Genomic DNA, 55,186 nt, shown 5'->3' with positions numbered 1-55,186 from the left:
CGGCCGATCATCGCATTCGCCGTGATCGGACCGACGTTATCCGCGCCGGCCTGCTGCGGCTCGATCTCGATATGCACCAGCCCCTGGTGCAGGTGCGTGCTGATGTCGCACAGCGCGCCGCGCCCGCCGAGGTTCGTCGTCGCTACGCGCTGCGCGGCGAGGCCCGGCTCGATGAAGCGCAGCGCATCGGCGATGGCTTCCAGGATGCTGCCGTCGACGTGTTCGCGCAGCGAAGTGCCGAGCAGCTGCGCCGGCGTCTCGTCGAACAGCTCGGCGACGTTGGCCGACACGTGGCGCACGGTCCAGTCGGGCCAGCTGCAACTGACCAGATAGCCGTGCGGCTGGATCGCGCCCGAGAGATGGATCGGCTCGCGCGCGCAGATCTCCGCTTCGGTGGCGTTGACGACGTTCATGAAAGTTCCTTTTCGATGTGCAGGGCGTCGCGCAATGCGGTTTCCACGGCGGCGAAGGCACGGTGGCTGGCGGCGACAAGGCGATCGAGCTCGCCTGCGTCCGGCGTGGAGTCTTCGAGTTGGGCGAGCACGTCAGGCCATCCGGTCGAGGTCGCGTGCTCGTTCAGGTAGCGCGCGCCGGCACGATCGTCGTACCCGAGCGTGCGCGCCTGTTTCAGCAGCATGCGCGCACCCAGCGACGAGCCTTCGAACACGTACGCCCAGCCCAGCCGTTCATAAAGATCGCCGTGTGTCGCAGCCGCCGGCGCGGCTTCGCCGGCGATGCCGAGCGTGCGCAGATCGTCGAATAACAGCGGCAGGTAGCGCTCCCGCGCGCCGTCCGGCAATGCGCTGGACGCGACGAAACGGTGCATCGCGCGAAGGTACGCCGCGTAGTCGCGATGCCGCGAAATGCCGTGCGGAAGCAGGGCGTCCACGCGCTCGTGCGCGTTGGCGGTCGCGTGCCGGAGATGGGATCGGACGGGGCACAGTGACATCGGCGCGCTTCCTGGGCGTCTCGAGGTGGACCAGCCTACCCGAATCGGGTTGACCGCGTCGGTTCTCTTGCGCTGGAACGCGCGCGCTCAGCCGCGCATCGCCACGCTCTCACGCTGGTTGCGCGAAGCGGTGAACGCCGACGGATGCTCGCCGATGCGGAATCCCATGCCGGGAATCGTCTGCAGCAGCGGTGTGTCGTGCCCGCGATCGATCGCCTTGCGCAGGATGTAGAGATGGCTGCGCAGCGAATCCGAATCCGGCGGCTCGTCGCGCCACACCTCGCGCTGGATCTCCTCGCGGCTCACCACGCGCGGCGCCTCGCGCATCAGCAGGTGCAGGATCTGGAAGCCGATCGGCGTCAGGTGGATGGTCACGCCGCCGCGTTCGGCGGTCATCGAGTGCGGATCGAGCACCAGGTCGCCGACGCGGATCGGTTCGCTCGCGGTCTTGCGCGAACGACGCATCAGCCCGCGCAGGCGCGCTTCGAGTTCCTCGATCGAGAACGGCTTGGTGAGGTAATCGTCGGCGCCCGCTTCCAGGCCTTCCACGCGGTCCTGCACGCTGTCGCGCGCGGTCAGCATCAGGATGGGCGTCGCGCGGCGCTGCTCCTGACGGATGCGTCGGCACACTTCCACGCCGTCGATGCGTGGCAGGTTGCGATCCAGGAGGATCGCGTCATAAGGATTGTTCGCGGACAGTCGCAGCGCCTCGGCGCCATCGCGCGCGAAGTCGACTTCGTAACCACCCGCCTCGAAGTAACCGCCGAGCATTTCCGCGATGGGAAGATGATCCTCGACGATCAGGATGAGTCGGCCGTTGTGGTTCATGTGCATACCGATGTTGAAAACCGCTAGGTTTCAAGACTCGGTGAAGAACCGTGACGCGAACGTGAGAAAGCGCGATGACAAAAAATGCGCATCGCTGAACGAAACGGATGCGTGTACGTATGAACGGAGATTTTGCGCTCCCATTCACGATGCCGTCGCCGTCGCACACGGAAGATCGGTTCATCGCAACCACCAACGGAGCATCGCCATGGCCATTGCCGATCACGAACTTCGCGTCATCAACAGCCTCATCGAAACCACCATCGACAGCGTGCACGGTTACCGCGAGGCGGCCGGCGACGCGCAGAACCCGACGCTGCGCACGCTGTTCGAGCGCCGCGCGAGCGAGCGCCAGGCGTCCGTTGCGGCGCTGCAGTCGTACGTGGTCGCGCATGGCGGAAAGGCCGAGGACGACGGCACCATCCTCGCGGCGGCGCACCGCGTGTTCGTCGACCTGCGCAACGCGCTGAGCAAGGGCGACGAGGCCGTGGTGAAGGAAGTCGAGCGCGGCGAAGACCACATCAAGCACAAGTACGAGGACGCGCTGAAGGACGTCGAGCTGTCCCCGGCCGCGCGCGACGCCATCGACAAGGCCTACGCCTCGGTGAAGCAGGGGCATGACGAGATGAGCCGCCTCAAGCACGGTTTCGAGGCGCTGGGCTGATCGGCCCGTCCCGCTGCGACCTGGTTCGCGGGCACGCCGCATGAACCCGGATGTGATCGGCTGGCTCGCGTCGATCGTGCTGCTGGCTACCCTGATCCGGCAGATCGTCACCATGGCGCGCGACGAGAACGCACAGGGCGTCTCGCGCTGGCTCTTCTTGGGCCAGTGCCTAGCGTCGGTGGGGTTCGTCGCCTACAGCCTGATGGTGGGCAACACGGTGTTCGTCGCCACCAACATCGCGATCCTGGTGACCGCCATCGTCGGCCAGTGCATCGTGACGCGGCGCAAGTCGCGCCACGCGCCTACGTAGCGGCGCTCGACCGACCTGAAAAGCGGATGCCCGTTCTGAGCCAACTAAGCCCGGGTTGATCCAGTCGTATGCGCCGTTGCGAGCGGATTTGTACTGCGAGGTAGTCGAGCATGCGAAGACGCCATCGGTCTGTGGTCTCGGCAAATGTCGTGCTCAGCGATGTCGTGGCGTCTAGCTGGACCGAGATCGAGGCGCAGCATTAACGCGCCCTTGCCAAGGACGAGGTGCTCACGACTCACCTTGGCCAGAACAAGTTCAATTGCCTTTGGATCCAGGCTCGTCTCGGGCGCTGCTTTTTCATGGATGCCCAGCAACCGCGTGTACTGAAGATCGTCCGGCAAGCGATCTGATTCCATGGGCGGTTTCCGTATACATCTCTCGATTTCGGCTTCTGGACGATAGCGGACGTTCGGCCGGGACGCCCGGCAGCCGGGCTGCTAATGTCCGCTTTCGACCCGAAGCGGACGCCGCGGATGCTGCCAATGGATACAAGGATGACGGTCGCCCAGAAGTTCAGGAGTGGGTATCTGCCTTACACCGCGACCATGTTGGCGGTACTTGCTGTGCTCGCGATGCTCGCGACGGGGCCAGCAGCCATTGCGGCACTCCTGGCCGTCCTGTTGTGGGGCGCTGGATTCTGCCTATGTCAGCTCGTGATATTGGCCTTGCCCGCCCGGCAGGACGATCGGGCCCGTTTCCACACAGACTGCACCGTCCTCACGCTCGGCAGCTTTCTCGTAGCGCCGCTCTTCATGGAAGGGTTTGCGAAGCTAGCCATCTTGGGCCGGTAGGCGTGATGCCCGCTTCTGGCCGTTAGCGGCCATCAACGGGCGCCGGCATGCGGCATCCGGAGCCCCCGGGCTCCGGATGCCATCGACAGGCGACTACTTCGACTTCTTCATCGGCGAAACCGGGCCCACGGCAGTCGAACCGATGCCATCGAGCAGTGCATCCTGCTCCTTCCAGTAAGCGTCGAAGTTGACGCCGCCGGTTCGGTCGTAGAGCTGTTCGGGCGTGACCACATCGGCAACGTGGTAGGCAGCGACGTTGGCGCCTACTTTCGTTGCGAAGGCGCCATTGACTGGTTGCGAAACGATATCCAACGGCTGGCTTCGATACCCGAGGCGGCTGCCGGTCATGTCGCGGGCGAACGCACGCATCAGGCCTTCCGCACGGGGCTTCGCAACCTCGTCGCCGTAACGGGCGTAGAAGTCGCCTCCAAGCGCGAGTGCGTGCGCCTGTTCGCTGGGGGTCAACTGCGACCACATCTTCTCGCGGATGAGCAGCAACTTCCTATTGCCTCGCTCGGCCGCCAGGTCGGCCCAGACGTACGCCTGTGCGCGATCTTCGGCAACGCCGGCCCCGTGCCAGTACATCAGGCTCAGGTAGTGCTGCGAATACTTGTCCGCATACCGTGCGGCGGTCATGAAATGATCGACCGCGTCTTCGCCGTCTCCCCTCAGATAGGACTTCAGGCCGAACACGCGCTGCAGCTCGTTCGGTTTGTCCTTGGACGTGATGACGACCGCGTCGAGCTGCATGAAATTCTTGTCGCTGAGCCGAAGGTCCTGCCCTTGGCCGCTGTGTGCACCCGCCGCACCCGCCGCGAGCAGCATCGCCAGAACAAATACGTTTCCATGGACCATCACTGCCATCTCCCTGTGCACGATGAATGGTGTCGTTCGTCCCCGGGGCGTCGCGACGAAGCGCGGGCGCTCGAAGCGCGGCCCCGCCACAACCCTACCGGCCCCCCGGCCGTGTCGCAAATCCCACGCCGACCTGAAGGTGGCCCACATGCGCTCGGAGGGACGATGGTACTGTCCGCTTTCGACCCAAAGCGGACATTCGACTTCCGCCCCGAGCGATGCCAATGACCTCTGAAATCGTCCTCTGGCGAATCCGCAATCGGATCATTGAGTACCTCGACTTGGCCGCGTCGGCAGAGGACCAGATTGCATACCAAGCGGCCGTTCCAGATCTCCATGTTCCGAGTGAAGTAGCTAACCAATGGGAAGACTGGGTCCGGCCCGACTGGCGGCAGTACCTGAAGCCGCCGGTGTTCTCGCACGAGGAAGTGGAGGCAGTCGACAGTTTCAACGCGTCTTTCGCGGCTGCCATGACTGCAACCAAGGATCCGTTGCCGCCATTGGGCGTCTTGCTTGAATCCGCCGAGTGGGGTGAGCTGCGCGACGCCGCGTCCGCTGCACTCGAGGTGTTCCGGACGCGCGGGCATCGGCCAGAGGCTGACTTGGACGAAAGCATTTGAGTTCGCGAGAGTCCGCTTCTTGCCGTAAGCGGACGTTGAGGCGGGCGAGGCGGCCGGACCGGTGCTAATTTCCGGTTTCGACCCATAGCGGACATTCAGGGGGGGGCAGGGATGCTGCGTGGTGCCAGCTTGATTAGCTTGGTTGCCGGCGTAATCGTGGTCATCGCGATCGCATACGCCGTGCGCCTCAGTCTCGATCCGCGCCATTACTTCTTTTACGAGGCCGCAGATCGGACCACCTGGGTGTATCGCCCGGGGCATGTCGCGTTCGTGTGCGCGATCATGCTCGCCGAGGCGGCGCTGGTCTGGGGAGTGTTCTTGCAGCCTCGGCCGGCGCTTTGGCTCCGCTGCGCGATCGGTCTAGGCATTCTCGGTCCATGGACGCTGCTTGCAACCAGCGTCTTCATGCATGCGCCGGGTTACGTGCTGTTCCACCACCTTTGGGCCTGGTCGCTGGTTGGTCTCCTGACGCTTGCCGCTTCCGGGTCGGGGGGATGGCTCGTCTACCGGAGGCTTCGGCGAGCAATGACGGGAGCGTTCGATCAGCCACGATGAAATGTCCGCTTCTGGCCGATAGCGGACATCTCACCGCCTGTACCGCGTTCTCAACGGCTCCCTTCGGGTAGGTGATCCGCTCACTACCTAACAAATACGAGCACGGCTCTCCGGTTTGATCCACAGCGCATTGTCCGGTGCCACATCGAACGCTGGGGCTGGTCGTAAAGCTCACACCTCAGGATCTGCTCGTGCTCGACCTGCTGAACGAGTGCTACAGCGTCAAGGAACTGGAGTACGCGTTCGCCGGCGCGCGCCGGTTGCCACGGTACCTGCTAGCGGTTGGCGTGGCTTCCAAGCTCCTCAAAGGGCTGCAGCCGTACTGTCGTAAGCTGGCAGCTAACAATTCGTCCAAGCCGACGCCGCTTCGCGGCGCGGCTTAACTCAGGTGTTAGGGCGCACAGCCGGTACTAGGCAACTGGAGGAAGCATGAAACGATCGTTCGTGGTCGTTGCTGCACTAGTCGTGGTCTCTGCTTGCGCGGGCACGCGTGAGCGCGAAGATTCTCAGTCCTGGTCCTCCTGCGCTCGGACCCAAGCAGTGAACATGCTGCAGAACGGCGTACCGCAGTCCTGGCAGGTGTCACCAAGCCTCCCCGACGGATTGCCATTGCAAGTGGTTTCGCTAGGCGCCCATCCGCCGGAAGCGATCGCCGACGCGCTGTACCGCACACTACACCTGTCGCCTTCCACCAATTCGTTCTACCTGGAGCAAACCGGCGGCCTTGCGGGAATGCGCCAGATCTATGGCCCCATTTCGCTTGCCGGCCGTTGCACGGGTGCGCCCTAACAATTCGTCCAAGCCGACGCCACTTCGTGGCGCGGCTTAACTCAGGTGTTAGCTGCTGTCAGTGGTTCTGTTGTTTCACGGTGGCGCACGTTATCCCGCGTTGGGCTTCTGCCACTGTTCGCCCTCCGATTCTTCTCGGCCCGCGCCGTTGTGGCTTTCGCCGTAAGCGGTATTCCATACCGCCCATTTGTCAGTGCCGGCGCTCGGACTCGCCCTGGTGAGGCTGCCTGCCTTCGGCCAGTTTGGGCTTTCGTCGGGTCGCTCTGATCGTTCCCGGCTCCGTCCGGCGCAGCGGGCTCAAGAGCAATTCGTCGCTTGCCGCGGTTCGCGCCCGCTGCCGTTGCAGCTAACAAGTCGCTCAAGCCGACGCCGCTTCGTCCCTTCGTTGAACCGGCCGGCTGCTCTGGCATCATCGGCTCCGGAAAGCCCGCGCAGCGGCGCGGCTTAGCTCTGGTGTTAGGCAGCTGCATGCAGTCCGTCGATCACGTGCTAGCTCTTTGGGAACTCGGCGTGCTTTCGTCGGACGCAGCTGTCGCGTGGGCGGACGCACAGATAAGCGCCTCCAGTCAGCCTTCCTACGAACTAATAGAGCTGTCGCTTCACGGCCCGGCACAATGCGTCGCTCGCCCAGATCCATATTTTCACGCCCGGCCTCTAGCGGTGTCCTTCTCGCAGAAGTTCTCCGTTAAAGCCGTGGGCCTTGATCTATCCTCCGAGCAAGAGGCGCTGGCCTTCGCTAAGTGGGCAGCTTGGAACGCCATCGGCGAGGACCTGGACGACCCATTGGTGAGGTTCGGTTATCACCTCGATCACCTGCTAGATGACTGCAGCGATCCGGAAGCGGCCGTTCAATTGCTTCGCGAGGCTCTGCCTTCCATGATCCCAGGCTGTAGGGCAGCGGCTGTCGAACTATTCGGCCAGCTGCCTAACAATTCGTCCAAGCCGACGCCGCTTCGCGGCGCGGCTTAACTCAGGTGTTAGGCGGCACACGAACCTTCATTGCGTCTGGAGATGGTATGACGGCTACTGGTGCGAAGGCCAAGAAGCATGTCCAACTGCACAAGGACGGAAGTGTCTGGGCAAAGGGACAAACCCTGGAAGGTGTCCCGACCGGGTATTGGGAGTGGTTCCGTGTCGATGGGACGCTCATGCGCTCCGGTCACTTCGAGCAAGGGCGACAAGTCGGCGAGTGGACCACCTACGACAAGCTCGGCCGCGTGTACAAGGTAACGGTAAAGAAGTAGTGCGGACGAAAATGTGGGTGCCGCCTAACCATTCATTCAAGCCGACGCCACTTCGTGGCGCGGCTTAACTAAAGTGTTAGCGCCCATAGCCAACATCCGTGCACCTTGGATGCCGGCTCCACCGCCTCTGCTGCCCAGTGAAATGTCGATACTTCCCAGTCAAGCACTAGCCGCGGCGGTCATATGTTTCACCGTCGCGTTGGTTGGCTGCACATCAGGTGACACTTCACCAGGCATGCGAGCAGCACCAGAAAGAGCCAGGGCATACCCCGGCAAGACCGCAGCGCACGCATTAGAGCTGCAGGGGTTCGTCGAAGTGAAGAACATCGCCGGAGGGAGAACGTGCCCTAGTGAAACCGACATCCACGAAATGGATTTTTGGGCTTGGCGCGGTGGCGAGACATGGGAAGGAACGGTGTGCAGGATGAGTACCGGGCAATTCACCATCGAGTACCGGCGATCTACTTTGCCTCCGCCAAATGCTGGCCCAGAATAGGCATTGCGTCCGGAATGGGCGCTAACAATTCGTCCAAGCCGACGCCGCTTCGCGGCGCGGCTTAACTCAGGTGTTAGGCGGCTTCCATGCATATCAGCAGACGAACATTTGTCGGTACAGCCGTCGCTGGCTGCATAGCGCTCACTGCTCCATCAATGGCTTCAACCACTGGAGAAAAAAGCATGTATGGGCTAATCGGCAAGATGCGGGCCACACCGGGGCAACGTGACGCATTGATCGCCATTCTCGTTGAAGGTGTTTCAAGCATGCCGGGCTGCCTGAGCTATGTTGTCGCACAAGACCCCAAAGATCCTGACGCAATCTGGATCACAGAGGTTTGGGACAGCAAAGAGAGCCATAAGGCGTCACTATCGCTGTCGTCTGTCCAAGATGCCATTGCCCGTGGCAGGCCCTTGATTGCAGCATTCGACGAGCACCATGAGACTGTTCCAGTCGGCGGTCATGGTATCGGAGCCGCCGCCTAACAATTCGTTCAAGCCGACGCCGCTTCGCGGCGCGGCTTAGCTCAGGTGTTAGCGCGCTTAGGGGAGAAATTCGCTCGTGCAGAAGAGAAGCAGACTTACCGGATCAATTGCGGCACTCTCGGCGCTACTTTCTTGGTCGGCAGCATTCACGCAAGAGAAGGTGCCGCCACGACTCGAGGATGGCTCCGCTCCTCCCAGCGACGAACGTTTTATCCCAGCTGAGCCTATCGACTCTCTCAACATTCCCTACCCTGCGGAGTTCTTGCGGCTCGGCTACGCGGGTACATACGAAGCCGACCTCCTCATATCGCCATCGGGTGAAGTAACGGAAGTCAAAGTTCTGAAAACAGTTCATCCCGCTTTCAATCGGGTAATCACTAAACAAGTACGGCAGCTCCGGTTCAAGCCTGCGCTGCTCGATGGGGCGCCCACCGCAGAGTGGTTTCGATACTCGGCGCGCTATTGGCAGGAACGCGCGCGCTAACAATTCGTCCAAGCCGACGCCGCTTCGCGGCGCGGCTTAACTCAGGTGTTAGAGGGCAGATGGAAATCTTCGGCACGCGGGTCCTAGTTCCTGACCCCACGCGAGACCCTGTCTACGACTCGACCAGCGCGCGCCCGGAGGAGTACTTTCGGTCCGGCTGTGTGACTTGCAACTCCACACTTGCCATCAATCTTCCCTCCTATATCGGCAACTACCAAGACCGCGAGAGCGTGTTAGGTCCCGAACAGTCCGAGGCAATTCGCGTGCACTTTGGCTTGCGCGCAGACCGGTCGCTTATCGACGGCTGGCCAAAATTTCGTGTCGAGTCATGCGGGCGTTGTCGCTGTAACTACTTGGTTTACGTCGCTGTGCATGAGCCGGCAAATGGCTGGTTCAGAATCGTCCCCCAAGGCGTCACACAGCTGCCCTCTAACAACTCGTCCAAGCCGACGCCGCTTCGCGGCGCGGCTTAACTCAGGTGTTAGCTGCTGTTATCGGTCCTGAGGTTACGGATGGCGCTCGTGGTTCCGCGCTGGGCTTCGGCCGCTCTTCGCTCGCCAAAGTCTCTCGGCCCGCGCCGTGGCGGCAGAGTCGTCAGCGGTATTCCATACCGCCCGGCTATCAGTGCCGGCGCTCGGTGGCGGAGCGGCGAGGCTGCGCCGGCTTCGGAAATAATGCTCGCGCGGGCTTGCTCTGCTGGTCTGTCGCTTCGTCCGGCGCAGCGGGCTCAAAACCGCTTGGTCGTTGCCTTGGTTCGCGCCCGCTGCCGTTGCAGCTAACAAGTCGCTCAAGCCGACGCCGCATCGTCGCTGCGTTCAAAGGTTCGACGGCCGGTGTATCGTCGGTTCCCAACCGTCGCGCTGCGGCGCGGCTTAGCTCGGGTGTTAGGTGTGCTGCGGGAAATCAATTAGCTCCCGACGAGAAGTTGCTCTGGCGCCGCATCAGTGAGGTGCTTCACTACGTCTGGGATCCCTGTCAGGCGGCCCAAGTCCCGCAGGCTCGCGACGAGTACGAGAGCTACGTGCCTCAGGTGTACGCTGCACTTGCGGCAGGCGCTTCAGCAGGCGCGCTTGCTAAGCTGCTGGCCGAAATCGAACGCTCACCGATTGGCTCGGGTGGGTCAGCCGAGTCGAACCAAGAAGTCGGTGATCTGCTCGTGGAATGGCGTGAGCACCTACGCGGCCAGCACACCTAACAATTCGTCCAAGCCGACGCCGCTTCGCGGCGCGGCTTAACTCAGGTGTTAGCCATCACTGCAGGAGACTCGCGCGTGGACAACATGGAGTTCTTCGATCGTTTCACTCTCGCGCTGTTTGAACGCCTGTACTCGAGCTTCCCCACGCCAGTCGAAGTCGATGCAGTGTCTATCGGGGCAAGCCTGCTTCCGGAGGATGTCGATCAGGCCGTTGGGTTCGACTTGTTGCAGGCTGCTGAGCATGCCGTGACGTTTCTCGCCGAGGAGGGGTTTGTCACCCATCAGGGCAGATACCTTGAAAGGGCCGTGTTCCTTGAGGTGCGGCTTACGTCTAAGGGTCTAGCAGTTCTTGGCAGCACGCCGGGCTCGCTGGAGAATCGCGAGCCACTCATTGCGCGGATTCGCCGAGCGCTCGCCGGCGGTGTGCGAGAAGCGGGCACTGAAACGGTCAAACTGCTTGCTCAGCAGGCGTTCTCAGCTGCTACCGCGCTAGCGCCCGCCGTAGTCGCACAGCTCACTCGGTGATGGCTAACAATTCGTCCAAGCCGACGCCGCTTCGCGGCGCGGCTTAACTCAGGTGTTAGGCGGCATGGACAGTGAGCAGAAGCCGAAGAGGTGGCAGGCGTGGGCTAAAGCATTGCGGTCACTGCGGTGATAGCGGCAGGCGCATCCTACTTCGCGCATGTGCCATTTGTCGTCACACTCATCGCTGTTTCAGGCCTGCCCCTTATCGGTTTTCTCGTCACCATCGACGATGATCTGCCAGGAGGGTTTGCCAATCCGGACGGAACCGAGCCTTTCCCGTGGCGTGAACTCGCTCTGTCCGCCACGATACCGGCAGGTCTGATCGTCTTGGCAGCCCTTTGTCCATGGGTAAGGCACGCGGGCGGCGCGTAGGGGTAGCCGCCTAACAATTCGTCCAAGCCGACGCCGCTTCGCGGCGCGGCTTAACTCAGGTGTTAGGCCTTTGCCATGGCAACTTCAGCGTGGGTGTGTTTCAACTGCAGGAGCGCCGTCCGGCGCAGCTCCGCCTTCCGCGGGGAGGTTCCGTGCCCTATCTGCAGCAAGGAGTGCACTTTTCTGGGCTACAGGATTCTAGTCCCTCCTAAGCAGAAGGTCCGAGAGTGGGCTGCGCTCCGTGAGCAGCTGTTTCGGGAGCGTACCGCCCGTGATGTTCGGGAGCACGAGATGGCTGTCCGGCAGCGCCATGATCTTGAGCAGGAAATCGTGCGCCTTGAGTCAATGCCGGCCAATCGGGGCCGCGCTCGCGCTGTGCAGTTGCTGCGCCGGCAGTTGGCGGGGTCGAATGCCTAACAATTCGTCCAAGCCGACGCCGCTTCGCGGCGCGGCTTAACTCAGGTGTTAGCGCTCACACGAGGGCAGTATTTCCGGCGGCTCCATGGGCGTTCTTGTGCATCCGGGTTCACGGCAGCATTCGGCGGCAGCAATCGTGGCCGCGGCGCAAGTATCGCGCTCGCGCCGTCTTCTCCTGGCCGCGGAAAGCGTGGCGTTGCGCCTTTCGTTTCCCGTTGCGTGCCAGCTCTCGCGCTCGCGTGGCAGACTCGCCGCAAGCCAAGAGATCCGGCCGGCCGCTCTTTCAGCGTGTGATCTCTAACAATTCGTCCAAGCCGACGCCGCTTCGCGGCGCGGCTTAACTCAGGTGTTAGGCGGCTGGAACATGATTGATCGCAACTCGAACCCGATGGGCTGGTCGCTACTTCTGAGCGATCTTGAAGATGCGCACGAACATCTTGGCCAGCTCATCCGGGAGATTCAGGCAGGCCCCGAGTATGGCGAGCCGGAGCTTCGCGTCGATCTGGGCCACGTGTACGCTCATCTCAATCGGGCGTGGCGCCGTCGGAACGTACCGGAAGACTTCACTGAAGCTGAGTGGGGTCCCGCAGGTCAGTTCCCGGAAGATCTTGAGCCAGCCGCCTAACAATTCGTCCAAGCCGACGCCGCTTCGCGGCGCGGCTTAACTCAGGTGTTAGGCCGCTAGGGAAGGACGCGGGAATGGCTGAGAAAATCCGCAAACCAGCTACTACGGTGCAGTCCTTTATTGACGCGCTCGATCATCCGCTCAAGCATGAGATCGTTGCACTCAGGCAGCTCCTGCTCGGGGTGGATCCGAAGATCTCCGAAGAGATCAAATGGAACGCACCTAGCTTTCGTACATCTGAGCACTTCGCCACGATGCATTTGCGGGCGAAGGATTCTTTGCAGCTCATTCTTCATCTCGGAGCAAAGTCCAAGCGGGCGGTTCCGCCTGGTGCCATTGCTGACCCGGACGGGCTGCTTAAGTGGCTCGGGACAGACCGCGCATCTATCAGCTTCAAGGGGCCGGAAGACCTGGCGCAGAAGAACCACGCGCTGGTTGCAATCGTCCGGCAGTGGATCAAGCATGTTTAGGGGTATCGTGGGTCGCGACCTAACAATGCGTTCAAGCCGAAGCCGCTTCGTTCCGCAAAGCACATGGCAGATACAGCTTGCCATGTGCTTCGCTCCACTACGCGTCTCGGCTTAACTTAGGCGTTAGACCCCTGATGACGATTGTTGTCGATTTTCCATTAGCTCATTCGTCGGACAGGTAGATGCAGGCCAGGTAGCTATCCCGGTTATCCCCTGCTTCTCCGGAACAGAAGGGCGAATTCATGACTACTGCTACAAAAGTTAAGGGACCGGCTTCGTACTTCCCATCTATCGAGAAGGCATACGTCAAGCCCGTCGATCATTGGTTCAAAGTTCTCGATTCTGTTCGAGACAAGAAGCATATGGAGCAGGTCGCTTTCCTCAAGACTGAGTACAAGATCGGGCACGGCCACGCTAATGCTCTTGTCGCTTACCACAAGGCCCGGCATGGGGCCTAACAGTTCATTCAAGCCGACGCCGCTTCGCGGCGCGGCTTAATTCAGGCGTTAGGCCTCAAGGGAGAGTCTGCGGGTGCTTAAAGAGATCGACGGCGTGCCTGTCCTAGCCAAGCACCGTGCCACGTGTCACTGCGGCTCTGTGGAGCTTGAGCTTGACCTGCCACAGGGCATCGTTAATCCCAGGCGCTGCGACTGTTCCATCTGCCGTCGCAAGGGTGCAGTGGTGGCGTCGGTTCCCTTGGGTGGGATTCGCATCGTGAAAGGCTCGGAGCATCTCAAGCTCTACGAGTTCAACACCCATACCGCCAAGCACTACTTCTGTGGCAACTGCGGCATTTACACGCACCACCAGCGTCGGTCCAACCCTCACCAGTACGGCTTCAACGTCGGCTGCCTAGAGGGCATAAATCCTTTTGCCATTCCGGATGTGCCAGTTAACGACGGGATCAAACATCCGGCGGACCGGGTTGAGGCCTAACAATGCGTTCAAGCCGAAGCCGCTTCGTTACGCAAACCACATGGCAGGAAAAGCTTGCCATGTGGTTTGCTCCACTACGCGTCTCGGCTTAACTTAGGTGTTAGGCCGCATGACAGACATCGCTGACAACTTCCTTCTGGATCTAGGCTTTCTATTGCGAGAGAAGGCCTTTGCCGCAAAAGAGCAGTTCCATGCCGCACAAACGGCAGAGCAACGGGAGTTTCATGGGGGAAGGCGTAAGCTCCCCCGTCAAGCAGACACTTCAAAAGTAGAACTTTCGGCGTGTCGAACGCGGTACTCGGCAGGCGTCAAGCCGCCGAGCGCGTCGTGGGGTCGAGTCTCGTTGTAGTCGATCATCCACCAGTGCACGGCCTCGCGGACGTCTTCAAGGCGTGCAAACAGGTGTTGATCCAGTACCTCTTCGCGGAACGTACGGTTGAAGCGTTCGATGAAAGCGTTCTGGTTCGGCTTGCCGGGTTGGATGTACTGGATCGCGACGATGTTGGCCTTGCACCAGGCGGTAAAGGCCTCGCCCAGGAACTCCGGGCCGTTGTCCGAGCGCAGCACCTGCGGCAAGCCGTGATCGCGTTTGAGTTGCTCGAACACACGCACGAGCCGGTTGGAGTTGATCGACGTGTCGACCTCGATATGCAGTACCTCGCGGTTGAAGGCGTCGACCACGTTGAAGGTTCGGAAGCGTCGACCACAGGCCAGCGCATCACTCATGAAGTCGACCGACCAGACGGTGTCCGGCAGCCTGGGCACGTACAGCGCCACGCGTTCGCGCTTTGGGAGGCGCCGCTTCGCAGCCCGCCGCAGGTTCAATCGCATCGCCTTGTAGACCCGGTAGATCCGCTTGGGATTCCAGTCCGGCCGCTGTCGGCGCAGCTGATCGCTGCACTTCCAGAAGCCGCGGCTGGGCCGCTCCTCCACCAGCTTTGCCAGCGCTGCGATCAACTCCGCATCGCGCACCGTCCAGTCCAGCGGCGGCGCGTACCACGCTGCCCGCGACAGCCCCAGGTAGCCACAGGACCGGCTCAGCGGCCGCGCGTGCACTTCGGTCAGAAAGCGCACCGCCTCACGCTTCTGGGCCGGCCCTACAGTTTTTTTGCGATCAGGTCCTTCAGTGCCGCGTTGTCCAGCGCCATCTCCGCGTACATGCGTTTGAGCTTGGCGTTCTCGGCTTCGAGCTCCTTGACCCGTCGCAGTTCGGACGCTTCCAGACCGCCGTACTTGCTCTTCCACTGGTAGTAGGTCGCGGTGCTGATGCCGGCCTGTCGACACAGGTCTTTTACCGGCACGCCAGCGTCCGCCTGCTTGAGGATCGAGACGATCTGGCCTTCGGTGAACTTCGAAGTGCGCATGCAACCTCCTGGCTGGGAAAACGATGCCAGAAAGTTCTAGTTATGAGATGTCTGCCTGCCGGGGGAGCTTACGGCCTTGGCTCGGGTGAAGGGTCAACCTGAGTCTGTTACCGCGCCGAAGAGCCCTCGTAACCCGTTACGCCCGCCAAGGAGTGTCGGTAAGCGACGTCCGCTTCTGGCCGATAGCGGACATTGGTCCTCCGAGTGGAGAAATCTGATGCGCGACATCGATCAGATCGAACGCACGCTCGTCGAGTTGTATCCGGCGCTCAAGGTCTCCCAGCTGAAGGTGGTTCATCCTGGCGCCGATGACGATGGTGTGTGGTTTTTTACGCATCCGGCCTCCCGCTCGGAGGTGCAGCTGGAAGCAACCACGGGAAACTGCCCGTTCGTCTTGGAAAGCGACAGCGACAACCAACGACTGGTGCTCACGACCGTCGAGGCGGTCGTTGAAGGCGTAGCCGCGAAGCTAGGACTTGCACTCGCGCGGCAGGCTTCCGATCCTGGCCGATAGCGGGCATCCGGCCCATCGAAGCGGGCTCGGCGGCATTTTGTTGATGGATCCGCGTTCAGCGATACAACATTGCGCCTGGATCAATCGTTGCGCGATCTGATGCGTTGGCGGCACGTGTTTCAGAAAGCGAACTCAAACCCGGCGAGCGGGCCGCTCAACGTGATATCGGTGTTGTTGCCGCCGGTCTCGACCTCTATCGCCAGGTATCGGTAGCCGACGATCCAGGCGCCATGCTTCACGCGATATCGGACTACCGCGCTGGCGCTGTGCGTCCCTTCGGTTTCTCCGAACGAACCGTCGCCGCGCAACGTGAGCTGCCAGCGATCGGACAACGCCCACGTGTAACGCGCTCCGAGCATGAAGTCGCTGTAGGACTTGTCGATGCCGCGCTCCGACGGGGAGAAGACCGGATTGACGGGGTCGAACCTGACCTTGAGGTCCACGTCGACGTAACGCAGGCCGCCGAACACATCCAGCCCGCGGAAACGCTCCTGGCCCGGACTCCAGAAGGCGGCCAGCTCGAACAGCTGCGAATCGAGATCGGACTGGGTCCTGATCCGCGGAAACTCCCTGTCGTCCGCCAGGCCAAGAAAGATGTAATCGGCGAACACACCGAAGCGATCGCCTCGTCCCTCGGCATGTATCAGGAACGCACCATCGATCTTGTCGATGATGTCGGAGAATGCCGAATCGGTTTCTGCGGGTGGCTGGCCGGTGCGCAGATCCGTCGCGATGCTCGGAGCCCAGAGGTAGGGCGCGATCGCCCACTCCCACGCTTCGCTTTCCTGCGCGTGGGATGCAAGCGGTGCACCCATCATGCACAGGGCCATGGCAGCAGTCGCGAACGATCGCAGATGGATGCTCATCGTCGGGCCTCCCATTCGCGGACCCATGGTCCGACGTTGTCGATCATGGACACGGGAGCAAACCGTCGCTCCGATTTCGCGTGGTGCAGGACGGCCCATGCCCGGGCCGTCCGGGTGTTCCTCACGCCGAGGCAATGGAAGCTACGACGTCGGATTCGATGTCTTGACCACCGGCGGTGGCTGCCATGTGCCCTTGCCCGGCGGCAGGATCGATGGTGGCGTGTCCTTCGGCCAGTACGTGCGCAACATCAGGATGAACTTGCCCTGCGGCGCCGGCAGCCAGTTGCTTTCCTTGTCCTTGCCCGGCGACTTGTTCTGGAAGTACAAGGTCAGCGAGCCATCGTCGTTGAACTTCGGCTTGTTGCGCATGCTGATGGTGAACCGGTCCAGCGGGTTCGGATTGAACCACCAGCCTCCATCGTCGATGTACATCGTGATCGACCAGAAGCCGTTGACCGGAGGTGTCTGGTCTTTCGGGAACGTCAGCGTGTACGAATTCGCGCCGTTGAGCGTTTCGCCATTGCCATCGGTCAACGCGTAGGGATAGATCGCGTCCTCCGGGAGGTTGGCGGGCCATCCAAACGCGGCAATCAGGGCACGCTGGAGATAATCGGTTCCGTACGTCCCGGCCGCTGCAGGAATGAACCAACCGTTTTGCTTGGTTCCCGACGTCTCCCGCCGTGCAAAGATCTTCTGCTGCGCCGTCCTGGTGACATCCTTCAGCGCAGCCTGCGCCGAGGGCGACAGTTTGCCCATGTCGAACGGCTTGCCGGGCTCCAGCCCGATCTTCGCCATGCGGGCAACGATCGCGGCGTCCTCCGGTGCCGGTGGTGCGGTAGTGCCCATCAGACGCGCCATCATCCCGAAGTACGCGGACAGGTCCATCTCGTCGATGATCTTCTGCGGCTTGTCCGTCATCGAAAAGCCGGGGTTCGGATCAACCGGCGGTGCGGTGTAGGTATACGGCTTGCCGAACGCCGATAGCGGCACGAGCTTGTACTGGGCCTGCAACGCGTTGACGGCCTTGTAGTCCGCTTCGGTGCCGTCGGCATACGTTCGCCCGAGGATGACGAGGTGTTGCGTGGGCGACTTCACGTGTTCCATGCCGGCAGGAACCTGCCCGTTCCAGCCGGGCCCGCTGATCAGGATGTCGGCGGCCTTGCCACCCATCGTGCGGCTGCCAGGCGACGCGACGACGGGCATCCACAGGCTGTAGTGCGGAAACAGGAAGAAGCGTTTGCCCATGTCGGGATGACTGAAGACCATCGGCTCCTTGCGCAGGTCGACCCACGCGACGGAGTAAAGCGTGTCCGCGTTGGGTGCCGATACGCCCCGATAGTCGCCGGGTGGATAACGCGGAACATTCGCGAACTGGTTCGGCGGCGCGTGCAGGGCGTCGGCCTTGGCGACATTCGACATCTGCACCCGTGTGACTTCGGTGGTGATCAGCGAATAGCCGTAGATGTATGCGTCGGTCGCGATATCGACCACCTCCTTGTCGCTCAGTCCTCCCGCACCTTGGACGGGCGCGTCCTGCTTCTGCACCGTTTCGGTTTGTTCGGTTTGTTCGGTTTGCCGCCCACCGTCGCGGGAGCATGAAAGCGTCAAGAACGTCAGCGACATGCACAACGACATTGCGGCCAGCCTGGCCAGTCTCGTATTCACGGACCTTCTCCTTCAGCAGAGGAAACCGGGGGAATACACAGGGACCGCCTGAGCGGCGGTCGGCATAGGAGGCTCCCGCAAGTGTTAGCGCAGGGTGATGTCAATGGTCTCGCGCTGGAATCGAACAGGACGGACTATTGGGTGGGCTCGACCTTTGGTCGATTGACGGAGAAACCGTGCCTCGGACGCTGCCTGCCGCAAAAGACCTGGTCCCGTTCGGCACGTTGTGGACCTAGCTTCGCAGCTTGCAATACGTCGTACGTCAGGCGAATGACCGCTCATGGCCGAAAGCGGACGTCGGTGCATTGACTCGGGCGGATGTTCCTTACGTATCGCCGGTACGGGAGTCGCCTCAGCAGCGCGTCCCCCGGAAGCGACGGCCTGCGCGGTCAAGCCCTGCGAAGTCAGTTCAGCAACCACTAACGCCGGTTTCGACGGCGCTCGATGCCTCTGGGGATAGGAGTTGCACAAAGGTGATGCTCCGGGCTCCAGATTTATTGCTCTCGACCTGCTCTGGTAACCCGGAAACGGACGAATATGACGACGGCAACAATCAGGGAAGCTCGACGCACAAATAGCGCTGAATGGTGTCTCCCACCATGCCAGCGATGGTGTCTCTGGGAAGGTCCTCATTACTCAACCCGATGACGTAGCGCGCGTACGCGAGACCGAGGATCTGTGTCGCGATCAGGCACGCGCGTTCATGGGCTCGATGTTGTCCCGCGACGCGCTCCACCATGACTTGGACCTGGTCAGTCAGGATCGCGCGAACGCGAGATGCCGCCACCTCGTGGGTGGCCGCAGCGCGAATCAGCGTCCGCAACAGGTCGTCCTGCTCGCTTCCTTCCCATTTGTGGAAGAAGTGCGCGATCAATGCTCTGCCCATGGAAGCCTTTTCAACCTTTGACAGGTCAGGCAGGGCCAAGTCGATCGCGACGGCTTCAGCAAAAAGCTGTTCCTTGCCTCCGAAGTATCGATTGATCAATGCCGGGTTGGCATTCGCGTCGTCTGCAATCTCACGGACCGTGGTTCGTTCGAATCCCCGGTCGGAGAACGCCTTTCGCGCCGCCAACAGAAGTCGCTGCCGCGTGGCCTGCGCATCTCTCACCAGTTGATGGCTCCGTGTAAACAAGCGTTGACAACAATCGCACGATCCGGTAGTAAACGCATGTTTACATCATCTGGAACGTTGCCCGATGTCCCATCTCGACACTCAGGTCCTGATCGTCGGTGCTGGTCCGGCGGGCATGTCGACCGCTATAGGCCTCGCCCAGCAAGAAGTCGATTTCACGATCATCGACGCACTCCCCGAGGCGCAGAACACGTCCCGGGCAGCCGTAATTCACGCGGCCACGCTCGAGAGCGTGCGGGAACTGCAGATTGCGGATGCGCTTATATCGCGCGGCCTCAAGGTTCCTTTCTTCCGGGTGCGCGACCGGGACCAGGACCTACTGCGGGTTGAGTTCTCGGGCCTCCCCGCGGCCTCGCCCTATGCCCTCATGATCCCGCAAGACGAGACCGAGCAGATCCTGACAGACCGCCTAGCGGCCGCGGGACGTCGCGTGGACCGCCTGGTTCGTCTGACGGAGCTGACGCGGGGACGCGACCATGTCGTCGCAGCGTGCGAGGGCCCAAAGGGCGAGTGCGTGATCCGCGCGCAGTACATCGTTGGCGCTGACGGGATGGGTAGCACCGTGCGCGAGCAGTCGGGAATTGCCTTCCCGGGTAAGACGTATGGCTCGTTTTTGCTTGCGGACGTCAGGATGGAGTGGCCGCTGAGTCGCGATGAGGTGTCCTTGTTCTTCTCGGGCGAGGGAACACTCGTCGTCGCCCCGATGTCACAGGATCGCTACCGTGTCGTCGCGCAGCTCGAAGGTGCCACTTCGATCCCCACGACCGATGACGTGCAGGCGCTGATCGACGAGCGTGGGCCATGTCGGGGCGTACGCATTCACGAGCTGCTCTGGGGCTCGCGGTTCCAAGTCCATCACCGCCTCGCCGCGACATTTCGTGATGGCCCGGTTCTACTTGTCGGTGACGCGGCCCACGTACATAGCCCTGCAGGAGGCCAAGGCATGAACCTAGGCATCAGGGATGCAGTCGCGCTGAGTACCGCGCTGGGCGAATCGATACGAGTCGGATCTGACGAACCTCTGGATTCCTACAACGAGACACGCCGCACGGCTGCGACGAAAGTGCTAGCGATGACGGATCGACTCACCCGCTTAGCGACGATTCGCAGCCCGGCTGCTCGCTGGATTCGCAATCACTTGATCGACGCCGCCGGGCGGTCGGCGAGGGTGCGTGCTTATGCGGCGCAGACGCTAGCTGGGTTTGCCTGACCGATGGCAGGGGTCCACCACCGCAACGCGAAGACCACGCAACCGTCTTCTCTGGCATGTACCTACCGTTGGCCGCGGGGCTCTCGCACCGCCGTCCATGCGCTTGAGGCTGAAGGGGTACGTTCCGGATCGAGCATGTAACTGTCGTACCAGATTGGTGGGCAGAGGTCGGCCTCGCGTAGCCACTCTTTCACGTGAAGGTGGTCCAGCACATGGCCGGACCACGGCTCCGTACCAGGCCAACGCGCCCAGTCCAACTGGTGGCGTGTGAGCCTGATTACCGTCGGTGTCAGTGCGAAGTCGGCAAGCGAGCATTCGCCAAACAGAAAGGGGCCCCCAGAGCGAGCCAGGCAGGCAGCCAGATAGGTCCCGAGGCGATCGCATTCCGCGATCTCTTCCGGACACAGATCACGCTTGTCCGGGTAGAACGCGCTTTCGAAGCAGACTCGCCGTGCGATTCCAGATAGACCCCCGTGCTGCCACGCGATGATGGACCGGGCTTCTGCACGGTGAAGAGGGTCGACCGGGAGCAAGCGCCCACCAGCCACATCATTGGCGTACTCCATGATCGCGAGGCTGTCGAAGATCACGTGTTCATCGACGACTAGCACCGGTACCGTAGCCGACGGCGCGAACGCACCTACGGCAGCGAGATTCGCAAACCGTTGCGGGCGTCGGATATCAACCACGACCTCATCGAAATCTACGCCCGCGGCCTTGAGAGCGAGCCAGGCGCGCATCGCCCAGCTCGAGGCGTTTCGGGTTCCGGAATACAGCCGGTGACGGGTCATCGATAGGCCAGATAGGCAGCGCGCTATGGATTTAATAGCATAGCCGCGCGCCCCGCAAGTCGGGGGAAGCGCAAAGTTCGGGAGTAGGCCGCATGTCGAGAACGCAGATTCCCAAGCCAGGTCAGGCCGTGCGTGGTTCCAAATCCGGAGCCCCGATCATGGCGCTGTTCGATCTCCTTGGCCGCCGTTGGGCTATGGGCGTGCTCTGGACCCTGGCGGAGTCGGGCGCGCTCACGTTCCGGGCGCTGCAGGAGCGCTGCGAGTCCATCTCGCCGGCTGTGCTGAACCAGCGTCTGAAGGAACTACAGATGGCGCGGCTAGTCGCGCGCGACGTCGACGGCTACGTCGTCACCGATATGGGGCAGTCGGTCTATGAGCGTTTGGCCCCTCTTGGCCAAACGGCGCGCGAGTGGGCTGAGCTGCTCGATGCGAACTGAGGTCCCTTCAAGTGCAGGTCCCCGGCCGCCCCTCACAAAGCGCACGTTGTCGCGGGGGGAAACCAAGTGTCCAACTGCCATCCTCCCTTGTGGCATCCGCAGCCTCGTCCGCTTTCGACCCTAACCGGACATTACGGCGAAGCGAGCCTCGCCGCGTAAGTGCGGCCTTCGGGCAAAACGAGCGTTAGAACCAGAACAGCGCTCGCAAGCCCTGCCATCTGGGCAGCAACAAAGCCGACGACATCAACGAGCCTGATGCCGGCGAAGCTCGAAGTGAGTGCGCGAGCCAGAGTCACGGCGGGATTGGCGAGGGACGTACTGCCAGTGAACCAGTACGCGGCGAAGATGTAACTGGCTACGAGAGCCGGCACAGCTTGCGGGCGATTGCGCACGCCCATCACGATGGTCAGCAGGAGCCCGGACGTCGCTACGGCTTCGCTGAGCCATTGCGGCCAACCGCTTCGCACATGGGTGCCTGCCTGCACCAGTGCCAGGCCGAACATGGCATGTGCGAGCACCACGCCTAGGGCAGCCCCGACGACCTGAATCGCGATATAGGCCACAGTGTCTCTTCGACCCAGCTCCCCGCGGAGGTGCATCGCGAATGAGACCGCCGGATTGAAGTGTGCGCCGGAAATCGGACCGAAGATCACGATCAGCACATACAAAATGCCCGCCGTCGCAGCCGCGTTTGCCAGTAACGCGATGCCGTTGTTCCCCTGCGAAAGCAGCACGCCCATGATCCCCGAGCCAACGACCGCGGCGAGCAGGAACATGGTTCCGATGAACTCGGCCGCCAGCCTGCGTGAAAGCGGCATCACAACGACGCCAGCAGCGCTTTGACGCGCGCGGAGATATCGTCGCGAACCTCGCGGTAGCCCTCGTCGTCCATGTGCTTTGGGTCGGGAAGTCCCCAGTCTTCGCGCCGTGTCGCAGGAATCCACGGGCAGTTGTCGCCACACCCCATGGTGATGACGGCATCGAATTCGCCGTCGATATCATCCAACGACTTGGACTCGTGCTTGCTGAGGTCATAGTCCAGTTCGGACATGAAGCGCACGGCTTTCGGATTGATCTGTCCGGACGGATTCGACCCGGCACTCAATGCCTCGACCCCGCCACCGCCATGAATGTGCGCGAACGCTTCGGCCATCTGGCTGCGATTGGAGTTTTCCACGCACACGAACAGGATTCGTTTCATCGGTCGTCGTCCAGCTGCTTGCTCATGCAAGATGCGGTCGCTGGGCACAGCGAACGGAACTCCGCGCTGTCATGCACGGAAGCCGGTGCATCAGCGCGTTCGATCGCGCGATAGCCGCGTGCCGCGAAGAAGGGCGCAGCGGTCTGCGTGAGCAGTACCAGCTGATCGAGCCCTCCTTCGCGTGCGAGCGATTCCAGCGCATCGACCAGCCTCCCGCCGACGCCGCTGCCGCGAAAATCCTGGCGAACGGCGAGGGATCGCAGCAGGCCCGCACTTCCGAACTGTTGCAATCCGACGACACCAACCAATTCATCGTTCTCGATTGCGACAATGAACCGCACATCGGCAGTATCGAGGTCTTCGACAGGTAGCGCGGCGCGGTCGAGCAGCGACCGGGCTCCCTCGCGCTCATGGGGAAGCTGCAACCGTAAGTTCATGGGGACCTCAGCAGCAGCCGGACGTCGGGGTGGAGCATCCGCCCGTGCGCGCCGAAGCCGCGTGCGCGGGGTGCATCGGTGCACTGCATGCAGCGCCATCGGCGGTGCACGCATCGTCGCCGGCGTAGTAGGTCACCGCCTCCCCAAAGGTATGAAACGTTTCCCAGCGCGTGCCCTGTGGATCTTCCGTCCACATCTTGTCCGAGCGCGCATAGCAGCAGGTCGCGTCGGGTTCGGGAACGACGGTGCTGCCGGCAGCGTCCAGACGCTGGCCAAGCGAGACGAGTTCGTCGCCGTTGTCGACCTGTATGCCCAGGTGGTCGATGCCCGGCGTGCGGCCCGTGGTGGAGATGGCAAAGTTCACGCGCGGGTCTTCCAGCATCCACTTCGCGTAGTCGCCTTTCACCACGGCTGGTGCGGTGGCAAACAACTGCGAGTAGAAGCGGATGCTGGCGTCGAGGTTCGAAACGTTGAGGTGTACATGGAAGCGGTTCACTTCGAGGCTCCTTTCTTCTGCGGCTTGCAGCCGCTGGCGGGCTCGCAGACGGCCCGGCCGCTGCAGCAGTTTTCAGTGAGGAAGGTGATGAGGTCGTTCATCTGCAGGTAGTTGGCGCGCACGCGGATGACGCGTCCTTCGCGCTGGTCATGGACCAACGCGGCATTGCGCAGGATGTTGAGTTGCGCGCTCAGCGTGGCGGGCGGTAGGCCCAAGCGGTCGCGAAGGTCACCAACCGACAATCCGTCCGGACCTGCTCCAGACGCAGCAGCATCTGGAACCCGCGTGCAGACGTCGTGCGAATTCGGTTGCAGCAAAAGCGCGCGAGCACGCTAAGGCCAGATGGGGCCATGTGCAGCGTGGCGCCCCCACGATGAGCTACACGCCCGGGGTGCGCTGTTCCGACCGGCACCCAGAACAGCCGCTGCGGCTGCGCGGCTTCAAGCAGAAGATCGAAGACACAACTTAGCTGGCCTCCAGGACGCATCCATCGGGTGACTTCGCTACGGCCTAGGAACAGAATTCCAGTTGGCTTGCGCTGAAACGCGTCCGGCATGCGAGCTGCGTCAAGAAACTGGCGCCACTCGCTCTCTGGCAAGGAGCCTGCCGCCAAGTCACCGAAGGTGCCCTGGCTGCTGCCCTCGTTGTATACCCAAGTACGCAGGCTGGTGAGATTGTCCATTGCAGTGGACAGCGCTCCATGGCAATGCCTGGACTGATTAGAGAGACTAGCGTCACTGTTCAGGGGGACAGATGACTACATCGAAACGCTCCGTATATGCGTCGGTCGCCGATGCATTCGTCAATGCAGTACGACGAGTGTCCAACGCGCGCCCCACCATCCATCGTTCCGGGGCACGCTCGAAGGTGAGCCAGGAACAACTGGCCGAGCATGCCGGCCTGTCGCGGTCCTCAATTGCCAAGCTGCTCGCCCTTGGGGACGAAGCCAATCCGACGTTGAAGACAATCTGCCAACTCGCCGATGGCCTTGGCGTGCCGCCCGCGCTATTGCTGATGCGTGATCGCGACTGGCAAGTGCTTGCAACGGCAATCTTCGAACACGAGCGCTTGGTCGGCTACGAGACGTTTCGGGAACTCGCAGAACGAATCCGTAAGCGTACGGACCACAGCCCGGGGGCCAGTGTCGAGCATGGTCGCGAATTGGCATTGCGCACCGACTATCTGCAGAAGCTACCCGATGGCACGGACGATCTGACAACAAGCAACTTCGAGGCGCAGGCGTACCGAATCGGCGCCACCTGCGCCACACCGCCTCTTCAGCACCTTCACGCCCAACGAACCGAGTACGTCCCGCTTCTCCTTACCCTTTGCGCCGCTATGGGCGCCAACTACCGAGACTGACCCATGAACGCCATCATTGCCCAAGACAACGACGCTGGCCTCGCACTCGATGCCCATGCGCTGCGCGCGACGCCCGACCTCAACGTTCTGATGGATTCTGCGGATCCGTCTGATCTAGACATTATGGTCGACTACATCACCGATCGTGGCCAAGGCCGCCTGACCTTGGACAGCACCGTCTGTTCGATCCTGGTCAAGGCGAAGGAAGGTCAACACTACGGCCCGACAGAGCGGGCGCTGATCGCACACGAAGTGCTTGAGTTCGGCGGTAACACCCTTGGCAACGCCTATCGTAAGGCTCGCGCGGCAATTCCGGCAGGCGGCCTCCTGGACAGCATCCTGCCGAACGCGGCAGCAACTGTGGAATACGACGAGATCGTGCGCGATGTCGCGAGCCACCTCGACGTGAAGCTGCCCGGCTACACCGCTGTGGCGGACGTCGAAGAGGCGATCCTGCGCCGCATCTTGGGACGGGCGGTCGAGAAGATGACGGATGATGAGCGTGCAGAAGTTGAGAAGGTACTCGGCTTCGGCAGCAAGCCCATGGGCCCGGCAGCCCTGGCAGCGGTGATCCAAGGCGCTCGTCTGGGTGGTTTCGCGACGTACAAGCTCGCGACGATGGTGGCGCACGCAGTTTCCAAGGCTCTGCTGGGCCGGGGCCTTACGTTCGCGACCACCGGCGCTCTCATGAAGGGCCTGAGCGTAGCCCTGGGCCCGATTGGCTGGGCTGTGACTGCCCTGTGGACGCTTGCCGACCTATCCAGTCCAGCGTACCGCGTGACGGTGCCGGCAGTAGTGCAGATCGCTTACATGCGCAGCAAGCTTATTGCCCAGCATACCTACCGATCCTGCAAGAGCTGTGACGCCGCCATCGAGAGGACGGACAAGTTCTGCTCCGAGTGCGGCACGGCTCAGGAGGCCTGATGATGTTTGTTCCAGACCCGTCCGATTACCTCAAGTCATTCGCGGTGTCATTCGTGGCGGGTGTGGTAGCCACCATCGCGGTCTCTGCTTTTGGCCACTTCATGCTCGGCAGAGGTGAAGCAAAGGCACGCAGAACTTCCCACTGATTCGCGTGGGTTCATGCAACCAACGTTGCCCCGGCTGAAGGCCGGGGCATCGCAACAGCTAGGAGGTGCGGCATGTCGAGTGATGGGACTACGTAGCCAAGAAGCGCGCCGATCGCATCTAAGTGTCACGGCCGTTAAATTTCGGCATGGATACAATCGCTGGTACTTGAGGAGATTGCATGACGTGGGTAGTCGCCTGCAGAGAAATGTTCTGCGCAACGGCAATGTCGGACATCCAAGTCACGCTCGAGTATCCCGACGGACGCAAGATCTACGTGGATGCACTGCGCAAAGTGCATGCCCTACACCCACGGATCGCGATCCCCTGCTCAGGATCAGTCAGGCTTGCGCTGGGCGTCATTAGCGCACTTCGCAGTGAGCTTATTGCACGGCTCGATGAGCGCCTCTTCGAGGAGCCCTAGTGCGTTGCAGACCAGCTGCGCCGAAGCATCCGCTATTTCTATAACTCTTTCCGTGACGGCAAGGAGTCCGCACAGTTCATCGTCCTGGTAACTCCACTGGGACAGTACAAAATGTTCGGGGTGTACAAGCTTTGCCCGCCCGCCTTCACGCCGACCACGAACACTGAGCCGTTCGGTGTGATCGAGATTGGGTCGGGGGCTGGCGCGGCCGAGTATCGGCAGATGGTGTTAGAGAATTCGGTGGGCATCATCCCGATTGAAGTGCCCGGAGAGCGACCAACTGCGCTGTTGCGTGTGGGACGGGTGCCCCTGCGCGACCTCTCCTCGCTCGCGTTGCGCGTACAGAAGGACGGGGTGAGTCACGGGGTCTTTTTGACCCTCATGAGCCACGAGGGCGCGACGTTCGATTACGTTCCACCGAACCCTTCCGATCCGTCGCCCGCGATCGCGGATACGTGGACGGAGTTCGTGATGCTGATGCGGCAACAGGGCATCGCTATGGCCGATGCCGAGGCTACGGCCGGCGAGCCGCCCACGGGTATTGAGTCTCCTCGGTATGCGGGCTTGATGTCCGCTTCTGGCCGATCGCGGACATCGGACCGGAGCAGGGCGGCCCTCAGGTGCTAATGTCCGCTCTCGGTGCGGTGGCGGCAGCATCCAACGTCCGTAGCCTACGTACCACGGGTTGCTAACGCCCGTTGATCTATCCCTCCCTATGCTTGCAGGGTGCTGACAGATCGCAAACGGTAAAGTTGCCCGCAGAACGCGTACATGAGACAACTGCACCTCCCTTTCAGGGCAACGTAACGACCATGCGGGCACTCCTTGTCGAAGACGAGCCTGAGCTGGCCATGCTCGTTTCCAGAGAGCTGGAAGCACAGGGACTTTCCGTCGACGCAGTGCCGTCGTTGACTGCGGCGAGCGGAGCATTGCTTGTGGGTACGTACGCCATTTTGTTGCTCGATCGGCGGCTTCCCGATGGCGACGGTTTGCGCCTAGTACCGCTAATTCGGGCGAAGCAGCCTGAATGTTCGGTCTTGGTCATCAGTGCGCTCGGCGATGTTGCGCAACGCGTAGCGGGCTTAGATGCAGGCGCCGACGACTACATAGGCAAGCCATTCCACGTCGATGAGTTGCGCGCGCGCGTTAGGGCCCTGCTTCGGCGGCCCGCACGACTTCAGAAGTTGGCCCCGGTACGGTGCGGCGCGTTGGAATTCGATCTTACATCGCGTCAGTTCTCCGTCTCCGGCACCCCCTTTATCCTGCGCCGTCGTGAGGCGGCGCTGCTGGCGGCTCTAATGCGCCGCGCACGCCGTGTCGTGCAGCGCGATACATTGATCCGCGAAGTGTACGGATTCGACGAGGAGCCTTCTCAGAACACATTAGAAGCACATATTTCCAGGCTAAGGAAGAAGCTGGATTCAAATCTTGCTGGCGTTGTAGTGCACCCGGTCCGCGGCGTTGGCTACTTTATTGACGACCGACAATGCTAAACCGAAGGTCACTGTCGCTACGATTGGCGCTCGTCGTCATTGCAACCCAAACAACGCTGATAGTTGGCTGGTTTCTTTTATGGCTCGTGTTCTCGCAGCACGTCTCATATGACGACGTGTCGGCCGTCAACGCTCAAAGGCGTGTCGCTCAATCCATCAGGGTGGGTGCGTCCGGGAATCTGCGCATCGTCCCATCCGAACCTTTAATGGCCTACGGCAGGGGGCGTCCTAAGTTCATGTATGCGGCGTACGTGCAGGGTCGGCTGTTGGAGGGATCTTCGCCCGCACTCGCAAAGGCTGTCTCAGGGCGCGGGCCAGCCTTGCCGTTACCTAAAGGGCGCATATGGCTGGCGAACGGGAAGCTCGGATACTCAGATCTGTACGAGATCCGCGGCGGCGGTGATTTCGGTGCGGTAGTCGTGACCACTGGCAATCGCTTTGGCATTGATGATGTTCCGACGCTACTGGCGGAACTGCTCTCCCACGCCGCGAAGCAGCTAGGTCCCGCCATTGCGGTATCAATTGTTGCGATTCCTTTCGCTATTCGACGTGCGCTGGCGCCCCTTCGTCAAGCGGCCGCCAAAGCGGCCAAGATAAGAATCGAGACACTCGATCAGCGCCTCTCATCGACGGCGGTGCCGCCGGAAATCCATCCGTTTGTGAGCGCCATCAACCAACTTTTGGAACGCCTTGAGCGAGAGGTCGGATTGGTGCAGGTGCTTGTCGGGAATGCGGCGCACGAGCTGCGGACGCCCGTTGCAATCCTCTGTGCCAGACTCGATTCCCTTCCCTACGATCAGACCACGCGAGAGTTGCGCAGCGATGCACAGAGGTTGTCGTTGATGGTCGATCAGCTGCTCGCTGCATCGTGCATTCACACACAGTCGTCGTCGTTATCGCGACAGGTCGAACTGGTCGCTCTCCTGCGAGAACTCATTGCGGACATGGCCCCGCTCGCCGGACGCGGCTCCCGAATGCTTGCTTTGGAGGTCGACGCGCCGAGGGTGGAGGTGTTTGGCCAGCCTGATGGTCTGCGATCCGCGATTGCCAACTTGATCGATAATGCGATCCGGGCAGAACCCCTGGGTGGGACCGTGCTGGTGACTCTCGCCATGGACGAGGCCATGGCGAACATCTGCGTGATTGATCACGGGTCCGGTGTGGATCCTGCCGACCAGGAGCAAGTCTTCGAGCCTTTTTGGCGTCGTGACAATCATTGGAAGGGAACGGGCTTGGGGTTGGCGATAGCCCGAAGGATCGCTGAGGTCCATGCCGGTACGATCACCGTCACCGAGACACTTGGGGGCGGCGCAACTTTCCGCCTATCTGTAGCGCGGCATGCGCCGGCAGTTGGATAGACCGTAAGGGAGGAGAGGGGCTCTCCGCCGTCAGGGCGTTGCAAGGTTTTCCCTATTAGCTACAACTCACTTCGTACGCGGTATGAAAGTACCATGCGTCTTTACATTCAACTTTGCACGCTGACACTATGCGCCCATCTCGCCGCTTGCTCGCATGCGCCGGTGGTACAAGGAACAACCGCCAAATCTCAGCGCATTCCGGAAGTCCCCTCCATCGTCTCGGGTAAAGGCACTCAAGACATCGTTCTCTTGGGAGGGTTGTCTGCATCTAAGACCCAATGGAACGCCACGCGGATCGTTCTCGGTCAGACTTACAGGGTACACCTCGTTTTGCTGCCTGGCCTGGGTGGCGAGTCGGCAGACCCTTGCCAATGTATAGATGAAATCGCTGATGTCAGTGCGCGGCTCGGGGCTTACGTGGAGTCCAGTACAAGCGACGCGATCGTGGTCGCCCATTCGGCAGGGGGATTGGCCGCGCTCCAGTTAGCTCACGACCGGCCCGGGTTGATCAAAGGTCTCGTGATCCTCGACACCTTGCCCTTTAGCGCGGCTAACTTTGGCGCCCGGTTCGTTGATCAGTCACTGATCGACAAGACAAATGGCGAGTATCAACGAATGCTAGGTGAATCGACCCGGCAGTTTGCCGAACGAATGCAGGAGCAGTTGGCGGGAGCCATTGCCAACCCCGTACTCGCCGCCGAAGTGGCCTCTGTCGCATCAACCAGTGACCGGCGCACATATGCATCCTTATATCGCGCCACCATGCTGGCCGATCTTCGCGGGCTGAGCATTTCTAGGGGGTTGCCTACCTTCGTGATATATGCAGACCAAAGCCCCAATGGTGCGCCACCTGGGTTCATGCGAAGTCGCTATCGACAACAATACGCCTGGCTCTCCGCGGATCGTCTACTGGAGATCCAGCGCTCAAAGCACTATGTGATGCTGGACCAGCCAAAGCAGTTCCTAATACAGCTGCAATTTGCCATAAACGCCATTACATCGGTTGCGAAGTGAGATCGAGCACTTGCTCTGCTGTCCTCTCCTCCCACTAGCGCGGCAAGCTCACGCGGAGATCTTGCCAGACCCCACGAATCGCAGCGGATTTGGGCCGCACGCCTCTCGGAGACTCGGCGCATCACGTACAAGTTCGGCCGATCATGTCGTGCAAACCTCATATGTTGGGCACCTTAAGCCCTAGCTTTCCATCTGGAAGGCCTGGATCTCGACCTGCCAAGCACGCTTCAAACGAGCGATCCGATGGCGACAACTTGTGTTGAGCGCTGATTGCGCCGGGGCCGATGCTAATGTCCGCTTCCGACCCATAGCGGACATTAGGATGCGCGAAGGAAACGGGGGCGATGGGGGCGCTATGGACGAACGTCAGCGGATAAGAATGAGCTGGGCTGACTTCTCGCGACGTGTGCGATGGCACTTCGGCATCGGGATTGGCGGTTTCATGGTCTTCGCTGCGACGTTCGGGGCAATCCTCGCCGGAAAGCTCTCTGAGAGCGTCGGGCACGGCATGTTCATGGTATGGGGCCTGACGATGATGGGCACGGGCCTCCGCGTAATTCTGTTCCGCTGTCCATATTGCGGGTACCGTTTCTTGGGACCCTTCTGGGGCGCACCCCAGAGATGTCAGAACTGCGGAGTCATCAGGGACCGCTTGCCTCCGGTATCGACCCAGAACCGATAGCGTTCACTTCGGTTTGTGCGACATGGTTTGGTACTGTCCGCTTCCGACCCGAAGTGGACGCCGCCAATGGATACAAGGATGACGGTCGCCCAGAAGTTCAGGAGTGGGTATCTGCCTTACACGGCTACCATGTTGGCGGTACTTGCTGTGCTCGCGATGCTCGCGACGGGACCAGCAGCCATTGCGGCACTACTGGCCGTCCTATTGTGGGGCGCTGGATTCTGCCTATGTCAGCTCGTGATCTTGGCCTTGCCCGCCCGGCAGGACGATCGGGCCCGTTTCCACACGGACTGCTCGGTCCTTACGCTCGGCAGCTCTCTTGTAGCGCCGCTCTTCATGGAAGGGTTTGCGAAGCTGGCTATGTTGGGCAGATAGGCGTGATGTCCGCTCCTGGCCGATAGCAGACATCCACCCGGCAAGCCGACCCGCGATCTAGGATATCCAGCCCCTCACGGCCCGACCTCGTACCGGCTGGAAATCGCGATGCGATTCCAGGCGTTGACGACGATCACCTTCCATGCGATCGCGGCGATCTCACTTGATGACAGGTGTACGGCGACCTTCTCGTAGGCCTTGTCGGCGAACTGGACGTCGGAGATGAACGTGACCGCTTCGACCATTTCCAACGCCGCGCGTTCCTTGTCGCTGAAGTAGCCGCTCTCGCGCCATGCAGGGAGCACGGCGATGCGGTCCGTCGTTTCGCCGGCGGCCAGCGCATCGCGGGTGTGCATCCTGACGCAGTACGCGCACTGGTTGATCTGCGAGACGCGAAGCGCGATCAGATGGCTGAAGCCGCTCTCGACACCGGCGTCGGCGAGGGCGCTCGCCGCGGATTTGTCGAGGCCGGCCACGGCCTGGTACAGGTTCGGAAGGGCCTTGCCGAGGTTGATTCGAGTGGACATGTACGTTTCTCGTGTGAGGTAGGGGGCAACGGTGCGGGATCGATACAACTCGCTCCTCCCAGTTGGACGTGACAAGGCAGCGAAACGCGACAGGGATCAGGGTGCGAGCTTGAGCACGCCCACGCCGGCGACGATCAGTCCGATGCCCGCCACGCGGGCCAGGCTGAGCGATTCGCCGAACAGCCAGATTCCCGCGATCGCCGTGCCCGCCGCGCCGATACCCGTCCAGACGGCGTACGCCGTTCCCACCGGGAGCACCGTCAGGCTGCGGCCCAGCAACCAGACGAACGACGCCAGCAACGCCACCGAAACCAGCGTCCATCCCGGTCGCGTATAGCCTTCGGCCTGTTTCATGGAAAGCGCCCACAGCACGTCCAGGACGCCGGCGGCCAGCAAAAGGCCCCACGCCATCGAGGCCTTCATGGTCAGGATTCCTGCCCGATGAGGTTGCCGTGCGCCACACGAGCCTGACGCACCGACGGACGCGCGGCGATCGCGCGCAGGTAGCGTTCGATCTTCGGGAACCCGGAGAGCGCGACGCCCGCGTACGTGGACCAGGACAGGATCGTGAACGCATACGCGTCCACGGCGGTGAAGCGCTCGCCCACCAGGTGATCGCGACCGACCAGACGCGCCTCGACGATCGGCAAGCGCTCCCCGATTTTCTGGCGCGCCGCGTCCTGCGCCATCGCGCCCACCTCCGGGTGGAACAGCCACGGGCTGTAGCTTTTGTGCAGCTCGGTCGCGATGAACGTCATCCACTGCAGATACTCGTAACGCGCCAGGCTTTTATCACGCGGCGCCAGCGCGGCATCGGGGCGCAGGTCCGACAGGAACGTGAGGATGGCGACGCCTTCGGTAAGCAGCCGACCGTCGTCGAGTTCCAACGCGGGAACATAGCCCTTGGGGTTGACGGCCGTGAACGGCGAACCGTCGGCGAGGACATGCGGCTGCTGGTGGATGTCGACCTTTTCCCCCTGGAGTTCGATGTCTGCTTCGAGCGCGACGATCTGCGCGGCCAGCGAGCAGGTGTTGGATGCGTAATAGAGCTTCACGGGGATGTTCCTGGGGAGGGGCGTCCAGCTTCGTGGTGTATGGTTCTCGCGCCAATACGGCCCACACGAAAGCCGATCTTGCACGCGATGCAAAACACGACGACATCCAATGGCGTGGCCCTCTCCGATCTGAAGCTCCTGCTCGCGATCGCCAGCACGGGCAATCTGGGCGGCGCTGCGAAGCAACTCGGCGTGGATCACTCGTCCGCATTCAAGAAACTCGGAGCCCTCGAGCGCCGAATTGGCGCGCGCCTGTTCGACCGCTCGCGCAACGGGTATCGGCCGACGCCCGCGGGAGAAGCCGCCATCGAAGCGGCCAAGCGCATCAGCGACGAGCTGCTGACACTTGAGCGCCGCGTGCTGGGCGAGGACACGCGCCTGTCCGGCGTGGTGCGCGTTACGACCACGGACACGCTCCTGCACGTCGTGTTTCCGATGATCGCCGAATTTCGTGCCATCGAGCCCGGCATCGTCGTGGAGATTTCTGTGGCCAATGCCATCTACGATCTGAGCAGGCGCGACGCAGACATCGCGATCCGGCCGAGCGCCGTGGTGTCCGAGCAACTCGTTGCGCGGCGAGTGGGGACGGTCGCCTCGGCGGTGTACGCACGCGCGGATGCGGCGTGGGCGGGGGAGTTCAAGAGCGCGTCGGATCAGGCGTGGGTCGCGCCCGACGCGTCGCTGTCGCACGCGAGCAGCGCCCGCTGGATCGCCGCGCACGTTCCCCTGGCACAGATCGTTCTGCGCGCCGATTCGTTGATAGCCCTCATGCAGGCGGCGAAGTCCGGTATTGGTGCAACGGTGCTGCCGTGCTACCTCGGCGATAGCGAGCCATTGCTCACGCGCGTCACGCCGGTACTGGAGGACGCGGCCGTCCCGTTGTGGCTGATCACGCATCCGGATCTGCGACACGTCCGCCGGATCGCGGCTTTGACCGAGTTCCTGTCCCAGCGGCTCCAGCGTGAAGCGGCGCGATTCGAGGGGCGGCCCGTCGCCTGAGCTATCGAGCAGGCCTGCGGCAAGACGGCCAACGGACGGTTGCGCGGTAAATATACCAATGGTAACATACTGATGGTATATTAATGGCGCGGACGCCCATGCACGCCCTGATCGTTGTCTCACACCCTGACTCAAAGTCCTTCACGCACGCTGTCGCGGTCGAAGTGGGGCGCGGCATAGCGGCATCAGATGCCACGAACACTCACGAGTTCGCGGACCTGGCGGCAGAGGGCTTCGACCCGCGCTTCTCCTCAGCCGACCACGAATTGCATTTGCAGCAGAGATCCCCGGGGCGCGACGTCGCACGCGAGCACGCGAGGTTGGACCGTGCTGATGCACTGGTCCTGGTGTACCCGGTCTATTGGTGGTCGTTTCCGGGCCTGCTCAAGGGATGGATCGATCGTGTTTTCACCAATGGCTGGGCCTACGAGGAGTCCGCCGGCGGAAAACTCGTCAAGAAGCTGCAACGGCTCAACGTGCACCTCGTCGCCAACGCCGGCGCCACGACGCGAACCTACGCACGCCACGGATATTTCGGTGCCATGAAGACGCAGATCGACCACGGCATCTTCGGCTACTGCGGCGCGCGCGTCGCGACATCCGAACTGCTCCTGCCCGATGCCCGCACGCCGGAAGGACAAATCGATACGGCGTACGCGATCGGCCAGAACATCTTCTCGTCCTCTCATCCCTGACTCGCTATCGCCGGCGGCTCCGTGTCCAAGAACTCGCGCAAGAATGAACGCACCGATGCCGCGCGCCAGCGCTTGCCGCGGGAGCTGCGCCTGCGCCAGCTGCTCCAGGTGTCGTGGCAGCTGATTCGCGACGAAGGTACCGACGCGCTGACGCTGGGGCGGCTCGCCGAAGCGGCCGGCGTCACCAAGCCCGTCGTCTACAGCCATTTCGGCACGCGCAACGGTCTGCTTGCGGCGCTCTACGAAGAGTACGACGCGCGACAGACGGCGCTCATCGACGAGGCGATCGCGGCGAGCGGACCGACGCTGGACGACAAGGCGCAGGTCATCGCGCACAGTTACGTCGAGTGCGTCCTCACACAGGGGCGCGAGATCCCCGAGGTTCTGGCTGCGCTGAACGGCTCGCCGGAACTGGCATCGGTCAAACGCAGATACCAGCATGCCTTCATCGAGAAGTGCGGTGACATCCTCGCGCCGTTCGCGCGTTCTAACGGGATTTCGCGCGCAGCATTTTGGGCCATACTCGGCGCGGCCGATGCCCTGTCTGACGCGGCTATTGCCGGCGAGATCTCCCGCGACCAAGCGAGTGCCGAACTGCGCGACACCATCCTGGCGATCGTCTCGAGGAGCTGACGCCGACAGTCCGTGTCGCAGGTATGGTGCGACCCGTCATTCGGCCGGATCACGAGGGCCGCGGCACCAGGTCGCCTGTTGGCGGATAGCGGACGGGCGCGGCTTTCGCACTACGTGATCTTCCGCACTTCGGTAAACTATGGCAGCAGCGTGGAGCCGTCTTTGGCCTTGGGTGCCATGCGTGGAACCGGCTCGCGCGTGCGCGAGTCGATCAGCACCGAGTGGCGTTCGCCACGGGCGAACAGATGCGACTCGCCCCATTGGACCACCATGGGGAAGAGTCCTTTGCCCTTGGTCGTCAGCACGTACTCCTGATACGCCGTTCCATCTGAGGCATCGCGCATCTCAAGGATGCCGGTATCGACCAGTTTGCGTAAACGGTCGGCGAGGATGCCGGGGCCGGATTGCGTCTGCTGTCGGCCAGAAGCGGAAACCGAGTGGAGTAGTGATTAGGCGGATTTATCGCGGGTAGGCGCACGGCTGCCGACATCTTGCCGGATGGGCCGCGCGCGGTGGTAATGTCCGCTTCGGACCCAAAGCGACACGAGGAAGAGGCCGTGAAGATCGGTGAACTCGCATCCTTTGGCCACAACGTCGCCGATTCCCTGGCAAGCGGCATTTGCCTCATGGTGGGAATCTATTGGGTCGACATCTACGAAGAAGCTGCGGCGTCGCCCGAAGGCCACATCACCGTGGACTTCAAGACAGGTTCGACCTCCGGTAGCCCGGTTTCCGCCGATCTCAACGAAGCCGTCCGACGCTATTCGGAGCGGCTTGCGGAATTCGCCGAACAGCACCGTCTGGACGCTGCGAAAATCAAGGTAATGATTGCAAGATTTGGCACCGACCCTGTGTTTGGCAGGCATTTCTCCGTGATCGTGGAAGATTCCGACGGACGCCGATCTGTTGACGGGTACGTTGGCTGTCCGGGAAAGCGCTTCGGCAGGTCGCACAGGACGCGCTCGGTCTGACCGTCGATCTCATTACGCCTGCCGCGAACGTCCGCTTCTGGCCGATAGCGGACACTCGTGAATTGGCCCTGCGGCACCTCTGTCCAATGTTCTGGACGACGCCGTCCAAACGCTCCGGTTTGGCTATCGGCGCCCGAACCGGTAGGTGCAACTCAGATGGGGCGTCAAATGCCGGGTCGCATCAAAGGGCACATGCCCCGCTCAAGCTTCGGATAGTCCTCGCGTTCGCCCAGTGCGGTCTCGACAAACAGCGCGATGGCGTTGCCCTCTCGCGCAGCCATCGCTTGGGCCGATTCGCCGTTCTGCCCATTTCGCCACACCGTCCACATTGCACCCAGGTTGCCATCGATCCGCACGACCGCCGTATGAAACTCATCTTCGTCGCCGCCAAAGACCAGCGCGGGACAGACGATGACGCCGCGCCCGGGAACGGAGGGCAAGGCGGTGTGCTTGCGATCGCGGAGGCAGTTCGCCGGCCCGCGAGGGTCATCGAGCCGCAGCCGGGCCAGATCGACCAGCTTGAAGCGACCGGGAGGCAGTGCGCGTCGAATCAAGCCGAGCGAGTCGTCGCACACGGAGCGTGCCCACTGGCGCGACAACCGGGGACACAGCTGACTTCGGCGGACATCGAAGTCGCTCGCGCCGTAGTTGTGCACCGTGACCGAGACCAAGTCGAGCGCAAGCTGGCGCCCATGGTCGCGAGTCTCTTGAAGTAGAGCAGTGCTTCGCTGGGCCGCGTGCCTCGCATCGGCTTTCCGATTGAGCGAGAAGGACATCCCTCCGGCCGCATGATCTGCTAAAGCAACAAACGGCAGGACAAGCGTATGCCGCGCAACGGCAACATGGACGTCGGTCGCAAGCAGTTGCAGATCCGGTGACCGATCCTCGGGAGGGCCTCCGCAGCCCACCGCGAGCGCAGCGATGCAGAGCAGAAGCGTGGGCATAGGTCGCGGCATTGCGAATGACATGGTGGCGATCTCTCGGGGCACATGACCAGAAGCGTGGGACGCCCGCGCGATGTCAGCGTGGCGGGACTGTGAAGTGGGCGTGTGGTGGCCGGTCCGACCGAGGGGCCTCCGCGCGCGGCCGCTGTTAGGGCGGGGGGGGGGCGAGCCATCGGTTGCTTCGGACCGCCAATGGAGATCGGGCTCGAAGCGTGCAGGCCAGCGGTGCTAATGTCGGGATCGAGGCCCGGGTCGCTCACGGAGGCGATGGCGGCGGCTTCCGAGGCGGCCCACCCGGTCCAAGTCGCGTATGAGCAGGCGGGCGCCTCTTGATTTACGTCACGCGCCGGGCCGGGAGGCAGCGGACCAGAGGCCTGCCGTAGTCGCCTGCGCGATCACGCTGCCGCTTGCATACGCTGCGCACCGGAGCGTCGATCGAAGCCGCTACCGTGGCTGGCGAGAAGGTGCGCTATGCTGGGAATCTCCAAGCTGCTGCTGGCCCAACTCCGCTCTGAATTGTGCCATGGCCCTCGAGAATGCTTCGCCTGTCGTTGACCTGGAGAGCCCGGAGGCGCTGCGGGTGTTCTTCCGCATCGCCCAAGCGTGGGGGCTTAGCAGGGTCGAGCGCCTGATGTTGTTGGGCGTTGACGAGATTACCTTCGCGGCGTTTGAAGCGGGCGAGCTCACCGCCAAGTTGGACGACGCGACGACGGCACGCCTATCCCACATCTTCGCGATCTATTCGGCGCTGCAGGTGCTTCTGCCAATCCCAGAGCGCGCCGACGCCTGGATCAAGCAGCCGAACTCGGCTCCGCTTTTCGGTGGGGCACGGGCTCTGGATCGGATGGTGAGCGGCCAATTCGCCGATTTGGCGCTGGTGCGCCAATACCTCGACGCGCAGTTGTACGCCTGATCTCGAATCGAAGCCACAAAGTTAAGCAGCCAACCTGGTGAAGCGTCTCTCCCGCGCGTCGGGCATCGCGTGGCGCATCACGACGAATCCGGTCGCCCCGGCATGCCGCTGAGATCCCCTGGGAGCTCCCTAGCACGCAGCCCGCCAGGCAGTGCGGACGCGCTATCGCAGCGCGTGAGATTCGAGCTGCATAGGCTCTCCCGTCCACACAGCGAAGCAGGGGCGCGATATGAGTGTTTGGGCGATGCCGTCAGTCCGGAGACAACCCAGTGTGCAGCTGGCCAGGTGGCAGGTGTACCGGTTCGTCCTGGGCGATCAGTATTGGGACGTCCTTAGCGGCTGGGATTTGGCGAAGGGGTGCGGCCGCCTGAGCACGCCTGTAGTCGCGTTTGATCCGAGCACCGCGACGGCAAGAACTCATAGCGGCCGTCTCTATGTACTTGACGCAGAGCCTGGCTACGACGATGACGCGCGCTACGTCTTCGAAGCGCGCTACGGGGCTGCGGTGCCCGAAGGCTTCCGCCTACTCGATGCAGCCGATGAGTATTGGCAGTTGATTGCCGGCCAAGCGCATACGCGTCTCCCACGGCAGGGGTCGCGAGCCTTGAACGTCGTCGTCGGCAAGGCGGAGGAAGTGTTCGGCGGCGCGGACAGCGCGGCGCTTTGGCTAATGGCCAACCACCCCCTCTTGGGGGCGACACCGGCCATGCTGTTGGGATCCAAGGCCGGCAGGCGCCTGCTTTACGCCGAGCTTACAAGGATCGAATTGGCGGACAGCGCTGCGCCAGCGGCAGGGCCTCTTCCGACGGACATCTGTTGATTCACGTGGCTGGCAACGGATCGTCCCGCACGAACGTGACCGTCTGAACGTCCGCAACGTCGTGAGGCGACCTCAGACGCCTAACCCGTCTTTCCAGTGCTTGGATCCTAAGCAAGATGTCGCTGTCGGTCTCGTCGCGCTCTCCGTCGGTCAGAGGTACGTGACGGTGCGATCCCATCTTGCAGCGGGCGAAAGGGTCAGTCTCCAACGCCGATATGTGCTCAGCAATGCCCTTCTTATGAAAGTGGGGCTTGATGCCGTCTAGAGGCGTGACCAGAAGCCGCGGGCAAGGCACTCATAGAGTGCCTCCCATTGCTCCATCAGATTCGGCTGCGTCCATAGCCAAATCGAGTCAGTCACGTGCTGCGCTAAACCTGCCGGCAGCATTGAGCACACCTGCTCTAGAGGGTGCCGATACGCCCACCAGCTGGAGATGACGATTTCGAATCGCTCAATATGTGGACTCGGTATGCGCTCTAAGGTTGATGCTTCGATGCACCACGGGCCTTCGTAGGCCTTCGCAATGACCCTGTCGGCCTTCTCCTCGAAGACCCACGTCGGGTGTAGGGTGCCATCGAAATCGAGGAAAAGGTGTTCGCATCATGTAATCCATAGCGAAGCGCGCGCGTGATAGTCGAAGAGCTGAGTCGAAAATCGACTACCGGCCAGTTCGTTGGTTCCCATGGCGCGAAAGAAGGGATGTCCTTCGCTGCTTAGCGGTGGTCTGAAAGCCCAGGCGAGCACTGACACCAGTCGAAGGCAATTCTTGGTCTGTTGCCATCCTACGCGCGCCCGTCGCATGAACTGCGACACCTGTTGCGGGTCGGGCTGAGCGCAGCATCGCGGGTGCTGGGGTCGGCAGCGGGCGAGCAGGCGCTTGTGGCAGCGATCCATTGGCTCTGGATTCGAATCCTGGTGGGCCCACCACATAAGTGTCCAAGGTTCTCCGGGGCAGTCCATGATGCAGCGAAAAACCCCGCAAATAGCGGGGTTTTTTGTGCGCCATGGTCCACGCGTGTCCGCTTGAATCCGGAAAAAAAGTGAGTCAGGCTGTGAGTCATGCGGCCGGCAAGGGGGCGCTGACTCACAATTGGTTGACTCACACATGTTCACCGACACGAAGCTGCGCACACTCAAGCCACGAACGAGGGCCTACCGCCTCGCTGACACCAATGGCCTTTGCATCGAAGTGCGCCCGAGCGGCGCCAAGGTCTGGCGATATCGATATCGCTACGCCGGCAAGCCGAGCATCATCACGATGGCGGAGTACCCGGCGATGGGTCTGGCAGAGGCACGTGCCGAACGGGATCGCCTTCGCGCCCTGGTTAAGGGGGGTGGTAGTCCCGCCAATGCCGCCAGGGTCGAGCGGGCCACGAAGGCCGAACGGGCGGAGACGACCTTTGGAGCGATTGCGATTGAGTTCCTGAATAAGCGGGCCAAGGAAGGGCTTAGCCCAGGGTCGGTGAAACGCGAACGTCGACTGATCGAGAAGGACATGGCCGCCATCGGCGGGCTACCCATCACGGACGTGACGGCGCCACTGTTGTTGGCGGCGTTGCGCAAGCTGGAGAAGCGTGGTGTGGTCGAGACCGCTCATCGAGCCCGGTCCTTCGCAGGTCGCGTCTTCAGGTACGCCATCGCCACGGGCCGCGCGCAGAACAATCCGGCGAATGACTTGGTGGGCGCGCTTGAGCAGCCGCAGGTCAAACACCTCGCCAGCGTGACCGACCCCGATAAGATCGGGGACCTGCTGCGCGCCATGTATTCCTATAGCGGTTCGCCTGTCACGCAGGCGGCGCTGAAGTTGGCCCCCATGTTGTTCGTCCGACCAGGGGAGCTTCGGAAGGCGCGTTGGGCAGACATCGACCTGGATGCCGCCGAATGGCGCTTTACCGCCAGTAAGACGGGAACTCCGCACATCGTCCCGCTCGCAACACAGGCGAAGGAGGTTCTTGAGGAACTCCGGCCTCTCACCAAGCGAAGCGAGTTTATCTTCCCGGGCGTCAGAAGCGCGAAGCGGCCCATGAGCGAAAACACGATCAATGCGGCATTGCGTTACTTGGGCTTTGATGGCAATACCATCACCGGACACGGTTTTAGGGCAATGGCTCGCACTGTCCTCGACGAAGTCCTAGGCTTTCGGCCGGACTACATCGAGCATCAGCTTGCGCACGCAGTTAGAGACCCGCTTGGGCGCGCCTACAACCGCACAGCGCACCTGGCAGAGCGCACGAAGATGATGCAGGCGTGGGCGGACTACTTGGACAGTCTGAGGCTCAATTCCAACTCCTTGAGAATTCGCCGTCGCACTGAGTAAAGGATGCCGGCGACTCCTTACAACCCGAGGCGCCCGTCGCGCAGGATTGCGTGACGGCTTCGGTAGCCTCTTGCACGGACGTTGCGTTTCCGGAGAAGAGCCCTAGCTTTCAATCGGATCGATTTGCGGCTCGCTCGAAGGTCCCTGAGAAACGATTGCAATGAAGTTAAGCGGTGGACTGATAGGCCACGCAATTCGCTTAGAATTGAATATGGATCTGGCGATGAGCGAGCCCGCATGAGAGTTTTTTGGTCTTGGCAAAGTGACCGCCCAGTCGCAGTCACGAGGAACTTCATCCAATCGGCTTTGGAAGATGCTCTGCACAAGGTCGCAAGCGATTTAGCGCTGTCGCCCGCGGATCGGCCCGAGCTGGATCACGACACGAAGGGCGAGGCAGGCCTCGTCGAAATCGTGAAGACTATTTTCGACAAAATTGAGCGCGCCGACGCTTTTGTTGCTGATGTGACGCCAATAGCTGAAACAGGACAAGGAAAGAAGGTGCCTAACCCGAACGTTATGATCGAACTAGGTCATGCAATGAAGGTCTTAGGTCACGAACCAATTATTCTTGTAGCGAATACAGTATATGGCGGTAAGCCGGAAGATTTGCCGTTTGATCTTCGGCACCGACGCGGCGCCATTACTTATCGGCTCCGCACCACCGATGGAGACGAAGTCGCTTGCACAGTCAGGGAGCAGCTTGTTGCAGATCTGACAGCGGCGCTGCAGGTCAACTTGCAAAGTGCATTGTCGCGCCGCGATCAACAGGTTGAATTCGCGCGCCACCCATCTCGGAACGATGATCCTTCGACTTGGTTGCAACCGGAGGAGCGTATTCAACACGGGAATTTTTTCGGCGAGTCTGGCGAGCATGTTCTTGAGGTGCATGGCACCACTCGGAGCTACTTCCGGATGATGCCTGCCGGTTGGACGGGTAAGAAGCCTACGCGGCAAGAAGTACGCGACCTGACAGGTCCGGTGCGTCTGTCGCCCTTGGGGCGATGGACTAACGGAGATGGTGGAGCAAACGCACTCGGCAGCGTCTCTGTCGGGCTGTGGCGAGGCGTCCCTGGCATCACGCATACGGCAACGCAGTGGTTCGACAAAACCGGAGAGATATGGGCATTTGACGCCGGAGTTACATCCTTGGAGGGCGATCGCAACTATTTAGGCTATGCGCGCGTCCTCAAGGACTGGTCTACCATGCTGGAGCGCAGTTTGGCGTTCTATCAGCATTTTGGTGCGTCATCGCCCTACCGTGTGGAAGTTGGAGTTGGTGGCTTAGAGGGCGTGTACTGGCCGGGTCAATTCCAATCTGACCGGACGCTCGCCCTAGATCCTTACGTGGGGCATTCGCGCGAAGCACGCGATTGGGGCTCAGAGGCGCAGCTAGTATTCCTCACATCAGCCTTTAACAAACTGACCAATGCATTTGGACGGCCTTCAGTGAACGAGGCAGCGATCGCCAAAATCCTGGCCCAAGTGCCAGCATAAGCGCATCGCAGAGCCTTCCTTGGCCCGCGTCGATCGGCGGAGCTATTCGCGCCGGCCAGTTGGGATGCGGCGCGAGATCGCTACGCGAGGAGTGGTGCCCGCAGCGCAGCGAGCATTTGGTTGATGCGATGCTTGACCGCATCTACAAAGGCCCCTCGAGCATCCAGTCGGGCCGCTTCCGCCAGCGGCCATGTGACCTCACAGAACAAACCCGGCCGTGGGCTGGCCTTCTGGCGTTGGCTTCCCGCGAACTCCTGCTCGAACGCGTCCCTCCCGGATGCGTCCAAGATGCGATTGGCCTGCAGCGTGGCCAGATAGCTGTCCCACTCAGATCGCGCCAGCTCGCGCGAACCACCGATGTGCTCCACCCAGTACGCGCAGTAGTCCTCGACGGCGCACGGGGATGTCGCCCATGCATAGCCGGGCGCCATGAAGCCCCAATGAAAGTTTGGATCGACACGCCAATCCTGCGACCGAAGCGCGAGCACGGCTTGCACGGACTCCGGATCGGCATAGAAGTGTCGTGCCTGTCCAAGTGTGTCAGCCGGATACATCCGAAGGCTCACGGCGGAGACGTCGCTGGGATAGCCGAGCCAGGCCATCAAGATCTTCTGCGTGCCATCAATGTTTCTCCATCCTTGGGCTTTACCTTCGTCGGTGGCCACCGCGAATCCCTGCACAGCGTCCAGGCGCCGTTCCAAGCGGAAAGCATTCGTGCCGCAGCGGCCGATCGTCGAATACGGACCGATGGTAGGGAAGTGCGCCTCAACCAGGTCGAGGAAGTCTCCGATCACGAGACGCTCTGCGCCGGCGACCAAGTCGCGCTCTACCAAGTCGGAGAACATCGCCAGCACGTCCTGCCACGGCACAGAGCGCGGGTGCTCCTCGAATTGGACTGGGGCCCCGTGCAGGTTGATACGATGGGGCTGTTCCGTCGGATCACACCAGCTGATCTTGTTTTCGACCACGACGACCAGCTCGCCGCCGTAGGTGATGATCGCGTCCAACACCTGTTGCCGGTCCGACGCCTCCAGAGTGGCGTTGACCTGCTTTGCATCGGGTGCCAGCCACACGCTGATGCCCGGGATCGCGTCGCCGTCCCTCAGCGTTTCCCCCGAAGAAAGCACGCGCTGGCGCTGCGTGGCGAACTCGGCGGGCGGCAATGCGTGCAGCCGGCGTCCCGGGGCCACGCGCTCGAGCCAGGCCTGATGCGCCATCGGGCTGTAGCGCAACACGACCAATAGGGCACGGGTGAGCTGGTTCTCGTGCCACGCAGGCGCGGACTGGAACGGGACGAAGAAGTTGAGATGGCTGGTCATGGGCCTGCGTCAGGGACGGTACAACCGGCGCAGATACATGCCTGCAGTCACCAGTACCACGTGTAGGCGGAAGGTGCTGTGGTCCTCGTTCGACAGGCCAGGATGCGAGCCGTGGGTGTGAAGCATCTTGAACAAACCGTTGACGTAGTTCTTGCCGTCTATCGACCACTCGCCTCGGCCCGAGTCGAGGAAGCCTTCGTTGCCTAGCAACGTGCGCCGATTGTCCGACGTCGCTAGTTGGGCGGCCTGTTGCGGGTACGTGAGTCGTGCGATGTCGTCGAACAAGCCCTCGAGAAACGAGCGCAGCTGGGCATTGCAGGCGGCCCAGTCGCCACGGGTGTGTGCATCGATCGCCTGGTCCAAGTGGCCGAGCGGCGTGATGAAGCCGAAATGCCGGAGTAGGTGGTGGACGTCGTCGTCGGTGGCCGGCAGCTGGATCTCGTTCGGCAACGCGGCGCGGATCGAGGCATTCTGCCCGCCGACGGCAGGTACCAGGACGAATCCGTCGCGCGCCAGTCCGCGTAGGAACGCCGTATGCGCGTCGTCGGTCGAGGCCGGCTGCGCGAGTTTTACCGCCTCGCGGACGACCGCCTCCCCGAGCGTCATCGGCCCATCCACCGTTTCGAGCACCCGATCGGGTCGCAGCACGATTGCACGGGCGATGAGGGCGCACTTCTTGCCCACGCTTAGGTCGCTGCTGGATGAGACCTCGGCTTCCAGCCCGAGTCGGATCACGACGCGGTTGATGCCCGCCTGGCTGTGCCGATCCAGCAGCTCGGTGGCGGCAACGATCGTGGGGCGAGAAAAGGGGGTGGGCCGCATCGGTAGGATTAAGTCTCAGGATAGGGATTGGAGAGCAGAGCGGTCATCGCCTGGACCATGGCAGCGCACATCGCATCCCAGGCGGTCCGTTGCTCGCGGGTTAGCTCGTCCCGATGTCCTATTTCCACGGCTCGGATCTCGAGGCTCGTGAGTCGATGAAGTTGTGTTCGGCGATTGCCACGCACTCAGCCACCATCGCGTCCAGCACGGCCTCGATCTTGGAAACGTCGTAGGCCGGATCGGCGGCGCGCAGGTCGAGGAAATGCTTCATGTACTGCGTCTTGTGCTCAAGCTCGCCGTGATAGGTCTCCGACGCTTTGTTGAAGGGGCCCCAGCGAACCACCGGCTCCGGCAAGCCGGGTCGCGTCAAGTCCAGGTAGCACTCGATCGCCGCGGCCCGCTGATTGATGTTGGCGCGCTTACGCCCTGACGGCCCCACCGTCATGACCTGCTTGAGCGCCTTCAGGTCCGGCAACTTCATGGGGCGCATGTTCGGCGGCAGCGTCAGCTTCTGGGTGTCGCGCCACTTGGCGACGCCTTCGGCATCGTTGTCGTAGAGCAGCACCGTGTTGTTGAGGATGCCGATGCCAGCCAGTCCTTGGGTGAACCGGTACAGGTTGCCCGTGCCGGCGAAGGGATAGCCCTCTTCCATGTCCACGAAGCGGAAGAAGTCGGCGATATGAGGGCGCAATAGCTGCAGCGCCTTCTGAAGGATCTTCGCGTCCGAGCTGCCCTCGGTGACGATCAGGAAGCGCTGCTCGGGTGTCGGCCCCGGCTGAAACTCCTCGCGCTCTGCCCACCCTGCATCCACTAGGGGTCCGAAATCCCAGGTAACGTCCAGATCCAGGTTCGCCGGGTTTTCAGCGAGCAGCCGCAGCGCGCCGTTGGCGCCGAAGTTCTCAAGCAGCAGGTCGATTTCCCAGTGATCCGGTCGCGAGCCTGTCTGGTAGTAGTGATGGCGTTCCGAGGCCAGTGCCAAACGCTTGAGGATTTCCTTGCGCACGAACTCGCCCGGGTCATAGTCCTCGCTGTAGTTGCCGCTGACCTTGGTGACATCGACCTTTGCTAGGGCGCGGCGCAATGTAGTGAAGGGGATCGGCTTGTCCGACATCCCATGCATGCGGTGCAGGCGCTCGTAGTGATGCTCTACGGCGCGCAACGTGTAGCCCATCAGCTCCAGCCGATCGCGCACGTGGCGCAAGGGTTTGCCAAACCCTTGGTCCATCAAGACGAGTGGCTCCCCTTCCGGATCCTCCTCGTCCTCGTCCTCGTCGTACGTAGGGATTTGCTTGAGATCGCTCGGCTGGAAAAGCGCGCCGTGGTCGGAGAAAAAGTTGTTCTTTCCCCAGTCGACCTCGAGCTTGCCTAGGGCAAGGCAAATCATCGTGCCCATTAGGCGCTTCCGGTCGTGGCAGGTGAGGGCTCCAGCGTCGGCAGCACGTCTTCGAACTGTTGGTACAAGGCCCGCATCAGCACTATCGCGTCGGCTTGTTGCGGAAGCGCTGACAGCACGTTGAGCGTCAGCATCGCCATCGCATTGCCATTCTTCATCACGTCCATCAGCAGGCCGATCGGGTAGCCATCCTGCTGGCGCGCAAACGGATGAATGCCGCCGTGCACGAAGGAATTCAGACCATCGTTGAGGCGCTCGCGTGCTCGTCCGAGTAACGTGGCCGCGCCGCGCGGTCCCGAGGCCTCCAGTTTTTCCAGCATCTCCGGTACGCCGGGCAGCTTCTTGGCAGCCTGCTGGCTTTCGAGCGTCAGCGGGGCGACCAGGCGCTGCAACTGTGTTTCGGGAGCCACGTGCATAGCCCAGACGGCGCGCACCAGGGCTTCGTACTGCGGACGCATCAACACGATGGCAGAAGCCGGCAGCACGGGCAGCAGCGACAGCACGGCCTGGCCGTGATGCAACGAGATCGCGCACAGCCCTTGGGCGGCGCGATGCCGGGCGTCGGTGAACGCCGACGTCGACTCCCACGCCGCACCGATCAGAGCGGCGAGCTGTCCCGAGACGTCCAGCGCGGACGCCAAGGGGTTAGCCGTGGCGGGCGCGACCTTCGGCGTCGGGCCCATGCTCTCAAGGGACACAGTGCGCATCGCCGGCGATAGTGGTCAAACCCGGCGATGGGAGGTGTTCGTTCACGTGCGGCTTCAGGCGAGGTGATTGTGCTAGTCCGATTCTACGCAGGGCGGCAACAAAGGGGGCAAAGTAGGCGAACGGCTTTCTCCTGGGCGCACCTCGACCATTCTAGGCCGAGGTATACAACCGATGATCGAAAGTTTGACGGACCACTGACTGCCCGCTCCGGGCCGTCGCCCCTACCTGCGCCGAACATGCCCAGCCTAGGGCGCCGCACAATCCCAGTCCAAGACGATGGGCCAATGGCGCCTAACCGTCAGGCAGAGCACCTTTCAAGTCGCAACCTGTGCGACCCGCCGCACGAAACTCACCGAAGTGGGTCACTTCAGGACCTACTAGCAGGCCGAACGCGCTTTGTCGCAAAACGTTGCGCTTCATTCTTTGCAGCTTGTTCCAGTGTGTCGGCGGCCCTTCTGACATGGGCAAGAGCGAGTTGCACGCCGGAGCCATTTTCGACGCCCAAATGGAGCTCGGCGACGGCTTTAAGGCAGTAGTTCAACACTGAGGTCGGCGCTCCCAATTGCTCGGTCTCATAGCGAGACAGGCAGCTACGGTCGACGCCAAGCCGCTTCGCAAACTCCGCTTGGGTTGCCCCCCCGCGCGCTGCGATCAGAAGTTCTCGTTGAGAGGTCGGAAACGCGTAAGCCATATTGCTACTATCACACAGGTGTGCTATAAAAGCACAAGCCGCACCCCACTGGGGTTGTGGGAGGTTTCCCGTACTATTCGCCTAGGAGACTCCCATGGCGCGTGCAGACCAACTCAAAGCGCTTCTGCGCGCCTACGCAGGCGAAGAAGACGCGCAATTCTTCTCGGTCGCACTCCAGATGGCGGCCGATGAGGCGCAGCGCGGACATACGCGGCTTGCCGCGGAATTGCGCGCGCTCATTGACGCCGCCAAGGCGAAACAATTCGCGAAGCCAAGCTCCCGCCCCGTTCCGCTGGCCCAACCAAAGGGCGATCTGGCGGAACTACTTACCGTGCAGTACCCCAGCCATCATTTGTCTGAGATGGTCGTGTCGCCCGAGGTTCGAGCAAAGCTCGAGCGCGTTCTAAATGAGCAGCGTCAGCACGAACGACTTACCGGCCACGGCTTGTCGCCACGCCGGAAATTGCTGCTGATGGGGCCTCCGGGTACGGGGAAGACGCTTACCGCCAGCGTCTTGGCAACGGAGCTGAGATTACCTCTCTTCATTGCGCGCTTTGACAGCCTGATTACCAAATTCATGGGCGAAAGCGCCTCCAAGCTTCGTCTGGTCTTCGAGTCCTTGAAGACCACGCGAGGCGTATATCTATTCGATGAATTCGATTCGCTCGGATTGCAGCGTGGAACCCAGCACGACGTCGCAGAGATGCGTCGTACGCTCAACATGTTTCTGCAGCTCATTGAGCAGGATTCGTCAGAAAGTTTGATAGTGGCAGCGACGAACCACGGCGACTCCCTGGATAGCGCGTTGTTTCGTCGATTTGACGACGTCATTCGCTACCGCGCGCCCGATGATGATGAGATCGCTCACCTGCTCAAGAACAGCCTGGCGCTGCTGACGCCCCCGGTCCTGGATCCCCGGCGTATGGTGTCCGCCGCTCGAGGCTTGTCTCACTCCGACATCGTGCGCGCATGCCAGGACGCCATGAAGGATGCGGTCTTGGAGCATCGGGATTACGCGACGGAGGAAAGCGTGCTTCAGCACTTGGCAGAACGTTCTGCTAGCCTTGGCCCGGTGAAACTCAGCTAAGGGACAGGCTCTCATGGCCTGTAAGGGTCATGCCAGAGTTAGATCACCTTCGAATCGTCGATTCTGCGGACGCGCGGCCTTTTCGGTCGACCCTGACAGTACAGCAGCCACCCCCGCCCCCGAGGGATCGGGCGACCCATGGCCAGAGGCTGCTCCGGCAGTTTGCCGAACTAACGCGGCGAGAAGCTGAGCTCACGCAGCTCCGCGCGGACAGAAATTTGCCCCAGCAGGGCATGTCCATCGTGCTCGAAATCTCTCCCAAGGGATTCCTCGACTACAAGAAGCTGGAGTGGCGTCGGGAAGGGATCGAAGTTCTCAATGTTGCGGAAGGGAATACCTCCGACCTTGTGGTGGTGTTTGTTCCTGACGGGCACCTGACAGCATTCGTCAGTCGGATAACCGAGTACTTGGAGCAAGACACACGATTCAACAGGCCGAAAAATGCGGCGCTGGTTAATGTCATCGAGAACGTTCGGAAGGCTGCCTTCGACGAGCTCTGGACAGATGTCTCTGAGGCTCCGCCTGCCGGCGAGGTCAGGTGGTTTCAGTTGTGGCTCAGAGAGTTGCGTGAGGGACCGTTGGTTACTCGCGATCGTTTCGCTGGCCTCGCACAACAGCTCGGTATCGAGGTAGAGCCGGGCTTCGTGCCTTTTCCGGGTCGCGTAGTCATTGCAGCACGCGCGGTGCGAGAAATGCTCGAACAGGCTATCGAGCTGTTGGACGCCGTGGCCGAGATCCGCAGCGTCGCACCCACGGCCGAGTTCTTCTTGTCACAGCTGAATCCTGCTGAGCAAGCCGAGTGGGTGAATGATCTCGCCGCGCGCACGACGCACGGCGAGAGCGAGGGGGCCCCGTACGTTGCGTTGCTCGATACGGGCGTCAATAACGGACATCCTCTTCTCAGGCATGGGCTGGCGGACGACGACCTGCATGCGCTGCAGCCTGCATGGCGTCGCACAGATCATCATGGCCACGGAACGCAGATGGCCGGACTTGTGCTGCACGGCAATCTGGTGGACCCGTTGGCATCGACTCAGGCCTATCAGATCGCGCATCGCTTGGAATCCGTCAAGATTCTGCCGCCAGATGGGGAGAATCCCCCGCACCTGTATGGATGGATTACAGAACAGGCGACAAGGGCCGTAGAGGATCCGTATCCCAATCGTCGCCGCACATTCGCGATGATGACGACGTCCATTGGGAAGACTACGGGCTCTCCGTCAGAATGGTCTGCGACCATTGACCGATTGGCGTTCGGTGCGCCCGAGGTGGTTGATGATGAGAGCGAGGAAGCACAGAGCAAACCCCGCTTATTCGTCCTGTCTTCTGGAAACGTTGGATGGCCAGACTGGAACAACTATCCGGCAATCAATGATCTGTCGCCGGTAGAAAATCCAGGTCAGTCCTGGAACGCGATTACGGTTGGTGCCTGCACCTATCTAACCGACTTCGATCAAGACGAATATCCGTCCTTCCAGGCGATCGCCACCGGCGGAGGCTTGTCGCCTTCATCATCGACATCGTTGATGTGGCCAAGGACCAACTGGCCGTACAAACCCGACGTGGTCGCCGAGGGCGGAAACGGCTGTTTAGACGCCGGGATCCACGTAATCGTCGGACCAGAAAACCTTCGCTTGCTGTCGACCTCACACGAAATGGCGACGGCGTTGCTAACGGAAACAGGGGATACAAGCGCCGCGACCGCCGAAGTGGCCAGGCTTTGTGCCAGGTTATCGGACCGGTACCCAGACTATTGGCCCGAAACGCTACGAGCGTTGGTCATCCACGGCGCCCGGTACACGCCCGCGATGTTGGCGCAGCTGCCGCTCGTTCGACTCATGCGGCACAAGTTGAACCTGCTGAAGCGCTACGGTTTTGGCGCCATTAGCCCGGACAACTCCCTTGAGTCGACAGCCACCAGGCCTACGTTGGTTCTCCAGGAGACCATTAAGCCGTACCGTGTCGATGGATCCAACATCAGACTCAACACGATCAATCTGCACGAGCTTCCTTGGCCGGCCGCCGCGCTGCAAGCCTTGGGCGAGGCAACCGTCGCACTGCGCATAACGCTCTCGCACTTCGTGGACCCAAATCCTAGTCAACGGGGTTGGCAGAGCAAGTTCCGCTACCAGTCACATGGGCTTCGATTCGCGGTAAAGGGAGCCACGGAGTTGGCCGAGGAGTTCAATCAGCGCATCAACCTCCTTGAGCGGGAGGCGGCCGCCGAGAATGGAGAGGATGAGCACGGGGCCTTTAGGGATCCCGATTCGGCCGGCTGGTTCCTTGGAACGAAGCTCCAATCCCGAGGCTCTATCCATTCGGACGTGTGGATGGGGACAGCGGCGGAGCTCGCGGAGAAATCCCATATCGCCGTATTCCCAGTCGGAGGGTGGTGGAAAGACTGGAAAGGCGCAGGTCAGCCGAATAAGACCGTCCGATACGCCTTGGTGGTCACTCTAGAGGTGGCAGAGAACATGGAGGTCGACTTGTACACGCCCATCCTTGCCCAGATTCCGGTTCCGGCTGTTGGCGTTCCTGTGGATATTGGCTGAGGCACCTGTCCAGACCGAACGCACGAAAGTCCGAGTACTCTCCGGGCCGTAACGTCTAATTCGAACTGATGGTCGCAACTGCCCAGACATGCTTGGATGAATCGACAAGTCTTCTCCGTCGAGTGACAGTTGGACGTCGGCTGCACTAAGCCGGTGGTGACAAAGGCTGGCCGCTTCCGTCCTGTAGATCTATTCAGAGCGCGACCAGCCTTCGCTTCTGGCGGACACTGACAGGCGTCGCCGAGATCCAAAAATATTTCAAGCCCTTAATACCGACCTGAAGCGGAGGAGTTCTTCGCTTCACGTCCGAGCGCTGCGTCCCAAGCGCTCACGGCAAGGTCAGAGCCATGCGCAATGACACAAGGGAGACGATTGTCCAGCTGCTGACGTGGGCTACTGTGGTTCTGGTGGGTCTTCTGACCAAGCGAAACATTCGTCTGCCTTAAGCCAGTCCGCTGGCATCACAGAAGGCCCGCCCTCATCGGCGGGCCTTCTGCGTTTATGCCGCCATTCGAGGAAGTCGACATGCACTTGGTTCAAACGATGGCCTATGCCGGTGAGAAACCGTGGCACGGCCTTGGCAACAAACTGGCTGCGCAGCAACCGGTCGAGGTGTGGAAGGAACAGGCCGGCATGGACTGGGCGATCGAAGAAGCAGAGGTCCGCTACATCTCGGGCAGCAACAATGTCGGGGTCATCAATGCTTTTCCAGAGCAGAAGGTGTTGTATCGGTCGGACACAAAGGCTCCCTTGGCCGTCGTCAGTAAGCGCTTCAAGGTTGTCCAGCCCGGAGAGGTGCTCGAGTTTTACCGCGACCTGACCGCCCACAGTGGATTCGAGCTGGAGACCGCCGGCGTCCTGCGCGAGGGGCGCAAGTTCTGGGCACTGGCTCGGACGGGGCAGAGCATCGTGCTCAAGGGTCGAGACCGGGTGGATGGGTATCTGCTTCTCGCCACCGCCTGCGATGGGTCGTTGGCCACCACGGCCCAGTTCACGTCCGTTCGCGTGGTCTGCAACAACACGTTGCGTGTTGCTCTGACTGGTGCGAGCGGTGCGATCAAGGTGCCGCACCGTAGCCGCTTCGATGCCGACACGGTCAAACGCCAGCTCGGGATCACGGTTTCGTCGTGGGATGGCTTCGTAGCACGGATGAAGGCGCTGGCGGAGTGCCCGGTCGACCCCGACACTGTCGAAGGTCTGTTGCGACGTGTCCTGACCTACCAGGTCCAGGAGGGGAAGGCGGGCGTGGTCAACGAACAGGCGCTGGCGAATGTCCGTGCGCTGTACGACGGCGGTGGTCGTGGCGCGATGTTGGCTTCCAGCCGCGGAACAGCGTGGGGTTTGCTCAACAGCGTCACCGAGTTCGTGGATCACCACCGCAGGGCCCGCAGCGACGACCACCGTCGGGACGCGGCGTGGTTTGGGCAAGGGGCGCAGATCAAGCAGAGGGCTTGGGAAGAGGCTCTCGAGCTGGTGTCCTGAAGTCCCCACTGATCAACGCGCCATGACGCCCGGCCCCACGGGCGGGCGTCTGCTTTTGGAGGATTGAGATGAAGACCCAAAGTGCATTACGCCTGGCTGACACCCGGGCGCTTGATCGTGAGCAGTGGCTGGAAGTCCGCAAGGGCGGAATCGGCAGTTCCGACGCCGCCGCGGCCATCGGCTTGAACCCGTACAAGAGCCAACTGGAACTGTGGCTGGAAAAGACCGGCCGGGAGGTGTCATCGGGCGAACATCAGGGCATGGACGACCCCCGGTTCTGGGGCACCTTGCTGGAGCCGTATGTGGCGGTGGCCTACCAGCAGAAGACCAACCGGAAGGTCAGGAAGCTCAACGCCGTGCTCCAGCATCCGACGCTGCCCTTCATGTTGGCCAACATCGACCGGGAAGTAGTCGGAAGCCCCGATGTGCAGATCCTGGAGTGCAAGACGGCCGGAGAGTTCGGCTCGAGGCTCTGGAAAGACGGGGTGCCGGAGTACATCCAGCTCCAGGTGCACCACCAGCTTGCGGTGACCGGTAAGGCGGCGGCGGACGTCGCTGTCCTGCTCTGTGGTCAGAAGTTGGAGGTCCACCGTATCGAGCGGGACGACGAAATCATCGCCCGCTTGATGGTGTTGGAGAGTCATTTCTGGAGCTACGTCGAGTCTGACACGCCGCCGCCTGCGGACGGCAGTGAGTCCGCCGCCCGTGCTCTACGCCACCTGTACCGAGGCAACGACACTACCGTGGACTTCACCGCGGATGTGGAGCTCGGCAAAGCGTTCGATGCATTGGCGGAATTGGAGGGGGATCTCGCCGCCAAGGAGCGAGAAGCCGAGCGCCTGAAGCAGCTCATCCAGCAGGCCATGGGGGACGCCTCCAAGGCGGCGTTCGCTAACGGCCTGGTGACGTTCAAGCGGGCCAAGGACGGATCGCGTCTCGATACGAAAAAGCTGGCCGAAAACCACCCCGACATTGCGGCCCGATACACCGTGCCCACTACCGGCTCGCGCCGGTTCCTGCTGTCTCGCCAGGTCGAATCAACGGAAAGGAGTGCGACATGCTGAAAGGTCTTTCGATTACGCCGCCGGTGGTCGGGCGGATTTCCATTGGGCGCGTGGTGGAGCGCAACGGCAAGCGGCTGCCGGAGAAGGACGACCAGTTCACCCTGACCAGCCAGATGCAGAACCGGGATGGCTGGGTGCTGCACCCGCTGGACGAGCTCCTGCGCCGGGATGGCGCCGGAAAGCTCCGGTCCATCCCCGTCCGCCTACTGTTCAACGATCCATCGCTGAATCTGCGGGCCGACTACTCCCTCTTCGACCGCAGCACCGGCCGGCCGATGTGCGTAGGCAACGGCGAAAGCTGCCGGCGACGCGGTGGAGAGGAGGGCATCGAAACCCTGCCATGCCTCGGGCCGGACCTGTGCCGATTCGCTGGCGGCGAGTGCAAGGCCTACGCCCGGTTCAACACGGTGGTCGGCGACGGCGAGGAGGATGCCTTGGGCAGTTTCGTGTTGCGGACCACGTCGTTCAACACGATCCGGACCCTCGCTGCCAGGTTGCAGTACTTCAGCGCGGTCTCCGGAGGGCGGCTGGCGTGCATGCCACTGGAGCTCAAGCTCCGGGGGAAAAGCACGGCAATGAGCCATCGCGCGGCGATCTACTACGTCGATCTGGTGGTGCGAACCGGCATGACGTTGGAGCAGGCGATTGCCGAGGCCCACGCAAAGGACGCGCAGCGCAAGGGCAGCGGGTTTGACCAGGAGGCACTGGATGAAGCGGCCAGGCGCGGTTTCGCCAATGGCGCATTCGAGGAGCTGGATGAGGATGTGCGGCGGTGACAGAGGAGTTCTATCCCGAAGCAGGGACCACGACCCAGGCCACCGACGCGAAGGACCGATCGGACAGGCTCAGTGACCGGCTGCAGGACAAGGTCGCCCGCATCGGCAACGGATAGTCAACAACGAGGAAACCAAAGATGTTGAAGCTAATTGGTGGTGCCGTCGTATGCGGTTTTGCGCTGTATGGCCTGGTGATCTATCTGGACCGGACCAAATCGAAAGCAGTAGTAGCCCCGGCCGATGCCGCACAGGTAGTGGGGACGGAAGGCTCCGGCGCAGAGATCGTTGGCGAGCGGGTGTCGTCGCCGGGCTCATCCGATGGCGCGCGCGCTGTCGGCTGATAGCAAAGGTGACGTCCTAGTGGCGGTGGCAGGAAGGGGCGCGCAAGCGCCCCTCCTGCGTTGTGGAGCACGAAGAGGAGAAAT

62 protein-coding genes and 2 pseudogenes (2 of these 64 only partly in view) are annotated in these 55,186 nt (G+C 61.8%); 40 read left to right on the top strand and 24 right to left on the bottom strand.

Going from position 1 to position 55,186, the window contains the following annotated elements:
* The 3 genes from LA521A_RS17035 to LA521A_RS17025 form a co-directional block, all read right to left on the bottom strand.
* On the bottom strand, positions 1–413 hold the 5' portion of the coding sequence (locus tag LA521A_RS17035; protein ID WP_281780030.1) for a GAF domain-containing protein. The gene continues 1,291 nt to the left of window position 1, outside the view; 413 of the gene's 1,704 nt are visible here — the first part of the coding sequence; it begins with the start codon at positions 411–413; its stop codon lies off the left edge, out of view.
* Entirely contained in the window at positions 410–889 is a 480-nt protein-coding gene (locus LA521A_RS17030) for a biliverdin-producing heme oxygenase (protein ID WP_281780029.1), read from the bottom strand. Before LA521A_RS17030 ends, LA521A_RS17035 begins: the two co-directional genes overlap by 4 nt.
* Before the next feature lie 147 nt (positions 890–1,036).
* On the bottom strand, positions 1,037–1,783 hold the full coding sequence (locus tag LA521A_RS17025; protein WP_425494539.1) for a response regulator transcription factor: 747 nt from the start codon (positions 1,781–1,783) through the stop codon (positions 1,037–1,039).
* 202 nt (positions 1,784–1,985) lie between these two features.
* On the opposite strand from LA521A_RS17025, the gene LA521A_RS17020 reads away from it, so the two are divergent.
* From LA521A_RS17020 to LA521A_RS17010, 3 genes are all read left to right on the top strand, one after another.
* Positions 1,986–2,441, top strand: coding sequence for a PA2169 family four-helix-bundle protein (locus LA521A_RS17020; RefSeq protein WP_281780027.1), 456 nt, complete (start codon positions 1,986–1,988; stop codon positions 2,439–2,441).
* 40 nt (positions 2,442–2,481) lie between these two features.
* Entirely contained in the window at positions 2,482–2,751 is a 270-nt protein-coding gene (locus LA521A_RS17015; RefSeq protein WP_281780026.1) for a hypothetical protein, read from the top strand.
* Between the two features lie 494 nt (positions 2,752–3,245).
* Entirely contained in the window at positions 3,246–3,542 is a 297-nt protein-coding gene (locus LA521A_RS17010) for a hypothetical protein (RefSeq protein WP_281780025.1), read from the top strand.
* Positions 3,543–3,635: 93 nt separating this feature from the next.
* Here LA521A_RS17010 and LA521A_RS17005 read toward each other — a convergent pair whose 3' ends face one another.
* A complete protein-coding gene (locus tag LA521A_RS17005) occupies positions 3,636–4,406 on the bottom strand; it encodes an SEL1-like repeat protein (RefSeq protein ID WP_281780024.1) in 771 nt (256 codons plus the stop codon).
* A 215-nt stretch (positions 4,407–4,621) separates the two neighbouring features.
* Between LA521A_RS17005 and LA521A_RS17000 the strand changes: the two genes are divergently transcribed.
* The 13 genes from LA521A_RS17000 to LA521A_RS16945 all read left to right on the top strand — a co-directional run bounded on the left by LA521A_RS17000 (position 4,622) and on the right by LA521A_RS16945 (position 13,610).
* A complete protein-coding gene (locus tag LA521A_RS17000) occupies positions 4,622–5,017 on the top strand; it encodes a hypothetical protein (RefSeq protein ID WP_281780023.1) in 396 nt (131 codons plus the stop codon).
* A 156-nt stretch (positions 5,018–5,173) separates the two neighbouring features.
* On the top strand, positions 5,174–5,572 hold the full coding sequence (locus LA521A_RS16995; RefSeq protein WP_281780022.1) for a hypothetical protein: 399 nt from the start codon (positions 5,174–5,176) through the stop codon (positions 5,570–5,572).
* Positions 5,573–5,763: 191 nt separating this feature from the next.
* Complete coding sequence (locus LA521A_RS16990; RefSeq protein ID WP_281780021.1) at positions 5,764–5,955, top strand: hypothetical protein; 192 nt, start codon at positions 5,764–5,766, stop codon at positions 5,953–5,955.
* A gap of 46 nt (positions 5,956–6,001) precedes the next feature.
* Positions 6,002–6,361 carry a hypothetical protein gene (locus LA521A_RS16985; RefSeq protein ID WP_281780020.1) on the top strand — a complete coding sequence of 120 codons (360 nt, stop codon included), beginning with the start codon at positions 6,002–6,004 and terminating at the stop codon, positions 6,359–6,361.
* Between the two features lie 468 nt (positions 6,362–6,829).
* Complete coding sequence (locus LA521A_RS16980) at positions 6,830–7,330, top strand: hypothetical protein (RefSeq protein WP_281780019.1); 501 nt, start codon at positions 6,830–6,832, stop codon at positions 7,328–7,330.
* Between the two features lie 47 nt (positions 7,331–7,377).
* Positions 7,378–7,605, top strand: coding sequence for a toxin-antitoxin system YwqK family antitoxin (locus LA521A_RS16975; protein WP_281780018.1), 228 nt, complete (start codon positions 7,378–7,380; stop codon positions 7,603–7,605).
* 582 nt (positions 7,606–8,187) lie between these two features.
* Positions 8,188–8,586: a putative quinol monooxygenase gene (locus tag LA521A_RS16970; RefSeq protein ID WP_281780017.1), complete on the top strand. Its 399-nt coding sequence runs from the start codon at positions 8,188–8,190 to the stop codon at positions 8,584–8,586.
* Positions 8,587–8,662: 76 nt separating this feature from the next.
* Entirely contained in the window at positions 8,663–9,070 is a 408-nt protein-coding gene (locus LA521A_RS19070) for an energy transducer TonB (RefSeq protein ID WP_425494538.1), read from the top strand.
* 1,270 nt (positions 9,071–10,340) lie between these two features.
* Positions 10,341–10,790 carry a hypothetical protein gene (locus LA521A_RS16965; RefSeq protein WP_281780016.1) on the top strand — a complete coding sequence of 150 codons (450 nt, stop codon included), beginning with the start codon at positions 10,341–10,343 and terminating at the stop codon, positions 10,788–10,790.
* Between the two features lie 1,153 nt (positions 10,791–11,943).
* A complete protein-coding gene (locus LA521A_RS16960; RefSeq protein WP_281780015.1) occupies positions 11,944–12,204 on the top strand; it encodes a hypothetical protein in 261 nt (86 codons plus the stop codon).
* 74 nt (positions 12,205–12,278) lie between these two features.
* On the top strand, positions 12,279–12,674 hold the full coding sequence (locus tag LA521A_RS16955) for a DUF1801 domain-containing protein (RefSeq protein ID WP_281780014.1): 396 nt from the start codon (positions 12,279–12,281) through the stop codon (positions 12,672–12,674).
* A gap of 242 nt (positions 12,675–12,916) precedes the next feature.
* The gene (locus LA521A_RS16950) at positions 12,917–13,132 is read left to right on the top strand and encodes a DUF4287 domain-containing protein (protein ID WP_281780013.1); all 216 of its coding nucleotides are present in this window, start codon (positions 12,917–12,919) and stop codon (positions 13,130–13,132) included.
* A 73-nt stretch (positions 13,133–13,205) separates the two neighbouring features.
* The gene (locus LA521A_RS16945) at positions 13,206–13,610 is read left to right on the top strand and encodes a GFA family protein (protein ID WP_281780012.1); all 405 of its coding nucleotides are present in this window, start codon (positions 13,206–13,208) and stop codon (positions 13,608–13,610) included.
* A gap of 249 nt (positions 13,611–13,859) precedes the next feature.
* On the opposite strand, the gene LA521A_RS16940 is transcribed toward LA521A_RS16945, so the two are convergent.
* Positions 13,860–14,974, bottom strand: a protein-coding gene (locus LA521A_RS16940) for an IS3 family transposase (RefSeq protein WP_281780011.1) whose coding sequence is annotated in 2 segments (ribosomal slippage) — positions 13,860–14,722 and positions 14,722–14,974 — 1,116 coding nt in all. Because the reading frame shifts where the segments join, the coding sequence is not laid out codon by codon here.
* Between the two features lie 217 nt (positions 14,975–15,191).
* On the opposite strand from LA521A_RS16940, the gene LA521A_RS16935 reads away from it, so the two are divergent.
* A complete protein-coding gene (locus LA521A_RS16935) occupies positions 15,192–15,488 on the top strand; it encodes a hypothetical protein (protein ID WP_281780010.1) in 297 nt (98 codons plus the stop codon).
* A 119-nt stretch (positions 15,489–15,607) separates the two neighbouring features.
* On the opposite strand, the gene LA521A_RS16930 is transcribed toward LA521A_RS16935, so the two are convergent.
* The 3 genes from LA521A_RS16930 to LA521A_RS16920 all read right to left on the bottom strand — a co-directional run bounded on the left by LA521A_RS16930 (position 15,608) and on the right by LA521A_RS16920 (position 19,127).
* On the bottom strand, positions 15,608–16,354 hold the full coding sequence (locus LA521A_RS16930) for a porin family protein (RefSeq protein WP_281780009.1): 747 nt from the start codon (positions 16,352–16,354) through the stop codon (positions 15,608–15,610).
* Between the two features lie 141 nt (positions 16,355–16,495).
* Entirely contained in the window at positions 16,496–18,019 is a 1,524-nt protein-coding gene (locus tag LA521A_RS16925) for a DUF1254 domain-containing protein (protein WP_281780008.1), read from the bottom strand.
* A 553-nt stretch (positions 18,020–18,572) separates the two neighbouring features.
* Entirely contained in the window at positions 18,573–19,127 is a 555-nt protein-coding gene (locus LA521A_RS16920) for a TetR/AcrR family transcriptional regulator (protein WP_281780007.1), read from the bottom strand.
* A gap of 88 nt (positions 19,128–19,215) precedes the next feature.
* Here LA521A_RS16920 and LA521A_RS16915 point away from each other — a divergent pair, with 88 nt between their 5' ends.
* On the top strand, positions 19,216–20,361 hold the full coding sequence (locus LA521A_RS16915) for an FAD-dependent monooxygenase (RefSeq protein ID WP_281780006.1): 1,146 nt from the start codon (positions 19,216–19,218) through the stop codon (positions 20,359–20,361).
* A gap of 62 nt (positions 20,362–20,423) precedes the next feature.
* Here LA521A_RS16915 and LA521A_RS16910 read toward each other — a convergent pair whose 3' ends face one another.
* Complete coding sequence (locus LA521A_RS16910) at positions 20,424–21,101, bottom strand: glutathione S-transferase family protein (protein ID WP_281780005.1); 678 nt, start codon at positions 21,099–21,101, stop codon at positions 20,424–20,426.
* A gap of 209 nt (positions 21,102–21,310) precedes the next feature.
* On the opposite strand from LA521A_RS16910, the gene LA521A_RS16905 reads away from it, so the two are divergent.
* Positions 21,311–21,589 carry a winged helix-turn-helix transcriptional regulator gene (locus LA521A_RS16905; RefSeq protein WP_281780004.1) on the top strand — a complete coding sequence of 93 codons (279 nt, stop codon included), beginning with the start codon at positions 21,311–21,313 and terminating at the stop codon, positions 21,587–21,589.
* Positions 21,590–21,720: 131 nt separating this feature from the next.
* Here LA521A_RS16905 and LA521A_RS16900 read toward each other — a convergent pair whose 3' ends face one another.
* The 5 genes from LA521A_RS16900 to LA521A_RS16880 are packed head-to-tail and all read right to left on the bottom strand — an operon-like array spanning position 21,721 to position 24,040.
* Positions 21,721–22,407 carry an aquaporin gene (locus LA521A_RS16900; protein ID WP_281780003.1) on the bottom strand — a complete coding sequence of 229 codons (687 nt, stop codon included), beginning with the start codon at positions 22,405–22,407 and terminating at the stop codon, positions 21,721–21,723.
* On the bottom strand, positions 22,407–22,790 hold the full coding sequence (locus LA521A_RS16895) for an arsenate reductase ArsC (protein WP_281780002.1): 384 nt from the start codon (positions 22,788–22,790) through the stop codon (positions 22,407–22,409). The genes LA521A_RS16900 and LA521A_RS16895 overlap by 1 nt, the downstream gene beginning before the upstream one ends.
* Positions 22,787–23,227, bottom strand: coding sequence for an arsenic resistance N-acetyltransferase ArsN2 (gene arsN2, locus LA521A_RS16890; protein WP_281780001.1), 441 nt, complete (start codon positions 23,225–23,227; stop codon positions 22,787–22,789). Before arsN2 ends, LA521A_RS16895 begins: the two co-directional genes overlap by 4 nt.
* 7 nt (positions 23,228–23,234) lie before the next feature.
* Positions 23,235–23,723 (bottom strand): ArsI/CadI family heavy metal resistance metalloenzyme, encoded by a 489-nt coding sequence (locus LA521A_RS16885; protein WP_281780000.1) that lies wholly within the window; start codon positions 23,721–23,723, stop codon positions 23,235–23,237.
* Positions 23,720–24,040, bottom strand: coding sequence for an ArsR/SmtB family transcription factor (locus tag LA521A_RS16880; protein ID WP_281779999.1), 321 nt, complete (start codon positions 24,038–24,040; stop codon positions 23,720–23,722). Before LA521A_RS16880 ends, LA521A_RS16885 begins: the two co-directional genes overlap by 4 nt.
* 502 nt (positions 24,041–24,542) lie before the next feature.
* Here LA521A_RS16880 and LA521A_RS16875 point away from each other — a divergent pair.
* The 6 genes from LA521A_RS16875 (at position 24,543) to LA521A_RS16850 (ending at position 30,442) form a co-directional block, all read left to right on the top strand.
* Positions 24,543–25,085 (top strand): helix-turn-helix domain-containing protein, encoded by a 543-nt coding sequence (locus LA521A_RS16875; protein ID WP_281779998.1) that lies wholly within the window; start codon positions 24,543–24,545, stop codon positions 25,083–25,085.
* A gap of 3 nt (positions 25,086–25,088) precedes the next feature.
* Positions 25,089–26,009, top strand: coding sequence for a YaaW family protein (locus tag LA521A_RS16870; RefSeq protein WP_281779997.1), 921 nt, complete (start codon positions 25,089–25,091; stop codon positions 26,007–26,009).
* Positions 26,010–26,688: 679 nt separating this feature from the next.
* Positions 26,689–27,204 carry a hypothetical protein gene (locus LA521A_RS16865; RefSeq protein WP_281779996.1) on the top strand — a complete coding sequence of 172 codons (516 nt, stop codon included), beginning with the start codon at positions 26,689–26,691 and terminating at the stop codon, positions 27,202–27,204.
* A gap of 185 nt (positions 27,205–27,389) precedes the next feature.
* Positions 27,390–28,070, top strand: a complete 681-nt coding sequence (locus tag LA521A_RS16860; RefSeq protein ID WP_281779995.1) for a response regulator transcription factor — start codon at positions 27,390–27,392, stop codon at positions 28,068–28,070.
* Between the two features lie 23 nt (positions 28,071–28,093).
* Positions 28,094–29,428: a sensor histidine kinase gene (locus tag LA521A_RS16855; protein ID WP_281779994.1), complete on the top strand. Its 1,335-nt coding sequence runs from the start codon at positions 28,094–28,096 to the stop codon at positions 29,426–29,428.
* A 93-nt stretch (positions 29,429–29,521) separates the two neighbouring features.
* Entirely contained in the window at positions 29,522–30,442 is a 921-nt protein-coding gene (locus LA521A_RS16850; protein WP_281779993.1) for an alpha/beta fold hydrolase, read from the top strand.
* A gap of 1,131 nt (positions 30,443–31,573) precedes the next feature.
* Here the strand turns inward: LA521A_RS16850 and LA521A_RS16845 are convergent.
* From LA521A_RS16845 to LA521A_RS16835, 3 genes are all read right to left on the bottom strand, one after another.
* Entirely contained in the window at positions 31,574–32,026 is a 453-nt protein-coding gene (locus LA521A_RS16845; RefSeq protein ID WP_281779992.1) for a carboxymuconolactone decarboxylase family protein, read from the bottom strand.
* Positions 32,027–32,122: 96 nt separating this feature from the next.
* A complete protein-coding gene (locus LA521A_RS16840) occupies positions 32,123–32,437 on the bottom strand; it encodes a DMT family transporter (protein WP_281782129.1) in 315 nt (104 codons plus the stop codon).
* 14 nt (positions 32,438–32,451) lie between these two features.
* Entirely contained in the window at positions 32,452–33,081 is a 630-nt protein-coding gene (locus LA521A_RS16835) for a glutathione binding-like protein (RefSeq protein ID WP_281779991.1), read from the bottom strand.
* Between the two features lie 87 nt (positions 33,082–33,168).
* On the opposite strand from LA521A_RS16835, the gene LA521A_RS16830 reads away from it, so the two are divergent.
* From LA521A_RS16830 to LA521A_RS16820, 3 genes are all read left to right on the top strand, one after another.
* The gene (locus LA521A_RS16830; RefSeq protein WP_281782128.1) at positions 33,169–34,080 is read left to right on the top strand and encodes a LysR family transcriptional regulator; all 912 of its coding nucleotides are present in this window, start codon (positions 33,169–33,171) and stop codon (positions 34,078–34,080) included.
* A 98-nt stretch (positions 34,081–34,178) separates the two neighbouring features.
* On the top strand, positions 34,179–34,775 hold the full coding sequence (locus LA521A_RS16825; protein WP_281779990.1) for an NAD(P)H-dependent oxidoreductase: 597 nt from the start codon (positions 34,179–34,181) through the stop codon (positions 34,773–34,775).
* 21 nt (positions 34,776–34,796) lie between these two features.
* Positions 34,797–35,408 carry a TetR/AcrR family transcriptional regulator gene (locus LA521A_RS16820; RefSeq protein WP_281779989.1) on the top strand — a complete coding sequence of 204 codons (612 nt, stop codon included), beginning with the start codon at positions 34,797–34,799 and terminating at the stop codon, positions 35,406–35,408.
* A gap of 137 nt (positions 35,409–35,545) precedes the next feature.
* Here the strand turns inward: LA521A_RS16820 and LA521A_RS16815 are convergent, their stop codons facing one another.
* Positions 35,546–35,680 carry a hypothetical protein gene (locus LA521A_RS16815; RefSeq protein WP_281782180.1) on the bottom strand — a complete coding sequence of 45 codons (135 nt, stop codon included), beginning with the start codon at positions 35,678–35,680 and terminating at the stop codon, positions 35,546–35,548.
* A 285-nt stretch (positions 35,681–35,965) separates the two neighbouring features.
* Here LA521A_RS16815 and LA521A_RS16810 point away from each other — a divergent pair, with 285 nt between their 5' ends.
* Entirely contained in the window at positions 35,966–36,379 is a 414-nt protein-coding gene (locus tag LA521A_RS16810) for a hypothetical protein (RefSeq protein ID WP_281779988.1), read from the top strand.
* Positions 36,380–36,543: 164 nt separating this feature from the next.
* On the opposite strand, the gene LA521A_RS16805 is transcribed toward LA521A_RS16810, so the two are convergent.
* The gene (locus tag LA521A_RS16805; RefSeq protein WP_281779987.1) at positions 36,544–37,347 is read right to left on the bottom strand and encodes a hypothetical protein; all 804 of its coding nucleotides are present in this window, start codon (positions 37,345–37,347) and stop codon (positions 36,544–36,546) included.
* Positions 37,348–37,846: 499 nt separating this feature from the next.
* Between LA521A_RS16805 and LA521A_RS16800 the strand changes: the two genes are divergently transcribed.
* Together LA521A_RS16800 and LA521A_RS16795 are read left to right on the top strand one after the other, a co-directional pair.
* The gene (locus LA521A_RS16800; RefSeq protein WP_281779986.1) at positions 37,847–38,236 is read left to right on the top strand and encodes an antitoxin Xre/MbcA/ParS toxin-binding domain-containing protein; all 390 of its coding nucleotides are present in this window, start codon (positions 37,847–37,849) and stop codon (positions 38,234–38,236) included.
* 271 nt (positions 38,237–38,507) lie between these two features.
* A complete protein-coding gene (locus tag LA521A_RS16795; protein WP_281779985.1) occupies positions 38,508–39,056 on the top strand; it encodes an MbcA/ParS/Xre antitoxin family protein in 549 nt (182 codons plus the stop codon).
* 261 nt (positions 39,057–39,317) lie between these two features.
* Here the strand turns inward: LA521A_RS16795 and LA521A_RS19065 are convergent.
* Positions 39,318–39,587, bottom strand: a pseudogene (locus LA521A_RS19065) (hypothetical protein); the annotation flags it as partial.
* Between the two features lie 574 nt (positions 39,588–40,161).
* Between LA521A_RS19065 and LA521A_RS16790 the strand changes: the two are divergent.
* Both LA521A_RS16790 and LA521A_RS16785 read left to right on the top strand, forming a co-directional pair.
* Entirely contained in the window at positions 40,162–41,373 is a 1,212-nt protein-coding gene (locus LA521A_RS16790) for a tyrosine-type recombinase/integrase (RefSeq protein ID WP_281779984.1), read from the top strand.
* 237 nt (positions 41,374–41,610) lie between these two features.
* Positions 41,611–42,867, top strand: coding sequence for a hypothetical protein (locus tag LA521A_RS16785; protein ID WP_281779983.1), 1,257 nt, complete (start codon positions 41,611–41,613; stop codon positions 42,865–42,867).
* An 80-nt stretch (positions 42,868–42,947) separates the two neighbouring features.
* On the opposite strand, the gene LA521A_RS16780 is transcribed toward LA521A_RS16785, so the two are convergent.
* From LA521A_RS16780 to LA521A_RS16765, 4 genes are all read right to left on the bottom strand, one after another.
* Entirely contained in the window at positions 42,948–44,186 is a 1,239-nt protein-coding gene (locus LA521A_RS16780) for a hypothetical protein (protein ID WP_281779982.1), read from the bottom strand.
* A gap of 9 nt (positions 44,187–44,195) precedes the next feature.
* Complete coding sequence (locus LA521A_RS16775; protein ID WP_281779981.1) at positions 44,196–45,008, bottom strand: hypothetical protein; 813 nt, start codon at positions 45,006–45,008, stop codon at positions 44,196–44,198.
* Between the two features lie 118 nt (positions 45,009–45,126).
* On the bottom strand, positions 45,127–46,401 hold the full coding sequence (locus LA521A_RS16770; protein ID WP_281779980.1) for a HEPN/Toprim-associated domain-containing protein: 1,275 nt from the start codon (positions 46,399–46,401) through the stop codon (positions 45,127–45,129).
* Positions 46,401–47,042 carry a DUF6988 family protein gene (locus LA521A_RS16765; protein ID WP_281779979.1) on the bottom strand — a complete coding sequence of 214 codons (642 nt, stop codon included), beginning with the start codon at positions 47,040–47,042 and terminating at the stop codon, positions 46,401–46,403. The genes LA521A_RS16770 and LA521A_RS16765 overlap by 1 nt, the downstream gene beginning before the upstream one ends.
* Positions 47,043–47,894: 852 nt before the next feature.
* Here LA521A_RS16765 and LA521A_RS16760 point away from each other — a divergent pair.
* From LA521A_RS16760 to radC, 7 genes and pseudogenes are all read left to right on the top strand, one after another.
* Positions 47,895–48,887 carry an AAA family ATPase gene (locus LA521A_RS16760; protein WP_281779978.1) on the top strand — a complete coding sequence of 331 codons (993 nt, stop codon included), beginning with the start codon at positions 47,895–47,897 and terminating at the stop codon, positions 48,885–48,887.
* A gap of 233 nt (positions 48,888–49,120) precedes the next feature.
* Entirely contained in the window at positions 49,121–51,439 is a 2,319-nt protein-coding gene (locus LA521A_RS16755) for a S8 family peptidase (RefSeq protein ID WP_281779977.1), read from the top strand.
* A gap of 525 nt (positions 51,440–51,964) precedes the next feature.
* A complete protein-coding gene (locus LA521A_RS16750; RefSeq protein WP_343226698.1) occupies positions 51,965–52,921 on the top strand; it encodes a TIGR03299 family phage/plasmid-derived protein in 957 nt (318 codons plus the stop codon).
* A gap of 68 nt (positions 52,922–52,989) precedes the next feature.
* Positions 52,990–53,985, top strand: coding sequence for a YqaJ viral recombinase family nuclease (locus LA521A_RS16745; RefSeq protein ID WP_281779975.1), 996 nt, complete (start codon positions 52,990–52,992; stop codon positions 53,983–53,985).
* Positions 53,979–54,877, top strand: a pseudogene (locus LA521A_RS16740) (recombination directionality factor). Before LA521A_RS16745 ends, LA521A_RS16740 begins: the two are co-directional and overlap by 7 nt.
* A 21-nt stretch (positions 54,878–54,898) precedes the next feature.
* Positions 54,899–55,102: a hypothetical protein gene (locus tag LA521A_RS16735; protein ID WP_281779973.1), complete on the top strand. Its 204-nt coding sequence runs from the start codon at positions 54,899–54,901 to the stop codon at positions 55,100–55,102.
* 82 nt (positions 55,103–55,184) lie between these two features.
* Positions 55,185–55,186, top strand: partial view of a RadC family protein gene (gene radC, locus LA521A_RS16730; RefSeq protein WP_281779972.1) — a 2-nt sliver only. It continues 496 nt past the right edge of the window; just 2 of its 498 coding nucleotides fall inside the window; the start codon is cut by the window's right edge — 2 of its three bases fall inside, at positions 55,185–55,186; its stop codon lies beyond the right edge, outside the window.

It is taken from the genome of Lysobacter auxotrophicus (genome assembly GCF_027924565.1).
GTDB lineage: Bacteria > Pseudomonadota > Gammaproteobacteria > Xanthomonadales > Xanthomonadaceae > Lysobacter_J > Lysobacter_J auxotrophicus.
The sequence above is the reverse complement of the archived record's forward strand: the minus strand, read 5'-3'. Positions and strand labels throughout refer to the sequence as shown.

Excerpts from the sequence above, each read along its gene's own strand:
- LA521A_RS17025 (WP_425494539.1), bottom strand. The coding sequence starts at position 1,783 with ATGCACATGAACCACAACGGCCGACTCATCCTGATCGTCGAGGATCAT.
- LA521A_RS17020 (WP_281780027.1), top strand. The coding sequence starts at position 1,986 with ATGGCCATTGCCGATCACGAACTTCGCGTCATCAACAGCCTCATCGAA.
- LA521A_RS17015 (WP_281780026.1), top strand. The coding sequence starts at position 2,482 with ATGAACCCGGATGTGATCGGCTGGCTCGCGTCGATCGTGCTGCTGGCT.
- LA521A_RS17010 (WP_281780025.1), top strand. The coding sequence starts at position 3,246 with ATGACGGTCGCCCAGAAGTTCAGGAGTGGGTATCTGCCTTACACCGCG.
- LA521A_RS17005 (WP_281780024.1), bottom strand. The coding sequence starts at position 4,406 with ATGGCAGTGATGGTCCATGGAAACGTATTTGTTCTGGCGATGCTGCTC.
- LA521A_RS17000 (WP_281780023.1), top strand. The coding sequence starts at position 4,622 with ATGACCTCTGAAATCGTCCTCTGGCGAATCCGCAATCGGATCATTGAG.
- LA521A_RS16985 (WP_281780020.1), top strand. The coding sequence starts at position 6,002 with ATGAAACGATCGTTCGTGGTCGTTGCTGCACTAGTCGTGGTCTCTGCT.
- LA521A_RS16980 (WP_281780019.1), top strand. The coding sequence starts at position 6,830 with ATGCAGTCCGTCGATCACGTGCTAGCTCTTTGGGAACTCGGCGTGCTT.
- LA521A_RS16975 (WP_281780018.1), top strand. The coding sequence starts at position 7,378 with ATGACGGCTACTGGTGCGAAGGCCAAGAAGCATGTCCAACTGCACAAG.
- LA521A_RS16970 (WP_281780017.1), top strand. The coding sequence starts at position 8,188 with ATGCATATCAGCAGACGAACATTTGTCGGTACAGCCGTCGCTGGCTGC.
- LA521A_RS16960 (WP_281780015.1), top strand. The coding sequence starts at position 11,944 with ATGATTGATCGCAACTCGAACCCGATGGGCTGGTCGCTACTTCTGAGC.
- LA521A_RS16955 (WP_281780014.1), top strand. The coding sequence starts at position 12,279 with ATGGCTGAGAAAATCCGCAAACCAGCTACTACGGTGCAGTCCTTTATT.
- LA521A_RS16950 (WP_281780013.1), top strand. The coding sequence starts at position 12,917 with ATGACTACTGCTACAAAAGTTAAGGGACCGGCTTCGTACTTCCCATCT.
- LA521A_RS16935 (WP_281780010.1), top strand. The coding sequence starts at position 15,192 with ATGCGCGACATCGATCAGATCGAACGCACGCTCGTCGAGTTGTATCCG.
- LA521A_RS16930 (WP_281780009.1), bottom strand. The coding sequence starts at position 16,354 with ATGAGCATCCATCTGCGATCGTTCGCGACTGCTGCCATGGCCCTGTGC.
- LA521A_RS16915 (WP_281780006.1), top strand. The coding sequence starts at position 19,216 with ATGTCCCATCTCGACACTCAGGTCCTGATCGTCGGTGCTGGTCCGGCG.
- LA521A_RS16910 (WP_281780005.1), bottom strand. The coding sequence starts at position 21,101 with ATGCGCGCCTGGCTCGCTCTCAAGGCCGCGGGCGTAGATTTCGATGAG.
- LA521A_RS16905 (WP_281780004.1), top strand. The coding sequence starts at position 21,311 with ATGGCGCTGTTCGATCTCCTTGGCCGCCGTTGGGCTATGGGCGTGCTC.
- LA521A_RS16900 (WP_281780003.1), bottom strand. The coding sequence starts at position 22,407 with ATGCCGCTTTCACGCAGGCTGGCGGCCGAGTTCATCGGAACCATGTTC.
- LA521A_RS16895 (WP_281780002.1), bottom strand. The coding sequence starts at position 22,790 with ATGAAACGAATCCTGTTCGTGTGCGTGGAAAACTCCAATCGCAGCCAG.
- arsN2 (WP_281780001.1), bottom strand. The coding sequence starts at position 23,227 with ATGAACTTACGGTTGCAGCTTCCCCATGAGCGCGAGGGAGCCCGGTCG.
- LA521A_RS16870 (WP_281779997.1), top strand. The coding sequence starts at position 25,089 with ATGAACGCCATCATTGCCCAAGACAACGACGCTGGCCTCGCACTCGAT.
- LA521A_RS16865 (WP_281779996.1), top strand. The coding sequence starts at position 26,689 with ATGTTCGGGGTGTACAAGCTTTGCCCGCCCGCCTTCACGCCGACCACG.
- LA521A_RS16860 (WP_281779995.1), top strand. The coding sequence starts at position 27,390 with ATGCGGGCACTCCTTGTCGAAGACGAGCCTGAGCTGGCCATGCTCGTT.
- LA521A_RS16850 (WP_281779993.1), top strand. The coding sequence starts at position 29,522 with ATGCGTCTTTACATTCAACTTTGCACGCTGACACTATGCGCCCATCTC.
- LA521A_RS16845 (WP_281779992.1), bottom strand. The coding sequence starts at position 32,026 with ATGTCCACTCGAATCAACCTCGGCAAGGCCCTTCCGAACCTGTACCAG.
- LA521A_RS16840 (WP_281782129.1), bottom strand. The coding sequence starts at position 32,437 with ATGGCGTGGGGCCTTTTGCTGGCCGCCGGCGTCCTGGACGTGCTGTGG.
- LA521A_RS16830 (WP_281782128.1), top strand. The coding sequence starts at position 33,169 with ATGCAAAACACGACGACATCCAATGGCGTGGCCCTCTCCGATCTGAAG.
- LA521A_RS16825 (WP_281779990.1), top strand. The coding sequence starts at position 34,179 with ATGCACGCCCTGATCGTTGTCTCACACCCTGACTCAAAGTCCTTCACG.
- LA521A_RS16815 (WP_281782180.1), bottom strand. The coding sequence starts at position 35,680 with ATGGTGGTCCAATGGGGCGAGTCGCATCTGTTCGCCCGTGGCGAACGC.
- LA521A_RS16805 (WP_281779987.1), bottom strand. The coding sequence starts at position 37,347 with ATGTCATTCGCAATGCCGCGACCTATGCCCACGCTTCTGCTCTGCATC.
- LA521A_RS16800 (WP_281779986.1), top strand. The coding sequence starts at position 37,847 with ATGGCCCTCGAGAATGCTTCGCCTGTCGTTGACCTGGAGAGCCCGGAG.
- LA521A_RS16790 (WP_281779984.1), top strand. The coding sequence starts at position 40,162 with ATGTTCACCGACACGAAGCTGCGCACACTCAAGCCACGAACGAGGGCC.
- LA521A_RS16785 (WP_281779983.1), top strand. The coding sequence starts at position 41,611 with ATGAGAGTTTTTTGGTCTTGGCAAAGTGACCGCCCAGTCGCAGTCACG.
- LA521A_RS16780 (WP_281779982.1), bottom strand. The coding sequence starts at position 44,186 with ATGACCAGCCATCTCAACTTCTTCGTCCCGTTCCAGTCCGCGCCTGCG.
- LA521A_RS16775 (WP_281779981.1), bottom strand. The coding sequence starts at position 45,008 with ATGCGGCCCACCCCCTTTTCTCGCCCCACGATCGTTGCCGCCACCGAG.
- LA521A_RS16770 (WP_281779980.1), bottom strand. The coding sequence starts at position 46,401 with ATGGGCACGATGATTTGCCTTGCCCTAGGCAAGCTCGAGGTCGACTGG.
- LA521A_RS16760 (WP_281779978.1), top strand. The coding sequence starts at position 47,895 with ATGGCGCGTGCAGACCAACTCAAAGCGCTTCTGCGCGCCTACGCAGGC.
- LA521A_RS16755 (WP_281779977.1), top strand. The coding sequence starts at position 49,121 with ATGTCCATCGTGCTCGAAATCTCTCCCAAGGGATTCCTCGACTACAAG.
- LA521A_RS16750 (WP_343226698.1), top strand. The coding sequence starts at position 51,965 with ATGCACTTGGTTCAAACGATGGCCTATGCCGGTGAGAAACCGTGGCAC.
- LA521A_RS16745 (WP_281779975.1), top strand. The coding sequence starts at position 52,990 with ATGAAGACCCAAAGTGCATTACGCCTGGCTGACACCCGGGCGCTTGAT.
- LA521A_RS16735 (WP_281779973.1), top strand. The coding sequence starts at position 54,899 with ATGTTGAAGCTAATTGGTGGTGCCGTCGTATGCGGTTTTGCGCTGTAT.